Origin of the sequence: Sphingorhabdus sp. (assembly GCF_041737645.1) — a bacterium.
Taxonomy (GTDB): domain Bacteria; phylum Pseudomonadota; class Alphaproteobacteria; order Sphingomonadales; family Sphingomonadaceae; genus Sphingorhabdus_B.
The window spans coordinates 1-42048 of sequence record NZ_JBGSRI010000071.1 but is presented as its reverse complement, the minus strand read 5'-3'; the positions used below and the strand labels follow the sequence as shown (position 1 = coordinate 42048).

General features: G+C 55.2%; 47 protein-coding genes and 1 pseudogene. 34 read left to right on the top strand and 14 right to left on the bottom strand.

Features of this window, described 5'->3' with window-relative positions; all coding sequences use genetic code 11:
* Positions 1-172, top strand: a 172-nt coding sequence (locus ACEW72_RS13965) for a DUF6768 family protein (RefSeq protein ID WP_373477001.1), incomplete at its 5' end; no start/stop codon positions are given.
* Positions 173-255: 83 nt separating this feature from the next.
* The gene (nhaA, locus tag ACEW72_RS13960) at positions 256-1452 is read left to right on the top strand and encodes a Na+/H+ antiporter NhaA (RefSeq protein ID WP_373477000.1); all 1197 of its coding nucleotides are present in this window, start codon (positions 256-258) and stop codon (positions 1450-1452) included.
* Positions 1453-2046: 594 nt separating this feature from the next.
* Here nhaA and ACEW72_RS13955 read toward each other — a convergent pair.
* A complete protein-coding gene (locus ACEW72_RS13955) occupies positions 2047-2769 on the bottom strand; it encodes an SDR family oxidoreductase (RefSeq protein ID WP_373476998.1) in 723 nt (240 codons plus the stop codon).
* A 129-nt stretch (positions 2770-2898) separates the two neighbouring features.
* Here ACEW72_RS13955 and ACEW72_RS13950 point away from each other — a divergent pair, with 129 nt between their 5' ends.
* A complete protein-coding gene (locus tag ACEW72_RS13950; protein ID WP_373476997.1) occupies positions 2899-3090 on the top strand; it encodes a hypothetical protein in 192 nt (63 codons plus the stop codon).
* 18 nt (positions 3091-3108) lie between these two features.
* Here ACEW72_RS13950 and ACEW72_RS13945 read toward each other — a convergent pair.
* A pseudogene (locus tag ACEW72_RS13945) lies at positions 3109-4404 on the bottom strand (MFS transporter).
* 124 nt (positions 4405-4528) lie between these two features.
* On the opposite strand from ACEW72_RS13945, the gene pgsA reads away from it, so the two are divergent.
* The 4 genes from pgsA to ACEW72_RS13925 are packed head-to-tail and all read left to right on the top strand — an operon-like array spanning position 4529 to position 6412.
* Positions 4529-5101 carry a CDP-diacylglycerol--glycerol-3-phosphate 3-phosphatidyltransferase gene (gene pgsA, locus ACEW72_RS13940; protein ID WP_373476996.1) on the top strand — a complete coding sequence of 191 codons (573 nt, stop codon included), beginning with the start codon at positions 4529-4531 and terminating at the stop codon, positions 5099-5101.
* Entirely contained in the window at positions 5101-5358 is a 258-nt protein-coding gene (locus tag ACEW72_RS13935; protein WP_373476995.1) for a MoaD/ThiS family protein, read from the top strand. The genes pgsA and ACEW72_RS13935 overlap by 1 nt, the downstream gene beginning before the upstream one ends.
* Positions 5355-5798, top strand: coding sequence for a molybdenum cofactor biosynthesis protein MoaE (locus ACEW72_RS13930; RefSeq protein ID WP_373476994.1), 444 nt, complete (start codon positions 5355-5357; stop codon positions 5796-5798). Before ACEW72_RS13935 ends, ACEW72_RS13930 begins: the two co-directional genes overlap by 4 nt.
* Positions 5798-6412 (top strand): glutathione S-transferase family protein, encoded by a 615-nt coding sequence (locus tag ACEW72_RS13925; RefSeq protein ID WP_373476993.1) that lies wholly within the window; start codon positions 5798-5800, stop codon positions 6410-6412. Before ACEW72_RS13930 ends, ACEW72_RS13925 begins: the two co-directional genes overlap by 1 nt.
* Here the strand turns inward: ACEW72_RS13925 and ACEW72_RS13920 are convergent.
* Positions 6409-7314 (bottom strand): LysR substrate-binding domain-containing protein, encoded by a 906-nt coding sequence (locus ACEW72_RS13920; RefSeq protein ID WP_373476992.1) that lies wholly within the window; start codon positions 7312-7314, stop codon positions 6409-6411. The genes ACEW72_RS13925 and ACEW72_RS13920 overlap by 4 nt on opposite strands.
* 151 nt (positions 7315-7465) lie before the next feature.
* Here ACEW72_RS13920 and epsC point away from each other — a divergent pair, with 151 nt between their 5' ends.
* On the top strand, positions 7466-8185 hold the full coding sequence (gene epsC, locus ACEW72_RS13915; protein WP_373476991.1) for a serine O-acetyltransferase EpsC: 720 nt from the start codon (positions 7466-7468) through the stop codon (positions 8183-8185).
* Positions 8182-8526 carry a DUF2794 domain-containing protein gene (locus ACEW72_RS13910; RefSeq protein ID WP_373476990.1) on the top strand — a complete coding sequence of 115 codons (345 nt, stop codon included), beginning with the start codon at positions 8182-8184 and terminating at the stop codon, positions 8524-8526. Before epsC ends, ACEW72_RS13910 begins: the two co-directional genes overlap by 4 nt.
* 51 nt (positions 8527-8577) lie before the next feature.
* On the opposite strand, the gene ACEW72_RS13905 is transcribed toward ACEW72_RS13910, so the two are convergent.
* Positions 8578-9480 carry an SDR family NAD(P)-dependent oxidoreductase gene (locus tag ACEW72_RS13905; protein WP_373476989.1) on the bottom strand — a complete coding sequence of 301 codons (903 nt, stop codon included), beginning with the start codon at positions 9478-9480 and terminating at the stop codon, positions 8578-8580.
* A 194-nt stretch (positions 9481-9674) separates the two neighbouring features.
* On the opposite strand from ACEW72_RS13905, the gene ACEW72_RS13900 reads away from it, so the two are divergent.
* Positions 9675-10997, top strand: a complete 1323-nt coding sequence (locus ACEW72_RS13900; protein ID WP_373476988.1) for a porin — start codon at positions 9675-9677, stop codon at positions 10995-10997.
* A 13-nt stretch (positions 10998-11010) separates the two neighbouring features.
* Here ACEW72_RS13900 and phoB read toward each other — a convergent pair whose 3' ends face one another.
* The 7 genes from phoB to ACEW72_RS13865 form a co-directional block, all read right to left on the bottom strand.
* Positions 11011-11706, bottom strand: a complete 696-nt coding sequence (gene phoB / locus ACEW72_RS13895) for a phosphate regulon transcriptional regulator PhoB (RefSeq protein WP_373476987.1) — start codon at positions 11704-11706, stop codon at positions 11011-11013.
* 15 nt (positions 11707-11721) lie between these two features.
* Positions 11722-12393 carry a phosphate signaling complex protein PhoU gene (phoU, locus tag ACEW72_RS13890; protein ID WP_373476986.1) on the bottom strand — a complete coding sequence of 224 codons (672 nt, stop codon included), beginning with the start codon at positions 12391-12393 and terminating at the stop codon, positions 11722-11724.
* Positions 12394-12405: 12 nt separating this feature from the next.
* A complete protein-coding gene (gene pstB / locus ACEW72_RS13885) occupies positions 12406-13179 on the bottom strand; it encodes a phosphate ABC transporter ATP-binding protein PstB (RefSeq protein WP_373476985.1) in 774 nt (257 codons plus the stop codon).
* Positions 13180-13201: 22 nt separating this feature from the next.
* Positions 13202-14467, bottom strand: coding sequence for a phosphate ABC transporter permease PstA (gene pstA, locus ACEW72_RS13880; RefSeq protein ID WP_373476984.1), 1266 nt, complete (start codon positions 14465-14467; stop codon positions 13202-13204).
* Entirely contained in the window at positions 14460-15848 is a 1389-nt protein-coding gene (pstC, locus tag ACEW72_RS13875; RefSeq protein ID WP_373476983.1) for a phosphate ABC transporter permease subunit PstC, read from the bottom strand. Before pstC ends, pstA begins: the two co-directional genes overlap by 8 nt.
* Before the next feature lie 128 nt (positions 15849-15976).
* Positions 15977-17029, bottom strand: coding sequence for a substrate-binding domain-containing protein (locus ACEW72_RS13870; protein WP_373476982.1), 1053 nt, complete (start codon positions 17027-17029; stop codon positions 15977-15979).
* Between the two features lie 98 nt (positions 17030-17127).
* Complete coding sequence (locus ACEW72_RS13865; protein ID WP_373476981.1) at positions 17128-18369, bottom strand: ATP-binding protein; 1242 nt, start codon at positions 18367-18369, stop codon at positions 17128-17130.
* Between the two features lie 150 nt (positions 18370-18519).
* On the opposite strand from ACEW72_RS13865, the gene ACEW72_RS13860 reads away from it, so the two are divergent.
* The 4 genes from ACEW72_RS13860 to ACEW72_RS13845 are packed head-to-tail and all read left to right on the top strand — an operon-like array spanning position 18520 to position 21111.
* Complete coding sequence (locus tag ACEW72_RS13860; protein ID WP_373476980.1) at positions 18520-18921, top strand: hypothetical protein; 402 nt, start codon at positions 18520-18522, stop codon at positions 18919-18921.
* Between the two features lie 39 nt (positions 18922-18960).
* On the top strand, positions 18961-19254 hold the full coding sequence (locus ACEW72_RS13855; RefSeq protein ID WP_373476979.1) for an HPr-rel-A system PqqD family peptide chaperone: 294 nt from the start codon (positions 18961-18963) through the stop codon (positions 19252-19254).
* Positions 19247-20101: an HprK-related kinase A gene (locus tag ACEW72_RS13850; RefSeq protein ID WP_373476978.1), complete on the top strand. Its 855-nt coding sequence runs from the start codon at positions 19247-19249 to the stop codon at positions 20099-20101. Before ACEW72_RS13855 ends, ACEW72_RS13850 begins: the two co-directional genes overlap by 8 nt.
* On the top strand, positions 20092-21111 hold the full coding sequence (locus ACEW72_RS13845; protein ID WP_373476977.1) for a nucleotidyltransferase family protein: 1020 nt from the start codon (positions 20092-20094) through the stop codon (positions 21109-21111). Before ACEW72_RS13850 ends, ACEW72_RS13845 begins: the two co-directional genes overlap by 10 nt.
* Here ACEW72_RS13845 and ACEW72_RS13840 read toward each other — a convergent pair.
* Positions 21103-21786, bottom strand: coding sequence for an HAD hydrolase-like protein (locus ACEW72_RS13840; RefSeq protein ID WP_373476976.1), 684 nt, complete (start codon positions 21784-21786; stop codon positions 21103-21105). The two genes, ACEW72_RS13845 and ACEW72_RS13840, sit on opposite strands and share 9 nt — an antisense overlap.
* A 61-nt stretch (positions 21787-21847) precedes the next feature.
* Between ACEW72_RS13840 and glmU the strand changes: the two genes are divergently transcribed.
* The 15 genes from glmU to ACEW72_RS13765 all read left to right on the top strand — a co-directional run bounded on the left by glmU (position 21848) and on the right by ACEW72_RS13765 (position 32912).
* Positions 21848-23194, top strand: a complete 1347-nt coding sequence (gene glmU / locus ACEW72_RS13835) for a bifunctional UDP-N-acetylglucosamine diphosphorylase/glucosamine-1-phosphate N-acetyltransferase GlmU (protein ID WP_373476975.1) — start codon at positions 21848-21850, stop codon at positions 23192-23194.
* Positions 23191-23670: a DUF3224 domain-containing protein gene (locus ACEW72_RS13830; RefSeq protein ID WP_373476974.1), complete on the top strand. Its 480-nt coding sequence runs from the start codon at positions 23191-23193 to the stop codon at positions 23668-23670. Before glmU ends, ACEW72_RS13830 begins: the two co-directional genes overlap by 4 nt.
* A gap of 24 nt (positions 23671-23694) precedes the next feature.
* Positions 23695-24021, top strand: coding sequence for a low molecular weight protein tyrosine phosphatase family protein (locus ACEW72_RS13825; RefSeq protein WP_373476973.1), 327 nt, complete (start codon positions 23695-23697; stop codon positions 24019-24021).
* Between the two features lie 33 nt (positions 24022-24054).
* On the top strand, positions 24055-24327 hold the full coding sequence (locus ACEW72_RS13820) for a ribbon-helix-helix domain-containing protein (protein WP_373476972.1): 273 nt from the start codon (positions 24055-24057) through the stop codon (positions 24325-24327).
* Positions 24324-24707: a type II toxin-antitoxin system VapC family toxin gene (locus ACEW72_RS13815; protein ID WP_373476971.1), complete on the top strand. Its 384-nt coding sequence runs from the start codon at positions 24324-24326 to the stop codon at positions 24705-24707. The genes ACEW72_RS13820 and ACEW72_RS13815 overlap by 4 nt, the downstream gene beginning before the upstream one ends.
* Positions 24708-26531, top strand: coding sequence for a glutamine--fructose-6-phosphate transaminase (isomerizing) (glmS, locus tag ACEW72_RS13810; protein ID WP_373476970.1), 1824 nt, complete (start codon positions 24708-24710; stop codon positions 26529-26531).
* 207 nt (positions 26532-26738) lie between these two features.
* A complete protein-coding gene (locus ACEW72_RS13805; RefSeq protein WP_373476969.1) occupies positions 26739-27572 on the top strand; it encodes a division plane positioning ATPase MipZ in 834 nt (277 codons plus the stop codon).
* Positions 27573-27585: 13 nt separating this feature from the next.
* Positions 27586-27777, top strand: coding sequence for a hypothetical protein (locus ACEW72_RS13800; protein WP_373476968.1), 192 nt, complete (start codon positions 27586-27588; stop codon positions 27775-27777).
* Positions 27778-27903: 126 nt separating this feature from the next.
* Entirely contained in the window at positions 27904-28590 is a 687-nt protein-coding gene (locus ACEW72_RS13795; protein WP_373476967.1) for an alternative oxidase, read from the top strand.
* 45 nt (positions 28591-28635) lie between these two features.
* Positions 28636-28758 (top strand): hypothetical protein, encoded by a 123-nt coding sequence (locus ACEW72_RS13790; protein ID WP_373476966.1) that lies wholly within the window; start codon positions 28636-28638, stop codon positions 28756-28758.
* Positions 28755-29198 carry an OsmC family protein gene (locus tag ACEW72_RS13785; protein ID WP_373476965.1) on the top strand — a complete coding sequence of 148 codons (444 nt, stop codon included), beginning with the start codon at positions 28755-28757 and terminating at the stop codon, positions 29196-29198. Before ACEW72_RS13790 ends, ACEW72_RS13785 begins: the two co-directional genes overlap by 4 nt.
* Positions 29199-29292: 94 nt before the next feature.
* The gene (locus ACEW72_RS13780) at positions 29293-30480 is read left to right on the top strand and encodes an aspartate aminotransferase family protein (protein ID WP_373476964.1); all 1188 of its coding nucleotides are present in this window, start codon (positions 29293-29295) and stop codon (positions 30478-30480) included.
* Positions 30477-31406, top strand: coding sequence for an ornithine carbamoyltransferase (gene argF, locus ACEW72_RS13775; protein WP_373476963.1), 930 nt, complete (start codon positions 30477-30479; stop codon positions 31404-31406). The genes ACEW72_RS13780 and argF overlap by 4 nt, the downstream gene beginning before the upstream one ends.
* Before the next feature lie 25 nt (positions 31407-31431).
* Positions 31432-32352 (top strand): Hsp33 family molecular chaperone HslO, encoded by a 921-nt coding sequence (locus ACEW72_RS13770; protein ID WP_373476962.1) that lies wholly within the window; start codon positions 31432-31434, stop codon positions 32350-32352.
* Between the two features lie 143 nt (positions 32353-32495).
* A complete protein-coding gene (locus tag ACEW72_RS13765) occupies positions 32496-32912 on the top strand; it encodes a hypothetical protein (RefSeq protein WP_373476961.1) in 417 nt (138 codons plus the stop codon).
* A gap of 144 nt (positions 32913-33056) precedes the next feature.
* Here ACEW72_RS13765 and ACEW72_RS13760 read toward each other — a convergent pair whose 3' ends face one another.
* Entirely contained in the window at positions 33057-34241 is a 1185-nt protein-coding gene (locus tag ACEW72_RS13760) for an acyl-CoA dehydrogenase (RefSeq protein WP_373476960.1), read from the bottom strand.
* A gap of 97 nt (positions 34242-34338) precedes the next feature.
* Here ACEW72_RS13760 and ACEW72_RS13755 point away from each other — a divergent pair, with 97 nt between their 5' ends.
* From ACEW72_RS13755 to ACEW72_RS13735, 5 genes are all read left to right on the top strand, one after another.
* Positions 34339-35901, top strand: a complete 1563-nt coding sequence (locus ACEW72_RS13755; protein ID WP_373476959.1) for an aldehyde dehydrogenase family protein — start codon at positions 34339-34341, stop codon at positions 35899-35901.
* Between the two features lie 34 nt (positions 35902-35935).
* Positions 35936-37402, top strand: coding sequence for a carotenoid oxygenase family protein (locus tag ACEW72_RS13750; protein ID WP_373476958.1), 1467 nt, complete (start codon positions 35936-35938; stop codon positions 37400-37402).
* 436 nt (positions 37403-37838) lie between these two features.
* A complete protein-coding gene (locus ACEW72_RS13745) occupies positions 37839-39104 on the top strand; it encodes a hypothetical protein (protein WP_373476957.1) in 1266 nt (421 codons plus the stop codon).
* Positions 39037-39873 carry an autotransporter outer membrane beta-barrel domain-containing protein gene (locus tag ACEW72_RS13740; RefSeq protein ID WP_373476999.1) on the top strand — a complete coding sequence of 279 codons (837 nt, stop codon included), beginning with the start codon at positions 39037-39039 and terminating at the stop codon, positions 39871-39873. The genes ACEW72_RS13745 and ACEW72_RS13740 overlap by 68 nt, the downstream gene beginning before the upstream one ends.
* A gap of 168 nt (positions 39874-40041) precedes the next feature.
* A complete protein-coding gene (locus ACEW72_RS13735; RefSeq protein WP_373476956.1) occupies positions 40042-41190 on the top strand; it encodes a TIGR03032 family protein in 1149 nt (382 codons plus the stop codon).
* Between the two features lie 21 nt (positions 41191-41211).
* On the opposite strand, the gene ACEW72_RS13730 is transcribed toward ACEW72_RS13735, so the two are convergent.
* On the bottom strand, positions 41212-41523 hold the full coding sequence (locus ACEW72_RS13730) for a hypothetical protein (RefSeq protein WP_373476955.1): 312 nt from the start codon (positions 41521-41523) through the stop codon (positions 41212-41214).
* Between the last annotated feature and the right edge of the window lie 525 nt (positions 41524-42048).

The following is a 42048-nucleotide window of genomic DNA, read 5'->3' as shown; positions in this document are numbered from 1 at the left end:
CGGATGGCAGTTCTACGAGGCGACGGACATTATGACCGCGCTCCATTGGGGCCTGCCTAGCGTTGCTATGCTGATCACGTCCCTGATGATCAAACTGGCACTATGGCCTGTGATACAAACTAATCGGGTGCTGCTGGCGTTGAAGCGCCTCGAATTGAAGGGCCGCATTTGAAGGGCACACGAATGTTGACGAGGCGAGGAGTTCGCCCAGTATAGGTGGCTATCGTTTCGGAGACATTCGTGGGCATTTTCAGATTGGTTCGACGGGGACCTGTGTCGGCAATTCGCCATTTCCTGCACAACGAAGCGGCAGGTGGCATTCTGCTGATGGGTGCGGCGGCGCTCGCGATGTTCGTCGCGAACAGCCCGGTGAGCGAAACCTACTTCCGCGCGCTCCAAGCCAAGGTTGGTCCGTTGTCGGTTGCTCACTGGATCAACGACGGGTTGATGGCGCTGTTCTTTCTGTTGGTCGGGCTGGAGATAAAGCGCGAGTTCGTTGACGGCCATCTCGCCACGTGGACCGACCGGTTGTTACCTTCGATCGCGGCGGTGGGCGGCATGGCGCTTCCCGCTGCCGTCTATCTTGGCATTGCGGGTTCGACGGCGGGGTTGGCGCGGGGCTGGGCGATTCCTGCTGCAACCGACATCGCGTTCGCTATCGGTGTGATGGCGTTGCTTGGGAAGCGGGTGCCCACCTCACTGAAGTTGTTTCTAACCACGGTTGCGATCGTGGACGACATGGGCGCGGTCGCCATCATTGCACTGGCCTATACCACCGAAATTAGCGGCCTCGCATTGCTGGCGACGGCGGTTTTGATGGGGGCCATGTATGTCCTCAATCGTCTCGGTGTGCGGGTGCTTTGGCCGTATCTCGCCTTGGCCTTCCTCCTCTGGCTCGCGGTGCTGCTTTCGGGAGTTCATGCGACAATTGCAGGGGTTTTGGCCGCGACTATGATCCCGATACAACGTTCGCCCGGAACACCCGATGACGAATCATCGGCTCTCCATCGGTTGGAGCACGGCCTTCATCCGTGGGTGGCGTTCGCGATCATCCCGATTTTCGGGTTCGCCAATGCGGGTGTGTCATTCGCTGGAATTAGCCTTGAGCACATTCTGGCACCGCTACCGCTTGGGGTGGCAGCAGGGCTATTTTTCGGCAAGCAGTTGGGAATCTTCGGCGCGGTATGGGCATGCGACCGCTATCGTATCGCGGCAAAGCCGAGCGGTGCCACATGGCTTCAAATCTACGGCACCGCACTCTTGTGCGGTATTGGCTTCACGATGAGCTTGTTCATCGGTGGACTGGCGTTTGCCGACCCCTTGCTGGTTGACGAAGTGAAGATCGGTGTTTTGGGCGGTTCGATCCTGTCGGCTCTGGCTGGGTTTGCCGTTCTGAGGCTGGCGACCGTCAGACAGCCGAAGTCTAAACCCACTGATGCGTCAGGATTGTAGGGCTGCTCAATACGCTTCCTACAGCTGATCACAGAAGCACTTATCAACCTCACCATAATGCGCGAATGTCTGCTTACGCTGCGCTGACGTCCGAAACCGGCCTGGCCGTTTTCCACCCCATTGCGGTCATTTGATAACGCGCGATGCGCCGGGACGGAGTCAGTAACGCAATTTCCCGCGAGAGGGCGTCATGCTATATGCGAAAGAGGCGGGTGAAGCAGCGCCAGCCCTCGCTTTTTGACACGACCTATAGCGAGGCTCCATAAAGGACGCCAACGCTGCCCGTGGGACTTGCATGGCCAATCCCACCAAATCGCTTCTTGGGGCCTCTCAGGGCCAAATTTGGGGTCAGATTGCCAATTCTAATTAGCACATTGATTAGCACACTAGCGCAGTTCTATGTAATGTAATCTAGTAATATCAGTATGTTAGAACATATTTTACCTGACTCAAAAGCAATTCAAAATCCTGTTCTGAAAGGAGTGCCGGTTCGAGTCCGGCCTGGGGCACCATTCTCACATAGTTCGAACGCTGCCCCGGCTTTCCGGATGGGCGGACTTTGTCCGCCGGGTGGGCACCAATATTTTCCAAACGCTAAAATCTAATCATCACCCACCGCGCCAGTGCAGGCGAGATGGAATAAACCATTTTCAAAAGCTTCACCATGCCGACATTGGCTTCGCGGGAGTTGCTTTCGATGGCATCGACAATTTGCGACGCGCATTCTTTGGCGGACATTTTACTTCCGCCAACGCGTCCCCTTGTCATCGCTGTATCGACGACCGGTGGCAAAGCTTCGATCACGTGTACCTTATTATGCCTCAGATTATATCGAAGCGCCTTTGTAAAGCTACGCAAACCGGCCTTGGTGGCGCAATATACAGGGCCACCTGCACGCGGAGCAATGGCGAGGCCAGATGTCACATTAACAATCGCCGCCTCAGGTCGCGTCAATAAACCGGGCAGAAACTGTCCGATCAGATGCATGGGCGCATTGAGGTTCAAAAATATCGCCCGGTCAGTGAGCGCGAGGTCCAACGGATCTTCGGGACCGAAGTTTCCGCTCATACCCGCGTTGTTGACGAGAATATCGAGCGGGCGGTTTGTGAGCACCTGGACCAAAGCCTGACACCCTTCTGCATTTGAAAGGTCGGCATTGATCGCCTCAAAGCCCTCGGTTCGTGCCGAACCAAGCAAATCTTCGCGCCGACCGCAGACGATGATATCGGTACCTTTGCGTTTTAACTGACGGGCGATTTCCAGACCAATTCCATCGGTGCCGCCGGTCACCAAGGCCAATTTCCCAACGAGTTGCATGAAACTCCTCCCGATTCATGGTTAATGGGAGGATAGCATTTGTAACAGTTCGGGACAGTCCCAAAACGTGTCCGTTTTAACCATCTTTATCAATAGCCATCGTGGCTAACAAATCGTTAACATCCCGATATGTTGAAAAGAACACTCGTCTGTCGCAACGAAGCTGCCCGCCATCCTTTCCGCAGGATGCTGCCGCCCCCCGTCCTTGATGCCACGCTAACCATGCCGCGCAAGGCACGGTGGTGGCATAAGGAAGATACGCATCTTTTCATGCTGAGCTTCAGCGCCTTTTTCGTCGCGATCAGCAGCTTTATTTACTGAACCGTTCAGGGCGAAGGCCTAGTCGCAAGCCCTATGCAATTGCTGCGCCAGCCAGGCGGAGATGAGGCACATGGCGGCGCCCAATAATAGCTGGTTGACTATTGTGACGCCCGCGGCACTTAGACCCAGTGCAATCAAAGAGCCAATGACCATCGCGCCGGAATTGACGATATTGTTCGCCGCGACAGTTCGGGCGGTTTGGTCCTTGGGCACCGTCGTTGTCAAAAACGCATAAAGCGGTACGACAAACATTCCGCCGGATACCGAGATGCCCAGCAAAGACAAAAGCAGCGGGATCGCATCGGGGTGCGCGACAAACCCTGTTATATTATACAGCTCACCCGTTCCGATGACATGCCAGTTGCGACAAACATAATAGAATGCGACGACAAACAGACCCATAACAATCACACATGCGGGGGCAAAGCGAGCCGAAACCTCGCCCTTCAACATGCGGTTGATCGCGACCGAACCGATGGCAATGCCAACAGAAAAAATGGCGAGAAACAGACTGGCCACTTCCTTGTCGGCACCCAGAACATTTTTCGCCAAGGGCGGAAACTGGATGAACAGCACCGCGCCAATCGTCCAGAAAAAGCTGATCGAAGCGATGGCCAGATAAAGCTTGCGGATGTGCAGCGTGCTTTTGACGAGGTTGATGGATGACCGCAATATGTGCCAGTCGATTCCGGACTCTGCGTGTTCGGGCGGAGCTGGTGGGACCTGCCGTCCGGTAAAATAGCCGATAATTGCGGTTATGACGACGCCGAGTGCGGCCCATTCCACCTCGATAACGCCTGCCAAAATAGTACCGAGCAGTATAGCGATATAGGTGCCTGCCTCAACCAACCCGGTGCCGCCCAACACTTCGTCTTCTTTCAAATGCTGCGGCAGGATGGCTTATTTGATGGGTCCAAAAAATGTCGAATGAACCCCCATTGCGAACAAGGCCAGCATCATCAATGGAATCGCGATAAGCGTCACAGCAAAACCAAGCCATGCCATGACCAGCCCTATTCCACCGACAATCATGATCAGGATTTCGCAGAATTTGACGATGCGGATGATCCGCGCCTTGTCGCGTGTATCGGCCAATTGTCCTGCCAGCGCCGACATCAGGAAAAACGGGATGATGAAAACAGCGGTTGCAACTGCGCTGAATAATGCCTCCGCCTTTTCGTCGTTATACACGCCGTACACGACGAACAGCACCATCGCGTTTTTGAAAAGATTGTCGTTAAACGCCCCAAGCAATTGGGTCACGAATAGCGGGAGGAACCGTCGCTGTTTCAGCAACGACATGGAAGTCGACATAATTTTCGAAAACCTCACTATGTTTGCCGTGCCTTAGCCGCCTGATTGCGCGCGGCAAAGCGCTTTTGTCGATATGACGAAATCGCAGCGTGATTTTACTGAATTAGGAAGCTATCGGTAGGATATGCTCAGCTTGCCTAATATTTTGACCCTTTCGCGCATATTAGCGGTGCCGATCCTTGTGTTCTTGCTGTGGCCGGGAACCAAAGATCTGGGTTTACAGCCATTGCCCCTCGACTATGCCTTTGCATTTGTCCTCTACTGCCTGATGGGGATAACCGATTATTTCGACGGATATCTGGCGCGGGCGCAGGGGACTGTATCGAAATTGGGTGTGTTTCTTGATCCGATAGCCGACAAGATCATGGTTGCGGCGGTTATTTTGATGCTGGTCTTTACCCGCGATGTCGATGGCTGGCACGTGATCGCGGCGTTGATTATCTTGCTGCGCGAAATGATCGTGTCGGGATTACGCGAATTCCTTGCAGGTTTGCAGATTTCGGTGCCGGTGTCGAAACTGGCGAAATGGAAAACGACATTCCAGATTGTTTCCCTTGGCGGTATCATCTTGGCTGGCGCGTTGCCTGATTGGGGGCTGCTGAAGCTGGCGGCGCTGGCGCTGCTCTGGATTGCGGCCATCCTCACGATGATAACCGGCTGGGACTATTTGCGTGTCGGCATCAAGCATATGGATTGATGCAGATGCGTTTGGTGTATTTTGCGCGCGTTAGAGAAGCTATCGGTATGGATTGCGAGGAACGCGACTTACCTGCCACGGTACATACCATCCAGGACTGCCTCGACTGGTTACGGCAATGCGATACGCGCTATGCTTTGGCCTTTGCTGATCCGGTGCGCCTGCGCTATGCGCTCGACCAGCAGATGGTGACCGCCGAAGCCCCGCTTGCCGGATATCGCGAACTTGCGATTTTCCCGCCGGTCACCGGCGGATGAAAAAGATTGCGATCACCGCAGAATCTATAAGTACGGCCATGGCACTGACCCCGCTGGAAAATCTGGGCGGCGGGGCGCTGGCAAGCTTCACCGGCATTGCGCGGGCCGATTCCGGCGTTGTGGCGCTGGAGCTCGAACATTATCCCGGTATGACCGAACAGAATCTGCACGCCGTTGCTGATGAGGCGATGACGCGGTGGTCGCTGCTAGGGTGCGTCTTGATTCACCGTGTCGGCAAAATTGCGGTGGGGGAGCAAGTGGTGGTCGTCGCCACTGCCGCCCACCATCGCGCCGAGGCATTGGACGCCTGCGCCTTTCTGATTGACCGTCTGAAAACCGATGCCGCCTTCTGGAAAAAAGAGCATCGCACCGACGGCAGCGCCCTATGGGTTGAGGCGAAAAGTACCGACGATGCCCGCGCGGAGAAATGGATAGACTGATGCTGTTATACGACGCCCCAATGCCAGCCCCCAACCCGCGCCGGGTGCGCATCTATCTGGCGGAAAAAGGGCTATCCGTGCCGATGCTATCGCTCTCCATCTTATCGGGCGAGCATAAGGGTGCAGACTTTGTGGCCAAATATCCTGCCGGACAATTGCCGGTGTTGGAACTCGACGATGGCCGGATGATCGGCGAAACAATTGCGATCTGCCGCTATTTCGAAGCCTTGCATCCCGAACCGCCGCTGTTCGGCAGCGACCCTGCCAGCATGGCCGAGATTGAAATGTGGACGTGCCGCGTGGAGCTGAATTACGGCGCGGCGATCCGCAATATCTGGATCCACACCCACCCCCTGACGGCGCGATTGGTGAAGCATCAATATACCGAATTTGGCGAAAGCAACCGGCCACTGGCGCATGCGGCGATGATGGTTTTTGACACAGCGCTGCGGAAGACCGCTTTTTTGGCGGGTGACAGCTATTCGATGGCCGATATCGCCTTGCTGAGCACGATGGGTTTCGGCCTCTTTATCGGCGTGCCGATTCCCGAGGAAGCCGACGCGCTGAAGGCATGGTACGAACGCGTGTCTGCGCGCCCGAGTGCGTCGGCCTAGGCGTTACGCAAGCTACGCAACGCGGCGGCCAGCATCTCGAATTCTTCCCGCCGCGGGCTGTTGGTGCGCCACACCAGCGCGATTTCGCGGGTCGCATTGTCGGCGTTCAGTGGGCGCGCCTGCACATCCGTGCCATTTAGCAAACCCGCTTCGACCGCCATTTCGGGGATCAATGTGACGCCCAATCCATTGTCCACCATCTGTACCAATGTATGCAACGATGTCCCCAGCATGGTTGCCGATGCCCGCAATTCGGGGCGGTTGCACGCCGCAAGTGCATGATCTTTGAGGCAATGGCCATCGACCAGCAATAACAATTTGCTCTCATCAATCAGGTCAGGGGTGATACTGTCGGGTGGATCGCGCGGGTCGTCTTTGGGAAATGCTACAAACAGACGGTCATCGAATAGCTTCGCCTTTTCAACATCCCCTGCTGCAAAGGGAAGCGCTAGCAAAACGCAGTCGACCACCCCGTGATGCAGCGCCTCGACCGCTGCTGCGCTGGCTTCTTCTCGCAGATAGAGTTTCAGGTCCGGATATTGCTTACGCAACGCGGGAAGCAATTTAGGCAGAAGAAACGGGGCGATGGTAGGAATCACGCTCATCCGTAAGTCATCGGCTAAGGGCTTGCCGGCCGACCGCGCCATTTCGGCCAGCTCTTCCGCCTCACGCAGGATGCGATGCGCCTTTGCAGTCATTTTCAAACCCAGCGGGGTGAACCGAACCACACGGCGGGTGCGTTCCACCAGCATCAACCCCAAAAGCGATTCCAATTCCCTAATGCCAGCTGACAGCGTGGATTGCGTAACAAAACAGGCATCGGCAGCTTTGCCGAAATGGCCATGTTCTTCCAGTGCAACCAGATATTGCAATTGCTTCAATGTCGGCAAATAGGTACTCATTTATCGATCCCTATAATCAATATTCGAATAATAATCGTTTTTGACGATTTTAACCAGCTTTTTCGAAGCAAAATCCAGTCCGGCACTGGAAATCGGGTAACATATCGCTTAACTTGGCCGAAAGGCTCCGGATAGCAGAGGGCAAGGACGCATGTTCATTTCAAATCTCATCGAATATCTGGATTCGATAAAGGTCCGCGACCCGGCGCCGCGCACACGGTGGGAAATTTTACTTTATCCCGGCGTATGGGCCGTTGCGTATCACCGTGTGGCGCATTGGTTGTTTTTGGGACAGATGTTTTTTCTTGCGCGGCTGGTAAACCACTTTTCCCGCTTTTTGACCGGTATCGACATTCATCCGGGCGCAAAAATCGGCCGCAATTTCTTTCTCGATCATGGCTTTAGCGTGATTGGCGAAACCGCCGAAATTGGCGATAATGTGACTATGTACCAAAATGTCACGCTGGGTGGGACCAATCCGACCAATGGTACCGGCGGCAAACGGCATCCAACGATACTCGACAACGCTATTATCGGTTCCGGCGCGCAAATATTGGGGCCCATTACCGTCGGGGAACGGGCGCGCATCGGTGCCGCGGCCGTTGTCACCGATGATGTGCCCGCCGGTGCCACGATGGTTGGACAAAAGGCGCGATCAACCTTGGTGAAGGCCGAAACCTATGCAAAGGATTTTATGCCTTATGGCACCCCTTGTCGCGAATTATTCGATCCTGCAACGCAAAGCCTGGAAATCATGCAGTGCGAGATTGAATCTTTACGTAAAAAGGTCGCCGAACTGATGGCTGAACGCGATGTCAAAGCCGCGCCAGCGGTAAAGCGCACAACGGCCAAGGGGGCAAAGAGCGCTTGAGCGCTGTTATCACGCCCTTTCCTTTTGCCAGCCGGTTAAATCAGGTCGGTTTTGAACGGGTTGAATTGACCCAGATATTGAATCTTTATGGCCGTATGGTTGCGGCTGGCAACTGGCGTGATTACGCCATTGATCTTGGCCGCGATGCCGCCATTTTCAGCGCCTTTCGCCGGGCAACAGAGCGTCCCGAATATCGCATCGAGAAACGTCCCGATTTACGAAACAAGCAAGGCCAATGGGTGCTGGTAGGTGAAGGCGGTGCCGTGCTGAAGCGCGGGCACGATCTGGGACCAGTGCTTGCACCTGTCGAGCGCAAGTTGATGAAGTTGGTGGCGGAATAAAAAGCCCGGCACAATGTCCGGGCTTTTATCCTTATACGGGCTGGAGAGGACTTAACCCAGCGCTTGCAACGCTTTCATCACCGCAACCGACTGTTCGCCACCTGATTGCGGGACCGTTTCCCCTGTGCGGTCGATAATCTTGTCCCATGCTGCGGCGAAGCCTTCCACGGTGCGGTCTTCCTTGTGAAGAGCAGCGCCAGGGGTCATCGTAACATAAGCGGCGTGATAACCACCGCCGCCGGCACCGATAATCATATTTGTCGGCGCGTCTTCGCTGACCAGATAAAGCGCAGCAGGAACAACATTTTCAGGCGTGAATTGTTCGAACAGACCTTCCGGGAAAATGTCTTCAGTCATGCGCGTGCCTGCGACAGGGGCAAGTGAATTGACGCGGACATTATATTTGGCACCTTCGAGGTGCAGCGTCTTGGTTAAACCAGCAAGGCCCAACTTGGCTGCGCCATAATTGGCTTGTCCGAAATTGCCGTAAAGGCCGGTGGATGATGTTGTCATCAATATGCGGCCATAGGCCTGTTCGCGCATCAAATCCCACACCGCCTTGGTGCAATTGGCTGACCCCATGATGTGAACTTGCAGCACCAGATTGAAATCGGGCATATCCATTTTGGCAAAGCTCTTGTCGCGCAATATGCCAGCATTGTTGATGAGAATATGGACACCGCCCCATGCTTCCTTGGTCTTTGCGACCATTTCGACCATCTGGTCATATTCAGTTACGCTGCCGCCATTGGCCATTGCTTCGCCGCCAGACGCCTTGATTTCTTCAACCACCATGGCTGCCGCGTCTGAAGTGCCGGTGCCATCGCGCGCGCCACCCAGATCATTGACCACAACCTTGGCCCCGCGCCGTGCGAGTTCAAGCGCATAAGCCTTGCCCAATCCGCCGCCGGCACCGGTTACGATAGCGACTTTGTCCTTAAAACTGATGGTCATTGGCTGTCTCCATTGATTTGCGGCACATATTCTATGCCGAAGTTGACCGCGCATTGGCATGAAGGTCGTGTTTACGCAAGCGTAAAGCTGCTGCATCACTCCCGACATAAGTATGTATTAAAAATGACGCTTATAATTTACAAAAATGTAATTTAGACGTCATCTTTCAGCGAGCAATAATTAGGAAAATGAGAATGAAGTCTCTCCGATTGGTTACCGGAACGCTCGCTTTGGCCTTGGTAACCTTCACCAATCCTGCCAGCGCCAGCGAATCCGACCCTGAAGTTGCAGCATTGAAGGCAGAGGTTGCAGCTTTGAAAGAGCAGTTGGCCAAGATAGCGGCGAAAGTCGATGCTGCTGCTGAAAAAGGCAAGGATGCTTCAAAAATACTCGGCGAAGTGAAATGGAAAGGCGCACCCGAAATTACCGGAAACGGCGGCTGGTCCTTCAAACCGCGTGGGCGATTGCAATATGATTTTGCGACAGTTTCCACACCCGAAGGCTTGGTAGATCGCGGCCTAGGCTTTTCCAATGAGGTTCGTCGGGCACGATTAGGCGTTGAAGGGACGATACCGGGAGGGTTCGGTTATCGGATGGAGGGCGACTTTTCATCTGGCGGCGTTGAGCTAATCGATGCATATCTGACTTATCTGGATAATGGGCTGACCCTGACCGTTGGCCAACACAATAATTTCCAGTCGCTGGATGAACTGACTAGCACCAATGACGGCAGCTTTATTGAACGCGCGGCCTTCACTGACGCGTTCGGGTTTCAGCGGCGCATTGGAATTTCTGCTCAATACACACACGACAATATCCTGCTCCAGGGCGGCGTGTTTACGGACAATATTGACGATCTGGGCAATGATGAAAACGATTCAATCGGCGTCGACGGGCGCGTTGTTTTTGCACCGGTTCTTGGTAAGACCCAGCTGCATATCGGTACGTCGATCCATGTGAATGATCTGGGCGATAACATCACTACATTGCGGTATAGCCAACGTCCGTTGGTCCATTCAACCGACACAAGATTTATTGACACTAGCAATATTACCTTTGCCAGTTCTGAAAAAAGCTTTGGCCTTGAAGCTGCGGTCATATCCGGGCGTTTCCATACGGTCGCGGAAATGCATCAGATGGATGTCAACAGGATCGGTCTCGCCGACCCGCGCTTTTATGGCGCTATGGTCGAAGCCGGGATTTTTCTAACCCGTGATAGCCGGTCTTATAAGGACGGCTATTTCCGGAGCATCAAGGTGACAAATCCGGTTGGAAAAGGTGGTATGGGGGCGTTGCAATTCAATGTGCGTTATGACCGTCTTGATATCAGCGATGCCGGTGTGAATGGCGGCAAACAAGACGGCTATTTGGCGTCATTTATTTGGAACCCGGTCGATTACATACGCTTTTTGGTCAATTATGGGCATCTTTCCTATAAGGACGCGGCAATAATCGCGGGAGCGTCACGCGATTATGCCGTTGATGTTGTTGCGATGCGCGCGCAGGTTAATTTTTGAACAGATATTGTGTCTAAACCGCATCCTGATCGAGCGAATACCCTGCAGAGCGGACGGTCCGGATAATGTCGCTTTCAAAACCCTCATTCAAAGCTTTGCGAAGGCGGCGGATGTGGACGTCGACGGTGCGGATTTCAATATCGCTGTCGTGTCCCCAGACGCTGTCAAGTAGCCGCTCGCGCGAAAAAACGTGACCCGGATATTCGAGGAAATGTTTAAGCAGTCGATATTCGGTCGGGCCAAGTGGCACCTGTTTGCCGCCGCGCCTGACTTTATGGGCGACGGTATCCATTTCGACATCGCCAAAGCGCAAGGATTCCCCGGCTAAAGCAGGGCGAACGCGGCGCAGCACCGCTTTGGCCCGGGCCACCAGTTCGCGGGGACTGAACGGTTTGGTGACATAGTCATCGGCGCCAATTTCAAGACCACGAATGCGATCATCCTCTTCACCGCGAGCCGTCAACATGATGATGGGGACATTTGCGGTGTTGTCGGTTTTCCGAAGCTGACGGCATACTTCGATACCGGATAGATTTTCCAGCATCCAGTCGAGCAGCACAAGATCAGGCGCGCGTTCGCGGGCCATCAACAACGCTTCCTCGCCGTCGCCAGTGTGGCGGACATCGAATTCCTCACGCTCGAAATGCCAGCGAACTAGCTCGGCAAGCGCGCTGTCATCTTCCACCAAAAGCAGTTGTGCCTTGGGCATATCAGGGTCTTTCTATTAGGCGTCAGGGAGGTTTTCGCCGGTTTCGGTAAAGTAAATCATTTGCGCGACCGTCGTCGTATGGTCGCCTATCCGCTCCAGATTTTTTGCGGTGAAAAGCAGATGGGCCACTTCAGTCGCATTCTTCGGATTTTTGGCAATATACGCAACAAAATCGACAAATAGGTCTTTATTCATTTGGTCAACATCATCATCCCGTGCGGTTACAGCACGGGCCAGATCGACATCACGCTTCGCATAAGCTTCCATCGCGGTACGGATCATCTGTACAACAATTTCACCCATTCGGGACAGTTCTTCGTTCGCCGCCAATGTGGATTTCGCCTCCATTTGCGGAACGCGTTTGGCGATATTTTTCGCATAGTCACCGATACGTTCGATAACCGCAGACATCTTCAGTGTGGCAATCAATTCGCGCAGGTCATCGGCCATTGGCGCACGAAGAGCGATGGTCCTAACGACAAGTTTTTCGACTTCGGTTTCAAGATTGTCGATAATCTTGTCATCTGCACGCGTCGCAGCCGCCAGATCGAGGTCATGTTCGCCTAAAGCTTTCATTGCGGCCATTACTGCAGATTCGGCGCGCGCGCCCATTTCCGCAATCAACCCGCGGATTTCGTCCATGTCATCGTCGAAAGCTGTGACTGTATGTTTCGTTCCGGTACTCATTCTCATTATCCCTTAGCCATAACGGCCTGTGATGTAGTCCTTTGTTCGATCTTCATGCGGATTGGTAAAAATTTCGGATGTTTCTCCAAATTCTATCAAATTTCCGAGATGGAAAAAGGCGGTACGTTGCGACACGCGCGCGGCCTGTTGCATATTATGTGTCACGATAATGATAGCATATTTGCCGCGTAAATCGTGGATCAATTCTTCAATCCGCGCGGTGGCAATAGGATCGAGCGCCGAACAGGGCTCGTCCATCAAAATGACCTCGGGATCAACCGCAATGGCGCGTGCAATGCAAAGCCGTTGTTGCTGGCCGCCGGACAAAGCGGTTCCGCTGTCGGAAAGGCGGTCTTTGACCTCAGTCCATAAACCGGCGCGTGTTAGGGCACTTTCAACAATCTGGTCGAGTTCCGACTTGCCGCTGGCAAGGCCATGGATGCGTGGGCCATAGGCCACATTGTCGTAAATGGATTTAGGGAAAGGATTGGGCTTTTGGAACACCATGCCCACGCGCGCGCGCAACTGCACGACGTCCATGGATGATGCATAGATATCCTGTCCGTCGAGGAAGATATTCCCTTCGACCCGTGCGCCGACGATGGTGTCGTTCATGCGGTTAAGCGACCGCAAGAATGTTGATTTGCCGCAACCTGATGGGCCAATAAAGGCCGTCACATTATCCATGTCGACATCAATCGACACATTATCAATGGCTTTCTTGTCGCCGTAGAACACATTGACGTTGCGGGTCGATATTTTAGAGTGTGTAGGGGTCTCGGCCACAATGGCGTCCTTTTCTTTTCTACTACCAGCGCGTTTCAAAACGGTTACGCAAGTAAATGGCCAGGGCGTTCATCCCCAACAGGAATATCAAAAGCACGATAATCGCGGCACTGGTTTTTTCGACAAAACCCTGGTTCACTTCATCGGACCACAAGTAAATTTGCACCGGCAGTGCGGTGGCGGCATCGGTAAAACCTTGTGGCGCGGTTGGAATGAAGGCGCGCATACCGATCATCAACAACGGTGCTGTTTCGCCCAAGGCGCGTGCCATACCGATAATTGTCCCCGTCAAAATGCCAGGCAAAGCGAGTGGCAGTACATGGTGGAAAACCACCTGCACCGGCGACGCGCCGATACCAAGCGCGGCCTCCCTTATCGATGGCGGTACAGATTTGACAGCGTTGCGACCGGCGATCACAATGACTGGCATCGTCATCAACGCCAGCGTCAGGCCGCCGACCAATGCCGAAGAACGCGGCATACCGAACATCGACAGGAACACCGCAAGACCCAACAGGCCGAAGATGATGGACGGCACTGCAGCAAGATTGTTGATCGATACTTCGATCATGTCGGTCAGTTTGTTCTTGGCCGCATATTCTTCGAGATAGAGAGCGGCGAACACGCCGATCGGGAAAGCGAGCAGTAGGGTGATCGCCATGGTCATCAACGACCCCTTAAACGCCGCCCAAATGCCCACCGCCGACGGATCGGTTGCATCGGCACCGGTCAGGAATGTCCAGTTAAAGCCGGTCCGGAGCACATCATTTTGAGCAAGTGATTCAACCGTTTTTTCCGCTGCCGGTTCGCCTTTGCGTTTGTAGGCGACATCCAGTCTAGAATCGACCGGCAACCACAAGCGTTGTTTACCAGAAATCAATTGCGGATCGGCCAGCAACATCTCGCGGACATTGGCAACGGCGGCCGATGTCAGCAATTCGCCACCCTTGTCGCCATATTGCTGGCTGATGGCAAGATCAACAATACCAGGCAGGTCCAAAGAATTGAGCGCGCCATCTGCATTCGCGCCGGTAATGGAAGCCGCTGTTGCGCCTGAGGTCAGGGTCGGAAAATCGAAATCTACCGCAATCTCGGTACGTTGAAAGCCACGCAGACCTTGCCCAAGCATCGTGAACAGCAAAAACGCAAGGAACAACGTGGAAAGTGCGACCGCGATGAAGCCAATCGCTTTGAAACGGCGCTCGGCGGCATAACGACCAGCGATGCGCTTTTGCATGACCGCGCCATTCCAGTCGGTCGGTATCCGGTTGTTTGCGACCTTATTCATAAGCTTCCCGATAACGTTTGACCACGCGCAGGGCGACATAGTTGAGAAGGAAGGTCGTAACGAACAAGGCCAGCCCAAGTGCAAAAGCCGCAAGCGTATGCGGGCTGCCAAAATCCTGATCGCCTGTCAGAAGTGCGACAATCTGGACAGTTACGGTGGTTATGCTGTCGAACGGGTTCGCGGTCAGATTGGCGGTGTAGCCTGCAGCCATCACAACGATCATTGTTTCGCCAATAGCACGGCTTACCGCCAGCAATACCCCGCCAACCACACCGGGCAAAGCGGCGGGCAACAGGACTTGCTTGATCGTCTCGCTCTTGGTCGCGCCCATCGCCAGACTGCCGTCGCGCATCGCGTTGGGGACCGCCGCGATGCTGTCGTCAGACATGGAGGAGACGAGCGGAATAATCATAACACCCATCACGATACCAGCAGCCAGCGCGTTGTCTGATGCAGCATTGCTGACGCCCAGCATGACCGCGAAATCGCGGATGGCAGGAGCCACCGTCAAGGCAGCGAAATAGCCATAAACCACTGTCGGTACGCCAGCAAGTATTTCCAGTATCGGCTTCATCCATTTGCGTACATTTAACGACGCATATTGGGTCAGGAAAATCGCGCTCATCAAGCCTAGCGGGATCGCCACCAGCATGGCGATAATCGCACCGATGAATATGGTGCCCCAGAATAAAGGAATTGCGCCATACCCATTATCAGCGCCTGCCGTAACTTCGTTTTTCGGGTTCCAATTGGTCCCGAAAAGAAACTCGAACGGCGATACCATCGAGAAGAATTGGTAAGATTCAAAAATCAGAGATGCAAAGATTCCAAGAGTAGTGAAAATTGCAATCAACGACGCGAACAACAAACCGAGCATCACAAGATATTCAACTTTGTTGCGTGCACGAAAATCCGGTTTCAGACGGGTGAACGCAAACGCCCCCCCGGCGAATAACAACGCGATTGTTCCAGCCATGCCGATCCAGCTGTAATAAGTCAGCGCGTTTTTATAGAGCGGCACCAGCTTTTCGCTTTGCGTTTGAAAAGCTGTCGCCTGCAAACCTTGTGCGATAGCACGTGCTTCCGACAAAATCGCGGCTCTTGCAAAACCATCTTGTGGCAAATCGGTTGCAATGGGTGATGACAGCACCGCGTTGGTAACCAGCGCAGGTGAAATTGTTTGCCAGACAAACATGAAAAGCACAGCAGGAACCACCGCACAAACAGCGACAAACCATCCATGATAAGAGGGTAGGCTGTTTACCTGACCACGCGGGCCGCCTTTTGCCGCACGAACAAACGCTGCCGCACGGGCGCGTCCAGCGATCCAAGCGACCAAACCGAGGCCAAGGACAAGGAATAGCAATGCTGTTCCAGTCATATACTTAACCTTGCCCCCTTCGACCTAATTGGCCGGAAACTCACGAACATTTCATACCCACACAGCAACGGGGCATGGATCAAAGTGAGATTCGATCCATGCCCATAGACGCGATGTATGTTACAGATTTATTTCAAATCTGAGCCGTCCATGGCATTTAGACCTTTTGCAACATCCATTGCCTTTTTATAGTCGTCATCGGTCGATGCAATCATGCCCAATTTTGTGAGATAACCGCCCACAACACCGCCCTTCAGGAACTCAAGGACGAAGTCCTGAATGCCCGGGATTTTGTCGATATGGGCTTTCTTTACATAGATGAACATCTTGCGTGCGCCGGGGTAGCTGCCGTCCGAAATGGTCGCGATGGTCGGGTTTACGCCGTCCATAGTAATACCATGCACCTTAGATGCATTTTCCTCCATATAGCTATAGCCGAAGATGCCGACCATATTGGGGTTGGCGTCCAGTTTTTGAACGATCAGATTGTCGTTTTCGCCTTGTTCCTTGAACGCGCCATCGGTGCGGATTTCGGTGCAAATCGCTTTGTATTTGTCTTCATCCGTGTCCTTTAACGCTTTGGTTGTTGCGTCGGATTTGCATCCGGCTTCCATGATAAGTTCATGGAATGAATCGCGAGTGCCTGACGTCGTTGGCGGGCCGAAAACCGAAATGGGCAATTTGGGAAGAGCTGGGTTGACGTCCGACCAAAGCTTGGCGGTTTGCGCCTTTCCAAATGGCTTGGACGCCAAAGCTTTGTAAACATCAACCGTCGAAAGCGCGAACTTTTCACCCTTGTTCGACTGGGCAAGGGCAAGCCCATCGATACCGACCTGAATTTCGACAATGTCTTTCACGCCATTTTTTTGGCAATCTTCAAATTCGCTTTTTTTCATGCGGCGTGATGCATTGGTGATATCGGGCGTTTCCGCGCCTACACCTTTACAAAATTGTTCCATCCCGCCGCCGGTTCCGGTCGATTCCAATACGGGCGATTTGCGGGTAGGGTCAGCCTTGGCAAAACCTTCGGCAGCTGCCTTGGCGAATGGGAAAACGGTCGATGAACCAACGATGCGGATTTCCTGACGCGAACCACCTGCTGCACCGCCGGTGCTAGCCTGGTCATTACAAGCGGAAAGCGCGAGTGCGCTGATGGCGATAAGCGAGATTTTCTTCATCATTTGGCTAATTCCCTTTTTTTGGACCCTTCATGGTCATCCCATGCCTTGACGCGCAATTAGCGACCATAGGTGGCCTATAAATGACTATTATATGACAATTATATTACATCCATCGGAACCACCGGTAATAATACCGAAACGCTTGTGCCAGTGCCCACGGTACTGCGGATTTCGAGATGGCCTTTATGGCGATCAACGATATGTTTTACCAAACTAAGGCCAAGACCAGTGCCGCCGATGGAGCGGCTGCGTCCTGAATCGACGCGGTAAAAGCGTTCCGTCAGGCGCGGCAAATGTTCAGGCGCAATTCCGTCACCCTGATCGACAACAGAAAAAGCCAGCATCGCGCCCGAACGCGAATGTGCTAGCGACACCATGATAGGAGTTCCGGCCCGCCCATATTTCATGGCATTGTTGATGATATTGCTCGCCAATTGCCGCAACTGACCCGCATCCCCCATCACCGGCAATGTATCGACCGTCATATCAAGCGCAATGTCGCCGCCCCGTTCCTGGCTGTTCCTTAATTGGTCGACCGTATCAACGACAATAAGGGCAAAATCGACCGGTGTTTGCGGAGGATCGTATTTCTCTGCCTCAATTCGCGACAGAGACATTAGATCGCGCACGAGCGCCTGCATCCGGTCAGTTTCCTTGGCCATGATACCCAAAAACCGGCTGCGCGTGACGGGGTCCTCGCTGGCGGCGGGCTCGTCCAGCGTTTCGATAAAACCCTTTATGGCGGCCAACGGGGTTAGCAATTCATGGCTTGCGTTAGCGACAAAATCGACGCGCATTTTTTCTGCGGCCTGCGCGCTGCTTCGGTCAGCAAGATGCACCATTTTTTTGCCAGGACCGATTGATTGAATACGCATATCCCACATCTGGTTCTGTTGGCCAATTCCAGTCAACCGAATCGGGTGACCTGTATGATTGATATCAGGGTCCGAAAGTCGTTCAATCGCACCGGCATGGCGAAATGCCATTCTGACATTTTGACCTACAATATTTATGCCAAGCAACTGCCGCGCACAATGGTTGGCCGCAGTGACTTTCGAATGGTCGACGATTAAGATCGCATCCGTTGAAGCGTCAATAAAGGGTTGTAATTGGGGGTGACTGGTAATCGCATCAGGGTCAATATTTGTGCTTTGTACATTTTGCGAAACCGGGTCGCTGACCGGATCATGCGGATCGGCTGCAATGAATAGGGCGGTCAACAAAGACACAACCGTTACAAGCGTACGCTCTACATTGCCTTCAAGCTGCCCGGCTATAATTGCGCCGGCAGTCGCTAAAGCAATGGCAAATAGAACGCGGGGCGACAACCAGCTGTTCACGATTGAAACGTCCTTACAGTTAATCGGGTGAAGGGCACCGATGAAATCATATATTAGCTTTTACCGTCGAATATGTCCCACATATAGACGTACATCGACCGCGCAAGCGCGACGGCTGGAAAACGGTATGGAATATGGTAGGCGGAACCGATGAACGAAGACAAAAACCCGGCCAATTTGCTGAATAGACCTACAAATCGCCGCCGTGCGTTGATGCTGGGCGCTGCAACTGCGTCGGCTATTGTTTCTGTGCGACCTGCATTGGCGCAGTCGGCAGCTTCGATTATAAACTGCGATATACCTGTTCCCGGCCCGCATGGCATCGGTAAGAATATCGACCGCTACGGTAAATTGGTACCACGCGACACTCCGGGTTCTTTTCCGGCACAGGGACAGAAGTTTACAGGAGAACAGGTCAAAGCTGCGTTACGCGGACGCAGTCTCCCCGGAACCAGCGCTGACCAAAGCCAGGCTTATGTAAATTATATCCGTCGCCTGCAAAGCGGGCAGAGCGGCTTTACCTGCTACGCCAGCCTGCAGATGTCGCGCTAAACATTGAATTTTAACGCCGGGGCTTTACCCCATGCGCCCATGACTGTGTTGCCAAGTACAAAATATAAAGCGGAACCCGCGGACCAGATTCTGGTCGCACCGCTGGATTCGTTGACACTGGTGTACCAGCGCCGGTCGGGGATCACCCATATTGTCGCTGAACCGGCACCGGAAATTCTGGCAATAATGTGCGCGGATGCAATGACCGCCGACGAGATAGCGCAGCGTCTGGCCGCGCAGTTTGATTTTGACAGCACGCAAGCAATGGACATCATAACCGCACGATTGAACGAACTGGCCGACCTTGGCCTCGTCGAGCGATGCCATGCATGAATTTCGGGTTCAGGTAGGCCCGGCGGCCTTTCGCATCGGCTCGCAATGGAAACGTCCGCTGGACCAGTTGGCGGAATTGTACCGCGATTATCCGGTGCCTGCGATCCCCGATTATTCGGTGCGGCTGGAATCGGTCAGCCTGCTGCGCCGCTTTGTCCGGCCATCGGTAGCGATTAACGGCGATTATATGCTGCCCGATGCAGCGCCGCTGCCATTGGCGCAGGGGTTGCTGGCGGCGGAAATGGCGATGAACCTGCAAATGGCGCTCGGCTGGCGGCGGCATTTGTTGCTGCACGCCAGCGCCGTGGAAAAGGATGGCCGGGCGCTGATTATGACGGGCCAGTCGGGGTCGGGCAAATCGACTTTGGCCGCGATGCTGGGACACCGCGGCTGGCGCTTCATGGGCGATGAATTTGTGCTTGTCGATCTGGACACAGGTGCTGCGGTGCCATTCCCCCGGCTCATCAGCCTCAAAAACGAAGCCATCGGCGCGATGATGGCGACGGCGCTCGACGGGCGCTTTGGTCCGCTGATGCCAGAAACACCAAAGGGCGATATCCGGCACCTGGTTCCGCCCGCCGATGCGATTGCGGCCATGTCCCGTCCGGCTCAGCCCGCGCTGCTGCTCTTCCCCAGCTTCGGTTTTGACCCCGCGTTTCGCGAAGTCGGGCCAAGCGAGGTGTTCATGCGCTTGACGCAAGCCTCCACCAATTATGTAACTCTGGGTGAAAAGGGCTTTTCCGCGCTGACCCGTTTTGTCCAGACGGTGCCTGCGCGCGCGATTGACTATCGCGACGGGATCGAGGCCGAAGATTTGGTCAACCGGCTTTGGGCCAAATGCACATGAGCCATGACGCTATGCTCCTGGTTGATGCGCTGCGCGATCCTGCAGTCGCGACCCGGCTTGACGCGAGCGGTTGGACAGCCCTGCTGACGATAGCGCGGGTCGAAGTATTATTGGGCACCTTGGCGCGCAGGCTATCGGGCCTGCCGGTGCCCGAAGCGGTTGAACCTATTTTGGAAGAGGCCCGGGTCAACGCCGAATATCAGCGCCGCTCCGCCCTGTGGGAGGCCGACTGCGCGCGGCGGGCACTGGATGACTATCCCGGAAAGGTCGTGCTGATGAAGGGCACGGCCTATGTGGCGGCCGGTCTGAAAGCGGGCGAGGGACGGCATATCGGGGATCTCGATATCCTGGTGGCGAAGCTCGATCTGCCGCAGGTCGAGACCGCGTTGCTGCGCGCCGGATGGGAATGGGTCAAAGAAGACGCCTATGACGACGCGTATTATCGCGACCATATGCATGAGCTGCCCCCGCTGATCCATAAGGAGCGGGACCGCATGATCGATGTGCACCACACGATATTGCCCCTGACGGCGCGACCCCGGCCCGATGCGGCGGCGATGCTTGCGGATGCGAACGCGTTGGCAAATGGCCTTTATGTCCTGAGTCCGACCGATATGCTGATCCACAGCGCCGCACATTTATTTGCCGATGGCGAACTGGACGGTGGATTACGGAACCTGTGGGATTTGCATTGCCTGATGACCGAATATGGCGACGACGCATTTTGGCCAGCACTCACAAACCGTGCGGCGCATCACCAGTTGCTCGCCCCGGTGGAGCGCGCCGCCCGCCTTGCCCATCAATTGTACGGGACAGAGATTCCAAACGGGTGGCGGCGCTGGCATCGTCAGGACAGGCATTACATCCGCCGCCTGACAGCGCGCGACCATTGGGGGCGGGGCACGCATAAATTCACACGCGTTATTTTCTACATCCGGTCCCACTGGCTGCGCATGCCGCCTATGATGCTGGCGCGGCATTTGTGGACGAAATGGCGCAAGTCAGCCTAGATTGCGCAACACGGGGATAAGATCGTCAAAATGGTCGATGATGGCATCGGCGCCCATGTCTTCGACGGGAACGTGCAGAAAGCCGAAGCTGACCGCGACGCTGGGTACATTGGCGTTCTTTGCCGCCATGACGTCAAGAATGGAATCACCGATATAGGCCGCCCGGCCGCCGCCGCCCAAGGCCTGGCACCGCTTCACCATTTCGAAAATCGGTGCACCGGACGGTTTGGCGTTTTCCTTGCCCAATGTGTCGGCCCCCAATATGCACCCCATCCGATGTGCAAGGTTCAGGTCGGTGAGAAGCTTGACCGCAAGGCTTTCGAACTTGTTGGTGACCACTGCATAGCGCACGCCCATGGAGTCCAGCCGGTCCAACAGGTCTAGCGCGCCGTCAAACGGGCGGCTGTGTACAGAGACATTGGCTTCGTAATAGCTCAGCATTTGGCGGTAGAGCGGACGGAAATCGTCATCGGGAATGCCGCCGGTCGCCTCCAGCCCCTGTTGCAGCATCATCTTCGCGCCGCCGCCAATATGCTGTTTCACTGTGTCGATCGACAAAGTGGGTCGGCCGACGCTGTCCAGCACATGGTTGACCGCTGCGGTCAGGTCGCCGCTGGTGTCGACGAGGGTGCCATCGAGGTCGAATCCGATAATGTCGAAAGGAATTTTTGTCATATCTGCTCCAGATGGCGGCAAGTTCTGGAAACCGCAACAATTTGCTGGCATGAGACGCGACATGACACAGATTGCGGCCATCATCCTCGCCGCGGGTAAGGGCACCCGCATGAAATCCGACCTGCACAAGGTGCTTCACCCGATTGCGGGTCGCCCCATGCTGATGCATCTGATGGATGCGGTCGATGCGCTGAATCCGGCCAAGAAGGTTGTCGTCGTCGGCAGCGGCAAGGAGCAGCTGGAGGCGGCGTTGGCGGGCTCGGCAGAACTGGCAGTGCAGGAACCTCAGCATGGCACCGGCCATGCGGTCCAGCAGGCGGAGTCTGCTTTGTCGGACTTCGATGGCGATGTGCTCATCCTATATGGCGACGTGCCTTTTGTGCCGACATCCACAATGCAGATGATGATCGACCGCTTGCACGAAGACGATGATCCGGCGGTAATCGTGCTCGGGTTCGAACCCGAAGACACGCAAAGCTATGGCCGCATCGTAACGCAGAACGACCGCATCGAATGGATGGTTGAGCATAAGGATGCAAATGAAGCTCAGCGGGCAACGAAGCTGTGCAATAGTGGCCTGATGGCGGTCAAATCGAAAGACCTGTTCCCATTGCTTTCGCGCGTCGGCAACGACAATGCAGCGGGTGAATATTACCTTGTCGATATCGTCAATATCGCGACACAGGATGGACGGCATTGCTATGTCGTCAAGACTGATCCCTATGACGTGACCGGCATCAATAGCCGCGGCGAGCTCGCAGCGATGGAGGCCGAATGGCAGGCACGGCGGCGGGTGCAGGCAATGGTGGACGGCGCAACCCTGATCGCGCCGGAGACGGTATGGTTTGCGTGGGACACGAAGCTTGGCCGCGATGTGATTATCGAACCCAATGTCTTTTTTGGTCCCGGCGTGACGGTTGCAGACAATGTGAAGATCCGCGCCAACTGCCATATCGAAGGAGCAATGATTGGCAGCGGAGCCGAAGTTGGCCCGTTCGCCCGACTGCGCCCTGGTACCGTGCTTGAAGAAGACACCAAGATCGGCAATTTTGTCGAAGTGAAAAAAGCGCGCTTTGGTAAAGGCGCGAAGGCCAACCATCTCAGCTATATCGGTGATGCCGATGTTGGAGCAAAGGCGAATATTGGCGCGGGGACGATCACCTGCAATTATGATGGCTATTTCAAATATCAGACGGTGATAGGCGAGGGCGCCTTCATTGGCAGCAACAGCGCGTTGATTGCGCCCGTGAAAATCGGCCGCGACGCGATTGTAGCGGCTGGTAGCGCCGTATCGCGCGACGTAGCTGACGGCGACTTGCGGATGGTGCGGGCCGAACAGTTGGTGAAGCCCGGCTGGGCGGACCGATTCCACGATGCGATGCGGAAGAAGAAGGCGGATAAAAAGTGAAGACTTTGCGCGGGACATTTCTGGCCTTAGCATTCGTTGCCGCTCCCGAGGCCGGGATCGCTTCGGCAGATCGAGAGGAACATCATATGGAACAGCATCAGGCCAAGGGTACATTCGACGTCAAAATGGCGCCTCAGGCCGATGGCACAGCCGATGTCGGGCGCATGACGCTCGACAAGACGTTCCATGGCGATCTGGAGGCAAATAGCATCGGCCAGATGATCGCCGTCCGCACGCCCACAGAAGGGTCGGCAGGCTATGTGGCGATGGAGCGGGTCACCGGTACGTTAGGTGGCAGGAAAGGCAGCTTTGCTCTCCAGCATTTTGGCACCATGAACCGGGGAGCTCCACATCTGCGGGTCGAAGTGGTTCCGGATTCCGGCACAGAGGAACTGGTCGGGATCAGCGGTACACTGGACATCATCATCGAAAAGGGCGCACATTTCTACGTGCTTGATTATGCGCTGCCGGAGTGAAGGCCGCGTCCTGAGGCGGCCATTGTGAAGCGGTTTCTGTTCGTATGTAGCCAGAACAAGCTAAGAAGCCCGACTGCGGAGCAGATCTTTTCTTCAAGGGATGATATTGAAGTGAGTTCGGCGGGTACGAACCATGACGCTGAAAATACGCTGGATTCCGAACAGGTCGAATGGGCTGATGTCATTGTTGTTATGGAAAAGCATCATCGCGACAAGGTGCAACAGCGGTTCAAGTCGGCACTAAAATCAAAACGGGTCGTGGTTTTGGACATAGCTGACGAATTTGAATTCATGGAAGATGCCTTGATAAATATTCTGGAGGCCAAGATGCGACAGCATTTGCCCTCTTGACATGATATCATGATATGATATCAGTATATCATTATGGGAAGATTTCTTGTAGATGTACCTGCGGACGATGTCCGGAAGCTGGACGAAATAGCAAAACGCGAAGGCAAATCCCGCGCGGCCGTATTGCGCGAGGCGGTCTCCAATTATCTTGAGGTATGCGGCAAAGAAGGTTTCGAAAAATATTTCGGTTTATGGGAACGCCACGGTTCAACCGTCGATGGCCTAGAATACGAACGTAACTTGCGCGAGGAATGGCCGGACGTCGGCGATATGACGCCACCCAAGATGAAACATAAAGCTGCGTGAGCGAACGTTTTTTCGACACTAACATCGTCATCGACATGCTGCATAACCGACCTGTAGCGTGGGCGGAATTGCGAAATGTTACTCGCGCATGGATCAGCCGAATGACGTGGATCGAGGTTATGTCCGGTGTCCCTGACGATGTAGCCACCGAGACAGAAGAATTTTTGCGGCTCTTCGCTATGAGCGAGATCGACGAGGAAATTGCGCGGCGCGCGGCGACACTCCGGCATCAGCGCAAATCCCTGAAATCGCCCGACGCCATCATTCTGGCTTCGGCGCAGGTGTCCGGACGCATCCTCGTTACACGAAACACCAAGGATTTTCCTGCAGAGATGCCGGGTATCCGTGTACCCTATAAAGTTGGATCAAGGGCAAAATAAATGTGCGGAATTATTGGAATTGTTGGAAAATCGCCCGTCTCTGACCGGTTGGTCGACGGGCTCAAGCGGATGGAATATCGGGGGTATGACTCCGCTGGTGTCTGCACCGTGCATGAAGGTCAGCTTGTCCGCCGCCGGGCCGAGGGAAAGTTGGCCAATCTGGTGCAGGTCCTGAAATCCGACGATGCGCCTGGCAATATCGGCATCGCCCACACCCGCTGGGCCACGCATGGCGCGCCGACCACCAGCAACGCCCACCCGCACGCTACGCGGGAAGTCGCTTTGGTGCACAATGGCATCATCGAAAATTTCAAGCAGTTGCGCGATGAGCTGACGGCGCGCGGCCGCACTTTTGAAAGCGAAACCGATACCGAGGTCGTCGCGCATCTTGTGTCCGAACAGGTTGAGGCCGGACATTCACCTGCCGAGGCAGTGAAGGCCGTGCTTCCCCGCTTGCGCGGTGCCTTTGCGCTGGCCATCGCGTTCCGCCAATTCCCTGATTTCCTCATCGGCGCCCGACTCGGCAGTCCGTTGGTCGTGGGTTATGGCGACGGCGAAACCTTTCTCGGGTCCGACGCGTTGGCGCTTGCCCCGCTGACGCAGAAAATCGCCTATCTCGACGAAGGCGACTGGGTGATCGTGACCCGTGAAGGCGCGCAGATTTTCGACAAGGATAACAACCCCGTCACCCGCGAAACAACGACATCGGGCGTGTCGGCGGCGGCGATCGAAAAGGGCAATTACCGCCATTACATGCAGAAGGAAATTTTCGAGCAGCCCACCGTGGTTGCGCAGACGCTTTCCAGCTACATCCGCCCGTTGGAGCAGACGGTGGCCCTGCCGCAGATGGACTTTGACCTCGCCGGTGTAAAGCGCATCACGATCGTGGCCTGCGGCACTAGCTTTTATGCGGGGATGGTCGCGAAATACTGGTTCGAAACCTTTGCCCGTGTGCCTGTCGACATCGATGTCGCTTCGGAATTCCGCTATCGCGATCCCGTATTGGAAGAAGGTGGCCTCGCGCTCTTCATTTCCCAGTCGGGGGAGACTGCCGATACACTCGCGGCGCTGCGCCACTGCAAGGAACATGGGCAGACCATCGCGGTGGTCGTTAACGTGCCGACCTCCAGCATGGCGCGCGAAGCCGACCTGTTGTTGCCTACCCATGCTGGCCCCGAAATCGGCGTCGCCTCGACCAAGGCGTTCACCTGCCAGTTGGCCGTTCTCGCCGCATTGGCCGCGCATCTTGCGCTGGTGAAGGGCAAGCTTTCGGCGGAGCAAGAACGCGAAATCGTCCGCCACCTCATCGAGGCACCCGCCGCACTCAACGCCGCGCTGGCGCATGACGACGATATTGCGGCGATGGCCCACCTGATCGCGCCCGCCCGTGACGTGCTCTATCTCGGCCGTGGTCCCGATTATCCGCTGGCGATGGAGGGTGCGCTGAAGCTCAAGGAAATCAGCTATATCCACGCCGAGGGCTACGCGTCCGGCGAAATGAAACATGGCCCCATCGCATTGATCGACGAAGCTGTGCCCGTCATCGTTCTCGCCCCATCCGGCCCGCTGTTTGAAAAGACCGTCAGCAACATGCAGGAAGTCCGCGCCCGCGGCGGCAAAGTCGTACTTATTTCCGACGCCGAAGGTATCGCCGAAGCCGGAGAAGGCTGTCTTGCAACTATCGAAATGCCCTCCGTCCATCCCCTGATCGCGCCTTTGGTCTATGCCGTTCCGGTGCAGTTGCTCGCCTATCACGTGGCCTGCGCCAAAGGCACCGATGTCGACCAGCCGCGAAATCTGGCGAAGTCGGTTACGGTGGAGTGATGCAAAACCCTTGAAACCCCAGCCACCTTGCGCCATCACGCTTCCGAACGGAGGCTATGCCAGTTGGGATTATTTGATCGCTTCAAACGGCGTAAGGCGAAGGCGGCATTGTCCCCGCCTGCTCCGGCACAGCCTTGGCCACCGTTAGAGCTGGGGCCTGCTTTTCAAAGTTTCGAACCTCCGCCTGTATCCGAGCAGCCGGCGTGGATGAAATATCCGGTGTCCGCGCCCAAAGGGCATATTATTGTCTTTGCGAATGAAAAGGGCGGCGTTGGCAAGTCGACATCGGCTTTCCATACCTGCATCGCGCTGTGCAATGCGGGCGAGCGGGTGGCCGTGCTGGATGTCGACCTGCGCCAGTTGACGCTGCACCGCGCGCTGTGGGCACGACAGGAAAGCGAGCGCGAATATGGCGTGAAGCTGCCTGGCCCCGAACAGATCATGCTCGCGCAGCAGAACGAGAACGAGCTGGCTGAAAAGCTCCGTATGGCTCGCATCCACAATAGCTTCATCGTCATCGACGTCGGCGGTCATGACTCGCCCATCGCGCGCAAGGCCATCTTCATGGCGGACACCATCGTTACGCCGGTCAATGACAGTTTCATCGACCTCGACATGCTCGGCCATATCGATCCGCGCACCGGCGTTTTCAAAACGCTGGGCAATTTTGCCCGGCTGGTCGAACATCTCAAGGACCCGGGGATGGCGTTGCGCGCCACACCGCTTGACTGGGTAGTGATGCAAAACAGGTCCCGTAGTCTTGCCACCAACAATGAACGCAAGGTGCGCGATGCGCTCGACAAGATTGCGCCTGCCGCAGGATTCAGGATCGTGCCGGGGCTTAGCGAACGCGTCACCTATCGCGAATTATTTCCTTTAGGTCTGACATTGTTCGATCTGGATACACTGCCAGACCTCGGCAAGGCCCAGCCCAAGGCCCGTGAGGAGATTTGGGCCATGCTGCGCGCACTCAATCTGCCTAGCGCGGCCTTAAAGCGGGCCATTGCAGTACCCGAGGAGGCAAAGTCCGATTTAGAATGAAAGGGTGAAATACATGAACTTGGAATTGGTGCTGGCGTTGGTTGCCGTCGCGATCTGTTTGTTCGTAATTGTTAAAGTAGCAACGCAAAGCAAGACGCACAGGAAAAAAAGTGACAATGGCGCGGACGGTTCCTCGTCTGATAACGGAGCAGATTGCGGTTCGAGCAACGCAGGCGGCTGTGATGGCGGGGGCGGCGGCGACTAGATGCTGCTCGATGGACGTGATGACTTGCCCGTCAGTTGCAAAAAGGTAAACTTGGACGGAAGGGATTGAATTTGCGCTTTGTTGCAACAGAGTGCTTGAATGCCTCATCAAATTCGAGGCAAGACCATGGCTATCCCTGCTGAATCATTATCTACCCATTATGCCGCTGGCGGAGTTTCCGACCGTTTCGCGCTGGGCGTCACAAAGCTTTTGCGCTGGGGGGCGGATACGTTTTTCGCCAAGCGCTATGGCAACCGAGCGATCGTACTCGAAACGGTTGCGGCAGTTCCGGGGATGGTTGGGGCAACGCTGATTCATCTGCGGGCCTTGCGTCTTATGCAGGATGACAATGGCTGGATCCGTACTTTGATGGACGAAGCTGAAAACGAACGCATGCACCTGATGACGTTTATCGAAATCGCGCAACCATCCTGGATCGAACGGATGGTCATCCTCACCGTGCAATGGTTTTTCTATATTGGATTTTTCTTCCTTTACCTGATTTCTGACCGGACGGCACATCGGCTGGTGGGCTATTTCGAAGAAGAAGCCGTTTTGAGCTATACTTTGTATCTGGAGGAAATTGACTCCGGCCGTCATGCAAATCCGCCCGCACCAGATGTGGCCTTGCGCTACTGGAATTTGCCCGAAGGTACGACGTTGCGCGACGTTATCCTTATCATCCGTGCGGATGAGGCGCATCACCGCGATACCAACCATTTCATGGCAAATGCACTGGGAGGGCGCGAAGCAGATCATGCAAAAATCATAGCATGTCCTCCGCATGAATCGCTGAGTTCAAGATTTACGTAAACGCGAAGACTTTGCTCATTGGTCGGGTGACGCTATGGCCGGTGAATGAGTGCTGCAAAAATCATAGCCATCATCGTCCTGCTGTCGTTAGGCTTTCATCTGTTGCTATTTGGCTATCTGAGGCGGCGGATTGCGGCTGCGAAACGGGAAAAGGAAAGTGATTCATGAACGAAAATCCATCTACCACCGTTCAGAGCACCGATGGGGTTTATGCCCAACTGATAACTGCACGCGTGCACGAATGGGCTGCGGGTGAGCCGAAAGATATCGGTGGAACCGACAATGGCCCGACACCCTATGAACTGTTACTATCCGCGCTCGGTGCCTGTACATCCATAACACTCGAAATGTATGCAGCGCGTAAGGGGTGGCCGCTTGAAAAGGTGCATGTCACGCTTGAACATTCCAGAGAAGAACGTTCCGGTGAGAATGACGGCAGGCCGGTCGATATGATTGACCGCATCGTTCGGCTCGAAGGTCCGCTCGATGACGAGCAGCGTGCCAAGTTGATCGAGATCGCTGAAAAATGTCCTGTCCATCGGACACTCACCAATCAGATCAATATAAACACGTTACTAGAGGAAGCAGACACCGGAGCTGTGGGTTGATTTGCCCTTTTTGCAGGCTTATAGCGGGTCTTTAGAAGCAAGCGGTCCCGTGGGGCCGCTTTTTGCCTTTTGGTTCTATGGGAAGGAAATAGCCATGTCGATTACGCCTTTGATGCCAGTCTATCCGCGGTGTGGGTTCCGGCCGGTACGTGGCGAAGGCGCTTGGCTGATTTCCGAAGATGGCAGCCGCGCTCTCGATTTTGCTGCAGGTATCGCCGTTAACCTCTTAGGTCACGGCCACCCGCATTTGACCAAGGCGATACAGGATCAGGCCGCGACCCTGATGCACGTATCGAACCTCTATGGCAGCCCGCAGGGCGAGGCTTTTGCCCAGCGGTTGGTTGACACGACATTCGCCGACACGGTGTTTTTCACTAATTCGGGGGCGGAAGCTGTTGAATGTGCTATAAAAACAGCGCGCGCCTACCATCAGAGCCAGAGCAGCGACCGGTTCGAAATCATCACCTTCAAAAACGCCTTTCATGGCCGCACGATGGCCACGATTTCGGCAAGCAATCAGGAAAAAATGCACAAGGGTTTCCTGCCGCTGCTCGAAGGTTTTAAATATGTCGACTTTGACGATCTTGAAGGTGCCAAGGCCGCAATCAGTCCAAAGACGGCCGCGTTTCTCGTGGAACCTATCCAGGGTGAAGGCGGCGTCCGTCCGGCGTCCGATGCCTTTATGAAGGGTCTGCGTGCGCTGGCCGACGAACATGGCCTGATGCTCATTCTTGACGAAGTGCAATGCGGAGTGGCGCGGTCCGGCACGCTCTATTGCTACGAACAATATGGCATTGAACCCGATATCATGGCGAGTGCCAAGGGCTTGGGTGGCGGTTTTCCCGTCGGCGCTTGCCTTGCGACAGAAAAGGCCGCGCGCGGCATGGTTGTGGGCACGCATGGGTCGACTTATGGCGGCAATCCTTTCGCCATGGCCGCGTGTCAGGCGGTTTGGGACGTTGTGGCCAATGAAGAGTTTCTGGCGCAAGTGCGGTCGACGGGGGACAAGCTGCGTTCGGCACTGGAACAGTTTATCGGCAATTACCCCGATCTTTTCATCGGCGTGCGTGGCAAGGGCCTGATGCTTGGCGTTATGATGACCCATGAAGCGCGGGCATTTGTTGCCCACTTGCGTGATAATCATGGTTTGCTGACCGTGGCCGCGGGGGACAATACAATCCGCGTATTGCCGCCGTTGAACATTGATGACAGCCACATCACGACATTCATGGAAAAATTGTCGGCCGGTGCGGCGAGCTATCAGATGCCGGCAGCTGCATGACACGGCATTTCCTGAATCTGGCGGATGCAGGGGGGGATGCCATTGCGGCGATGCTCGCGGACGCAATGGACAGGAAAGCAGCGCGCACAGGCTGGCCCAAGGGGAAGGCAGACAGCGATGCTCCGCTTGCGGGTCATACGCTTGGCATGATATTCGAGAAAAACTCGACGCGGACCCGAACCTCTTTTGAAATGGCGATGAAGCAGCTGGGTGGGGACAGTATCTTCATGGCGTCTGGGCAGATGCAGCTGGGTCGCGGGGAAAGCATTGCCGATACGGCCCGGGTGCTGTCACGCTATGTCGATGCGATCATGATCCGAACCGACGACCATGCGAAGATTGAAGAACTGGCCAAATATGCAAGTGTGCCGGTCATTAACGGCCTCACTGACCTGTCGCATCCTTGCCAGATTGTTGCTGACCTGTTGACCATAACCGAACAGGGTAAGGCCTTGCCGGGACTGGAAGTTGCTTGGTTGGGGGATGGCAATAATGTCCTGAATTCCATTGTCGAGGCAGCGGGCATTTTCAAATTCAATGTCCGGATCGCGGTTCCGCAGGGTTATGAAAGCGACGGTATTTTTATCGAAGCGGCACAGGCCGCTGGCGCGCGCATAACGCTGACCCGCGATGCGGCGGAGGCCGTGGCTGGCGCGGATGTGGTGGTTACAGACACTTGGGTGTCGATGGGGCAGGAACATGCCCATAACAAGATCGCCGCCATGATGCCTTTTCAGGTCAACGAACGGTTGATGGCCGGCGCGAAACCGGAGGCCAAGTTTTTGCATTGCCTGCCTGCCCATCGCGGCGAAGAAGTTACTGACGCTGTTTTGGATGGACCGCAGTCGGTCATTTGGGACGAGGCGGAAAATCGTCTGCATGGCCAGAAGTCAATTCTGCTGTGGTGCTTCGGATTATTGGCATGAAATTGCACGACGGCGCAGCGTTCTGATGGCATCACAACCCGAAACTTTTGGCGACCAGCCTTTGCGCTTTTCCATTCCCGCGCGTGATGCACGCGGACGATTGGTGCGGTTGGATAGTGTCTTGAACGAGATTTTGGCGGCCCATGCCTATCCGCCATTGATCGAAAAAACTCTGGCCGAAGCCTTGGTCCTGACGGCCATGCTGGGGGCATCGCTGAAAGATCAGGGCAGCCAGATGACGATTCAGGTGCAAACCGAAAAAGGTGCCATTCGCCTTTTGGTGTGCGATTACAAGGACGGTGCATTGCGGGGATATGCACAATTTGATGCAGCCACCGTTGCGGCCTTGCCCGCAGATTCAACGCTGTTTGGAATTTTCGGAACAGGCTATCTTGCCATCACATTCGACCGCGTCAGGCCTGCGTCAGAAGGTGGTGGACGATATCAGGGGATCGTGCCTCTGGAAGGTGCCTGCCTGTCGGAAGCGGCGCAAAATTATTTTGTGCAATCCGAACAGATCCCGACGTTCATCCGAACTGCGGTCGACCATATTGATGGCCGTTGTGTTGCAGGTGGCATTTTGGTTCAGCATTTGCCCGAAGGTGAAGAAGGGCGCGAGCGCCTACACGTCCGCCTCGACCATCCCGAATGGGAGCATGTCGGAATGCTGGCCTTTACGGTTTTGCCCGAAGAATTGGCTGATCCCTTACTTCCGCTAGAAGAAATAGTCTGGCGTCTTTTCCATGAAGAGGATGAGGTGCGCGTTGAACAGGCGGGCAAATTGACCAAAGGTTGTCGCTGCGACCCCCTGCATATCAGGGACGTTATCGCAAAATTTCCTTCCGAAGATCGTGCTGAAATGGCCGATGAGTCGGGCGATATTGTTGTCGACTGCGAGTTTTGTTCGCGTCGTTTTCCGATCAGTCTGGCTAGTCTGAATAACTGAAATTTACCTTTGTCGCAAAATATCAGTCATTCATCGTTCATATACCACATTCTATCGTGATAATTGTAATAGCTTCTGCTACAACGCAGGTAATAACGGGGCCGCTTCGCTAAAACTGTCTAGGGTTTACGGTAAAGAAGCTTATGAAAATGAATATTGTATATAAGGCCATGACCGGCGTTTTATTGCTATGCGCCGGAACGGCTGCGATGGCATGGGCGCAAGGTGGCGACCTCTCGCTCTTGCAATCCATTGATCGCGGAATGTGGCAATTACGCGCGGTAGGCGGCGGGCCATCAGGCGCATCGGTCAATCAGATTTGCGTTGGCGACCCTGTAAGGCTGACCCAGATTCAGCACGGCACGGCCCTGTGTGAACAGTATGTGGTCCGGTCAAGCCCGACTTCGGTGACCGTCAGTTATAGCTGCAAGGGCGCCGGGCAAGGCTTGACGACGATTCGCAAGGAATCAGGCAAGTTGATCCATATCCAGTCACAAGGAATCCGCAACAATTCACCTTTTTCGTTTGCGGTAGAGGGTCGTCACACCGGGGCGTGCTAAAGATCGTCGTGCCGTTAGGCAGATATTTACCATTTATTCTTAGATGGGAGGTGTGTCTTTCTTAAGATACGCTTTCCTCCCTAGCAGGCTTGAAAGCCTCTGCCTTGGACCGCTCGCATTAAATGCCAGCGGTCCTTATTTTATTCAAAAAGCTGCAATGCCAGTGATGGCCCGGCCTAATATCAGTGCGTGAACATCATGCGCGCCTTCATAGGTGTTGACCGTTTCGAGGTTTACCATGTGGCGCATCACCTGATATTCGTCGCTGATGCCGTTGCCACCATGCATGTCCCGTGCGGCGCGCGCTACATCGAGGGCTTTGCCGACATTGTTGCGCTTGACGATGGAGATCATGTCGGGCGCAAATTGGCCATCATCCATCAACCGGCCAACGCGCAGACTGGCTTGCAGCCCCAAGGCAATGTCGGTCATCATGTCGGCCAGCTTTTTCTGGTAGAGCTGGTTTGCCGCCAGAGGCTTTCCGAACTGGTGCCGGTCGAGGCCATATTGACGCGCGGCGTGCATACAAAATTCGGCGGCACCCAAAGCCCCCCAGCTAATCCCGTAACGGGCGCGGTTGAGGCAGCCAAAAGGCCCCTTTAACCCTTGAACATCGGGGAGAAGTGCATCTTCGCCGATTTCGACATTGTCCATGACAATCATGCCAGTGGTCGATGCACGCAGCGAAAGCTTGCCTTCGATTTTGGGTGCGGACAGGCCCGTCATGCCCTTTTCCAGCACAAAGCCGCGAATGCCGCCGCCATGCGCCTCGGACTTGGCCCAGACGACAAACACATCGGCGAACGGTGCGTTGGAAATCCAGGTCTTCGTGCCGTTGATTACATAGCCGCCATCGACCTTCTTGGCGAAAGTCCGCATGCCGGCGGGGTCGGAGCCTGCGTCGGGTTCGGTCAGGCCAAAGCAGCCGATCAGCGTGCCTGCAGCGAGCCCGGGCAGATATTTGCGGCGCTGTTCTTCCGAACCAAAAGAATAGATCGGGTGCATCACGAGCGACGACTGAACCGACGCCATCGACCGGTATCCTGAATCCACCCGCTCGATTTCGCGGGCAATCAAGCCGTAGGCGACATAAGATGCGCCTACGCCGCCATATTCTTCGGGAATGGTTGCACCAAGAAGCCCGGTTTGGCCCATCAGGGGAAACAGTTCCGGAGCGTCGCGCTCGCTGCGATAGGCCTCGATCACCCGGGGCTGTAACTCGCTTTGGGCAAAGGCGTGGGCGGTATCGCGGATCATCCGTTCGTCTTCGGTCAACTGCGCGTCAAGATTAAACGGATCAGACCAGTTAAAAGCTGCCATTTCGGCCATAGATTGTCTCCAAGTGATGTCGGCTCGCTAGACTTTTTGCGCGCGTTCCACAAGATTGTGTTGATAGATTCATGCCGAACTTGTTTCGGCATCCGTAGTGCAGCTATGGCAGCTGCCATTGGAACATCCCTTGCAGGATTTTAGTCCGCAGGATGAACAGGAGAAAGCAGTGAAGCGGCACCAGGAAGTCGAGATGATATTGGATAGCCTGGGCGGTTATTCGCATGGCGATATGGCTGTCCACACCCCGATAGATGGTAGCCAGATCGGCTCCGTTTCTGAAGCCGGTCCCGACGAGATCGAAACCACAATTGCCCGATCTTGTGAGGCATTTGCTGCATGGCGCTTGGTACCCGCTCCACGCCGGGGCGAATTGGTGCGCCTTTTCGGCAATGCGCTTCGCGACCATAAGGACAGCCTTGCGCGTCTGGTCACCATCGATTGCGGCAAACCGCTGTCCGAAGGCTTGGGCGAAGTGCAGGAGATGATCGATATTTGCGACTTTGCCGTCGGCCTTTCGCGGCAGCTGCATGGTTTGACCATTGCCAGCGAGCGCCCCGGCCATAGGATGATGGAGCAATGGCACCCGTTAGGCCCGACATTGGTGATTTCGGCTTTCAATTTTCCGGTTGCGGTATGGGCATGGAACGCAGCGCTTGCGCTGGTGTGCGGGAATAGTGTCATCTGGAAACCGTCGGAGAAAACCCCGTTGACCGCTGTGGCCGTTCAGGCGATTTTCGACCAAGCGGTGCGCGCCTTTGCGGGGGCACCTGACCATCTGTCGCAAGTGGTACAAGGCGGTCGCGATGTCGGCGCAACACTGGTCGCAGACCCGCGCATTGCGCTGGTCTCGGCCACGGGCAGCACGGCGATGGGCCGCAAAGTGGGGCAGGTTGCGGCCAGCCGTTTTGCGCGCACGATACTCGAACTGGGCGGCAACAACGCCGCGATCATCAGCGGTAAGGCCGATGTGGCGCTTGCCTTGCGTGGCGTGTTGTTTTCGGCGTTCGGCACCACGGGCCAGCGCTGCACCAGTTTGCGTCGGCTTTTTGTGCATGACAGCCTGTATGAAAGCTTCGTTTCCGCGCTGAAAGCCGCTGCCGCGTCGATGCCGATTGGCGACCCGCTCAACAGCGCGCACCTTGCTGGCCCGTTGATTGACGAGGCGGCCTATGCCGGAATGCGACAGGCATTAGAGGAAGCAAAAGCGCTGGGCGGCATAATATCCGGCGGCGAACGCCTGCCGGGTGAAGGCGTCTACGTCCGCCCGGCTATCGTGGAAATGGCCGCGCAGGAAGGCCCGGTGATGCGCGAAACATTTGCGCCCATCCTCTATGTCCTGCGCTACACCGATCTCGATGAGGCAATCGCCTTGCAAAATGCGGTCGGCGCAGGCCTTTCTTCGTCCATTTTCTCGACTGACATCCGGGAATGCGAACGCTTCCTGTCGGCCGCGGGTAGCGACTGCGGCATCGCAAATGTCAATATCGGCACGTCGGGCGCCGAGATCGGCGGCGCCTTTGGCGGCGAAAAGGAAACCGGCGGCGGGCGCGAGTCCGGGTCGGACGCATGGAAAGCCTATATGCGCCGTGCCACCAACACGATCAATTATTCGAACGAACTGCCGCTTGCACAAGGGGTGACTTTTGACCTAGGCTGACCTGTAGGAGAGACTTAGAGTCAGGACCTGTTAAATGCTCGTCGAAAAATTGCCACCGGTAAAGGCAACACTGCAGCCCAGCAATCACCCCTATCTGAACGGGGCATGGACCCCGCAGCATGAGGAGGTGACCGCCTTTGACCTTGACGTGATCGAGGGCGTAATCCCGGACGATATTGACGGCATCTACTTACGCAACACCGAAAACCAGCTGCACCAACCGCTCGGCCGCTATCACCCTTTTGATGGCGACGGCATGATCCACCAGATCGATTTTTCGGGCGGCAAGGCGAGTTACCGCAACCGTTTCGTCCACACCCGCTGCTTCGCGGCAGAGCAGGACGCGGGTGGCTCGCTCTGGGGCGGATTGATGGACCGCACCGGCACGTCCAAGCGCCCCGGCTTCGGCGCGCACGGGGGCCTTAAGGATTCCTCAAGCACCGACATCATCGTTCACGCCGGCAAGGCCGTGTCGACTTTCTACCAATGCGGGGAGGGATATGTCCTCGACCCCGAAACCCTCGACCAATCGGGGGTTGCATCCTGGGTACCACTCGATGGCATCTCGGCTCACCCCAAGGTGGATGAACGCACCGGCGAGCTATTGTTCTTCAACTATTCAAAGCACGCGCCTTATATGCATTACGGCGTCGTAGGCCCGGATGGAAAGCTGGCGCATTATGTCCCTGTGCCCTTGCCGGGACCGCGCCTGCCGCACGATATGATGTTCACGCCGAACTGGTCCATCCTGTGCGACTTTCCGCTGTTCTGGGATGAAGAGCTGTTGAAGCGCGATGTCCACGTGACGCGCCTGCACGAAGGGCTGCCGTCCCGCTTTGCGCTGATCCCCCGTTATGGCCAGCCCGAAGAGATCCGCTGGTTCGAAGCCGACCCGACATTCGTCCTGCACTTCATTAATGCTTATGAAGACGGCGATGAAGTGGTGCTCGACGGCTATTTTGAAGAAGATCCCTATCCGCCGCCGATCGAAAGCGCGGGCGAATATGGCCATATGATGGCCTATGTCGATGAACACAGCTTCAAACCCAGACTGCACCGCTGGCGCTTCAATCTGGCGGATGGCACCACTAAAGAGGAACGGCTTGACGACCGCATCCTCGAATTCGGCTTGATGAACCAGCGTTATCTGGGGCTGCCCTACCGTTACGCCTATAGCACCACGTCAAAGCCGGGCTGGTTCCTCTTCAACGGATTTGTAAAGCATGATCTGGAAACCGGCACGTCCGAACAGGTAATGCTCGACGAAGGCCGTTACGGCAGCGAGGCCCCCTTCGCCCCGCGCACCGATGCCAAGCAAGAGGATGACGGCTATCTGGTCAGCTTCGTCATCGACGAAAACCGCGGCACGTCGGAATGTATCCTGATCGACTGCAAGCGTTTTGCCGACGGCCCCGTGTGCCGCATCGCGCTACCGCACAAAATATCCAGCGGCACCCACGCCCATTGGGTCGAACGACGCGACTTGCGGAAGTACGGCTGAGGGAAGCGACTGGCCCAACACCTCTTCCCCTTAGGGGAGAGGATACGAAGCCTTGGCCGCAAGGCCTAGGCGCAGTTGGTGAGGGGCCACACCGGTGAAGCCAGCGCCCCAACTCCCCCTCTCCACTTCGTCTAATGGCTAAAGCCATAAGACTACGTACCTCTCCCCTAAAGGAGAGAGGGGAATAGCGCATGACCTCTCCCCTTCAGGGGAGAGGATACGAAGCCTTGGCCGCAAGGCCTAGGCACAGTTGGTGAGGGGCCATAGCGGTGAGGTCGGCGCATCAACCCCTCCAATACCGCCAATTTTGAGCACCCCAAACACACCTTTGAAGTAACAACATAGTTGCACTCTGTAAAAACCTGAACTACCTGACATAGTAATACTATCATAAATCCTTGTCATTTCGACCCCAAGTTTAGGAAAAGAAAAGCAAATGAATACCGAATCAAAAGCGAACGCTGCCTTCACCTCCATCATGCTCCGCGGGGGCCGGGTGACAAAATGGAAGGGTCAGGTCGCGAGTTGCGCGCCGCAGGTCGGTCATTTGCAGAATGTATCGGTCGCCGCGATGGCCGCGGCGCTCGCCTTTGGGGGCGCGATGGCGATTCCGTCGGATGCCCTGGCACAGGATGTGCCGGTCGTGGTAAACAGCCCTTCGCCTGCTCCGGAAATTGTGGCCGTGAACAGCGGCGATGGTGCGCTGATCATCAACGCCACGGTTCCTGTTGAAGGCGCTAATAATGGTATTAATGCTGAGAACGAAAGTACGGCAACAAATTTGATCATTACAGCCACAGACGTACAGGGCGACAATTTCGGCATTTTTGCGAACAATGCAGGTACAGGCACCACGACTATCACAACAACCGGCAACGTGGTCGGTCTAGCGAATACTGGCATAAATGTTAACAATGCAGCGACTGCTGGTGCGACGGCGCGCGGGGATGAGGATGCCCTGACTGTTGATGTGAACAGCGTGACGGGTGCCACTTTTGGAATTTCTGCGGTAAATTCAGGTGCCGGCTCGACGCGGATCACGACGTCCGGCGACGTTACAGGAACAAGCGCCGCTGGGATCAATGTGTTCACCAGCGGTCGTTTGGCGGATGATCTGATCGTTGAGGCAAACGGTATAGTGACGGGTGGTACCAACGGAATTCAAACCAGTAACAATGGCGTGGGTTCAACAACTATCGACGCAAACGCCAATGTTGAAGGCGCCGTAACCGGGATCAATGCAGTAAACGGAAGCACGGCAGCAAACCTGTTCATTACCGCCACAGATGTACAGGGTGGCGAGGATGGCATTTTTGCAGATAATGCGGGTACAGGGACTACGTTTATTGAGACAACCGGCAATGTGGTCGGTTTGGCGGGCGGCGGCGGCGCCGGCATAGAAGTTCTCAATCGAGCGTCTGCTGGTGCGTTGGCGCGGGCGGATGCCCTGACGGTTGATGCGAACAGTGTGACCGGTGACGCTTTTGGAATTTCTGTGACAAATTTTGGCGCAGGCTCGACACGGGTCACGACGTCGGGCAACGTTACTGGAACAAACAACGTTGGGATCCGGGTGTCTAGGCGAGCAGGAACATCTCGCCAAGCGTGGCTATCAAAGTGGCGGAGTAAGCGGGCTGTGGGGCAGGTTCATCGGCAAGGGCTTCCGCGAACGCCTGGCATCGAAGGATTTGGGCGAGGTTAAATCGAACGGCTCCATCACCGGAATGCAATTGGGTCTGGATTTTGTCCGCAAAATTAACGGTAACGGATCAGCAACTTTCGCAGGAGCTTACTCAGGCTATGCCGATGGCAGTTCATCCGACACCAATATATTCCAGGATGTGGCCCGTCGTTCCGGGGGCTCGAAAAGCAAGGGCTGGTTGGCCGGCCTTTACGGCACCCATTATGGGGCAACGGGATGGTACGCAAATGCCGCGGTACAAGCCAGTTTCCTGGACGCTGCGGCTAACGCAGCCAATGGAACCACGTTGAGGACCGATGCTCGCACTCTCTTGGGCTCGCTCGAAATGGGCAAGACCCTGAAGCTTGGCGGACGCATGGCTTTTGAACCACAATTCCAAGTCATTTACAGCAACAACAAGTTTGACGGAGCGGTCGACAGCGCCGGGACATTAAATGAAGTTGCCATAGAAGACAGCATGATCGCACGTGCCGGTTTCCGTTTGAAGACGACTAAGGACGAGAAATACAACGCCGATGGCGGTCTGTTCAGTGGATATCTGAAGGCCAATTTGTGGCACAGTTTCTTGGGCACCGATATTGCGTTGACCAGCGCCGGCCAAGCTGTCGGTAAGTTCGAGCCCAAGAAAACCTGGGTTGATGTCGGTGTTGGCACAACGCTTACGGTGGCGAAGCAGACCGAAATCTTCTTCGATGCCGATGTCGAATTCGGGATCGATCAGAAGACAACTGCAGGCACCGGAAAAATTGGCTTGCGCTTCAATTGGTGAAACGGTTCGCCGGGGCGCAGGGCGGCTTAGCCGTCCAGCGCCCCGGTGCCGATGACTTATGAGAAAAATTAGGCGGTCCGCTGTCCCTAACCGGGTGCGGGCCGCCACACTACATGATCATGAAAATGGCCGCTGCCCGTTGGCCGATTAACAGGCTGGAGAATATTAATGGCAAGCAAATCAAAAGCAGAAGGTAGCACGGCACCTTCGACAAATTCGCAACCCGTCACATCGGAAAGCTCTTCGCCTGCGGCAAATACCGTAAAATATTCGCAGTCCGGCGGATTGGTTGCGTTGCTTGCTAAGCTGAACATTTCCGTGGCGTTTACGTCTTACCAGTCCGGACTATTGTATATGCTTGGCCGGAATAATCAGGGCGCGCATCTTCATCAAACCGGCATTCCAAAGCCAATGGGCTTGTCATACGATGCCAACGGGATCCTGACTCTGTCGTCTGGATTCCAGATCATGTCGTTTCAAAATCCGCTTGCCCCGCATGAGCGCGTCAACAGTCTGTTTGACGCCTGCTTCGTGCCGCGCTCTGTCCATGTAACGGGTCAGCTTGACGCCCATGACGTTGGCGTCACATCCGATGGCAACATTGTGTTTGTTAACACGCAGTTCAATTGCCTGGCGACACCTGATCCTAGGCACAGCTTTAAGGCGGTTTGGCAACCGTCCTTCATCAAGGATTTGGTGAAGGAAGACCGTTGCCACCTCAACGGATTGGCGATGGACAATGGCGCGCCAGCCTATGTCACAGCGGTGAGCAAATCAAATACGATCGATGGTTGGCGTGATCGTCGGTCTGACGGCGGCATTGTGATCGATGTTCAAAAAAACAAGGTCGTTTGCAATGGTCTGTCCATGCCGCATTCTCCCCGCCTCCATCAAGGAGAGTTGTGGGTGCTAAATTCGGGAACCGGAGAACTTGGCGTTGTTGAAGGCGCGGCAAGCGGTAAAGGCAAATTTTTACCCCGTGTTTTCTGCCCTGGATTTGTTCGTGGCCTTGCTTTTCATGGCGACCTTGCCTTTGTCGGTCTTTCCAAACCGCGTTATGAACGTTTTGAAGGCCTCGCGCTCGATGAAAAGCTCAAAGCAGCGGATAGCGAGCCTTGGTGCGGTATCCAGATTATCGATATCAAACGCGGTACCTGCGTTGAATGGTTCCGTATCGACGGCGCCGTTGCAGAATTATATGACGTCGAGATATTGCCCGGCATCGCCTGTCCCATGGCGCTCAGTCCGTCGTCCCCTGAAATCAAGAATTTTCTGACCTGGAAAGGCAGCAGCCTCGAGCCACCTAAAGCGCTCTAAGAAGGCAATCGGCGGCGGTATTTATGAACTCATGGCCTTGAGCCCCATGTTCATTTGTGCCGCCAAAAAACTTTGATTTTCCAGAGTGAAGGTACCAATTCCGTTCGGTAATGCGCCCAAAGTTAGGATGATTTCGACAGGTACATTGCCTCCATTTTCATGAAAATAGAGGATGGACTTGTCGATCCAACGGATGCCGCTTAAAACGCGGCGCAGTGCGTTGTTCAAAAAAATGGATGGCAGATATCCGAAGATATCATGCCATCCAAGTATAGTTACGACCACTAGGAAGGTGAATGAGCTCGCGCTCATTCGGATCGACCAGCCCGCCATGGAATTAATGGGGAACCATAGCGGGCTGGATTGGCACTGCCACCGTCTCAAACTGCAAAAAGCAGCATCGAAAATAGCGGTACCAAATCTTTAAAAACACCCAGGTCCAATCTGAGAAGATATGATTTCTCAGACTGGGCCTGGCCCTGAAATTTCAAATACTGAATGCAGACAAATCGCTACCTTCATTCGCGATAAGATATACATAGCGTCGCTATGTCTGTAAAGATAGTAATGCATTGTTACGGACAAAAAAGTAGACGCCGACTTTATGTCTTTATTTCCTATACTTATCTAGTTTTCCCGTTCAAAAGACAGGATCGCAGGCACACATTTTTTTACATGCCATAGCAACTTTGCCCCTTATCGTGGAACTTTGAAGCGAATCTTCGGGTTCGATGGTCGTGACACGAAAACAAAATCATAGCGATTCCAGTGCCAATCGTTCCATCGCCGACGTCGATCCTCAAGAATCTGCCGAGAATGTAGGATTATATTACAGCAACGACGCTGAGGCAGGGGTCA

Coding starts and splice junctions, on each gene's coding strand:
- ACEW72_RS13950 (WP_373476997.1), top strand. CDS start 2,899: ATGTTGAAAAGAACACTCGTCTGTCGCAACGAAGCTGCCCGCCATCCT.
- ACEW72_RS13905 (WP_373476989.1), bottom strand. CDS start 9,480: ATGACCATCAGTTTTAAGGACAAAGTCGCTATCGTAACCGGTGCCGGC.
- ACEW72_RS13780 (WP_373476964.1), top strand. CDS start 29,293: ATGTCGATTACGCCTTTGATGCCAGTCTATCCGCGGTGTGGGTTCCGG.
- argF (WP_373476963.1), top strand. CDS start 30,477: ATGACACGGCATTTCCTGAATCTGGCGGATGCAGGGGGGGATGCCATT.
- pstC (WP_373476983.1), bottom strand. CDS start 15,848: ATGACTGGAACAGCATTGCTATTCCTTGTCCTTGGCCTCGGTTTGGTC.
- ACEW72_RS13730 (WP_373476955.1), bottom strand. CDS start 41,523: ATGGCGGGCTGGTCGATCCGAATGAGCGCGAGCTCATTCACCTTCCTA.
- ACEW72_RS13800 (WP_373476968.1), top strand. CDS start 27,586: ATGAACTTGGAATTGGTGCTGGCGTTGGTTGCCGTCGCGATCTGTTTG.
- ACEW72_RS13925 (WP_373476993.1), top strand. CDS start 5,798: ATGCTGTTATACGACGCCCCAATGCCAGCCCCCAACCCGCGCCGGGTG.
- pstA (WP_373476984.1), bottom strand. CDS start 14,467: ATGAATAAGGTCGCAAACAACCGGATACCGACCGACTGGAATGGCGCG.
- ACEW72_RS13850 (WP_373476978.1), top strand. CDS start 19,247: ATGCATGAATTTCGGGTTCAGGTAGGCCCGGCGGCCTTTCGCATCGGC.
- ACEW72_RS13745 (WP_373476957.1), top strand. CDS start 37,839: ATGAATACCGAATCAAAAGCGAACGCTGCCTTCACCTCCATCATGCTC.
- ACEW72_RS13820 (WP_373476972.1), top strand. CDS start 24,055: ATGGGAAGATTTCTTGTAGATGTACCTGCGGACGATGTCCGGAAGCTG.
- ACEW72_RS13840 (WP_373476976.1), bottom strand. CDS start 21,786: ATGACAAAAATTCCTTTCGACATTATCGGATTCGACCTCGATGGCACC.
- ACEW72_RS13805 (WP_373476969.1), top strand. CDS start 26,739: ATGAAATATCCGGTGTCCGCGCCCAAAGGGCATATTATTGTCTTTGCG.
- ACEW72_RS13795 (WP_373476967.1), top strand. CDS start 27,904: ATGGCTATCCCTGCTGAATCATTATCTACCCATTATGCCGCTGGCGGA.
- ACEW72_RS13935 (WP_373476995.1), top strand. CDS start 5,101: ATGCAGATGCGTTTGGTGTATTTTGCGCGCGTTAGAGAAGCTATCGGT.
- ACEW72_RS13930 (WP_373476994.1), top strand. CDS start 5,355: ATGAAAAAGATTGCGATCACCGCAGAATCTATAAGTACGGCCATGGCA.
- ACEW72_RS13790 (WP_373476966.1), top strand. CDS start 28,636: ATGAGTGCTGCAAAAATCATAGCCATCATCGTCCTGCTGTCGTTAGGC.
- ACEW72_RS13855 (WP_373476979.1), top strand. CDS start 18,961: ATGACTGTGTTGCCAAGTACAAAATATAAAGCGGAACCCGCGGACCAG.
- phoB (WP_373476987.1), bottom strand. CDS start 11,706: ATGCCCAAGGCACAACTGCTTTTGGTGGAAGATGACAGCGCGCTTGCC.
- ACEW72_RS13845 (WP_373476977.1), top strand. CDS start 20,092: ATGCACATGAGCCATGACGCTATGCTCCTGGTTGATGCGCTGCGCGAT.
- ACEW72_RS13750 (WP_373476958.1), top strand. CDS start 35,936: ATGCTCGTCGAAAAATTGCCACCGGTAAAGGCAACACTGCAGCCCAGC.
- ACEW72_RS13760 (WP_373476960.1), bottom strand. CDS start 34,241: ATGGCCGAAATGGCAGCTTTTAACTGGTCTGATCCGTTTAATCTTGAC.
- pgsA (WP_373476996.1), top strand. CDS start 4,529: ATGCTCAGCTTGCCTAATATTTTGACCCTTTCGCGCATATTAGCGGTG.
- ACEW72_RS13920 (WP_373476992.1), bottom strand. CDS start 7,314: ATGAGTACCTATTTGCCGACATTGAAGCAATTGCAATATCTGGTTGCA.
- ACEW72_RS13860 (WP_373476980.1), top strand. CDS start 18,520: ATGAACGAAGACAAAAACCCGGCCAATTTGCTGAATAGACCTACAAAT.
- ACEW72_RS13765 (WP_373476961.1), top strand. CDS start 32,496: ATGAAAATGAATATTGTATATAAGGCCATGACCGGCGTTTTATTGCTA.
- ACEW72_RS13955 (WP_373476998.1), bottom strand. CDS start 2,769: ATGCAACTCGTTGGGAAATTGGCCTTGGTGACCGGCGGCACCGATGGA.
- ACEW72_RS13770 (WP_373476962.1), top strand. CDS start 31,432: ATGGCATCACAACCCGAAACTTTTGGCGACCAGCCTTTGCGCTTTTCC.
- ACEW72_RS13900 (WP_373476988.1), top strand. CDS start 9,675: ATGAAGTCTCTCCGATTGGTTACCGGAACGCTCGCTTTGGCCTTGGTA.
- glmS (WP_373476970.1), top strand. CDS start 24,708: ATGTGCGGAATTATTGGAATTGTTGGAAAATCGCCCGTCTCTGACCGG.
- glmU (WP_373476975.1), top strand. CDS start 21,848: ATGACACAGATTGCGGCCATCATCCTCGCCGCGGGTAAGGGCACCCGC.
- phoU (WP_373476986.1), bottom strand. CDS start 12,393: ATGAGTACCGGAACGAAACATACAGTCACAGCTTTCGACGATGACATG.
- ACEW72_RS13735 (WP_373476956.1), top strand. CDS start 40,042: ATGGCAAGCAAATCAAAAGCAGAAGGTAGCACGGCACCTTCGACAAAT.
- epsC (WP_373476991.1), top strand. CDS start 7,466: ATGTTCATTTCAAATCTCATCGAATATCTGGATTCGATAAAGGTCCGC.
- ACEW72_RS13870 (WP_373476982.1), bottom strand. CDS start 17,029: ATGATGAAGAAAATCTCGCTTATCGCCATCAGCGCACTCGCGCTTTCC.
- ACEW72_RS13785 (WP_373476965.1), top strand. CDS start 28,755: ATGAACGAAAATCCATCTACCACCGTTCAGAGCACCGATGGGGTTTAT.